Consider the following 57,671-nt stretch of genomic DNA (forward strand, 5'->3'; position numbering starts at 1 on the left):
GGATTATTTCATTACATCAAGTGCAACTTTTGCAGCTTCTGCAGCGTTTTCTGCGGTTGCATCCGCACCGATTTCCTCGATCCATTTCTTGGATACTGGTGCTCCTCCGAACATGCACTTTACGCTGTCCCTGAGGTTTTCTTCCTTGAGTCTGTCCATGAGGTCTTTCTGGCCGAGCATCGAGGTGGTCATAAGGGCTGAGCCTACAAGGATAACCTTTTTGCCCTTGTGCTTTGCAGCCTCTTCCACAACGGTTTCATTAAGGACATCGGTTCCGAGGTCAAGGATCTCAAACCCGTTTGCTCCGAGCATGGTGGTGACAAGGCGGTGTCCGATGTCGTGGATATCTCCTTCTGCAACAAAGGTGATAGCAAGTCCTGTTTCTTCTCCTTCTTTCCTGGTCTTTTCGAGTTCAGGAGTAAGAACTTCCATTGCATTATTCATTGCTTTTGCAGACATCATAATCTGGGGCAGGAAAATCTCGGCGGCTTCAAACTTTTCTCCGATGATCTTCATTCCAACGGAAAGGCCCTTTGTAATAATATCAATGGCTGGGATTCCTGCAGCCAGGGCATCCTTAGATAACTGTGCAGTGCCTGCGATGTTCTGATTTACGATCGCATCGCGTAACTTATCAAAAATCTCTTGGTTTGCCATTTTTGTTTAAACCTCCATTGAACTCGCTGTTCTGTGCGGTATCGTTGGGGGGTACAATGCCTCGTAGACAACTGATCTTATCGCAAAGCTTTATATACTTAAACACGTGTTTATGCTAAGTCATGAGCCCAAGCTACGCTAACCAAAATAGGCGTTTGCATGGGGTTCTCATTGATATTGCAAATCCCTTACGCCTTATATTTGAGCCATCAGGCGTGAGGTGATTCCTTTGCGGTATTTTCCTTATTGTCTAAAATCAAAATTATTCACTGTCATTTGCCATTTCTTGCCTGAATAAAGTCCAGACTCTTCGTGAATAATTTCTTTTCTCCTGACATTGTTACCGGGGAATTTATTTGCTGGAGACTGCAAATTTGCTTATTTCCCAGTCGAATTAGCAACTCATATCCCAAATTTCCCAACAGTATACCTGCTGGAACTGCATGGAATTGTCCTGAGAATTCAGGTACAATTTCCTAGAATAAAAGATGGAAATTATAGTATATAAATAAACACTATATTTCTTTATTATATATCATGATAGAAAATTTTAAGTGAGGATTTTTCAGATTGTAGCGCCCAAAATTTGTACTTTTCGTCCCTTTTCTTTCCTGAAATGCTTACAACGGGACTAAAAATAGAAAATTATATATAGTACGTATTTGTTAACCTCCAGATTCGCTTCAATAATGGGGTCTCTGGCTTTCAAATACATTTAAGTGACATATTGTTTCAAAAGAAAACCTTAAATACTAACTCTGGCCCAGCACATGTGAACTGGAGCAGAATTGGAGCAATCTTCCTGAGAATTCGAGGGCTGAATACGCAAAATGCAACCTTTTTTCAGGTCGAATACAGGTAAATTGTAATAAAGTGAAGCTAAAAAAGTGAAGCCGGCTTTGGAGCCGGCATTTCTATTTCTTATTGTTATTTTTAGTCCGGTACTCAAGTTCAGTACTTAAGTCCCGTACTTATACTCAGTACTTGTGGTTTTTGGCACACTCAACCATTTTCTGGAGGTTGGCAGTAGGGGTCATGCTTACAATCCCGCATCCTGGGGAGAGTAGTCCGACTCCTGCATCGAGTACCTTCTTTGATGCTGCTGCGATGTCCTCAAGGGTTCCGTTCCAGAGTACGGCTACCGGGTCGAGGTTTCCGACGATGAGTGCGTTTTCCACATTACCTTTTGCGGTTGCGATGTCAACCCTCTGGTCAACACTGATACCTTCCACACCGGTCTTTTCCATGATTGAAAGACCATTGGTGGTGTTTCCGCAGATGTGGAGGACTGTAGCTATGTCGAGTTCCTTCATTGCATCAACGATCTTCTTCTGGTAGGGTAGGGCATACTTTTCGTAGAATTCCCCGCCGATGAGTTCGTAGCTTGCTGTGGGGTCGATGATGGCCAGGGTGTCCATTCCATTTTCAGCCATAGCTTTTGCGTATGCTATGTTGAAGTCCGAGCAGAAATCAAGGAGTGCGGGAACAACTTCTTCTCCGGTGAAAAGGTTTCCGAACCAGGCGTCTCCATTGAGGTGCTGGGCAAGGGAGAAGGGGCCGATCATAGAGCCGATAATCGGAAGTTCTTTTCCGTATTTTTCGGAAAGGATCTTGACGGCTTCGAGTACCTGTCCAATTCTGCCTTCATTCAGGTTGTAGTCCCTGAGCTTGTCCATGTCTTCCAGGTTCTTGACAACGTGTTTGATCACAGACGGCTGCTGCTTCAGGTCGCCAGCCTTTATTCCGCAGCCAAAAAGTTCTGCTTCGGCTGTGATGTCGAAGGGGACTCTCACGGCTTCAAAACCAACTACTGTGTGTCCTGCTTCTGCAAGTGTTGCCATTTTTGTTGCATCTGCATGGGCTTCGGGCCAGAAGGCTCCGCAGGCTTCCATCTGTTCGACAGTTGCGGTCTGGGTGAAACAAACTGCGGGCATTCTGTCCACTGGCTGTTTCCTTAATGCACGGTATAATCTTTCTTTTGGTGTGTATTCTGTCATCTATAATCCCTCTCTAAGTTATATAGACAGCGCTAATTATCAAAAAGCCTACTATATATAAATATGTATTATTATCTCTTAATTAAATATTATATTATAAAAAGTTATCAATTAAAACGTCATTACTAGATGGAAATTCCCTCAAAACAACTAAATTTGTTTTATTTCTCTGTCCTTGGGGAAACTTTAATGTATAATAGAGGCTCGTGGATTTAATTAAGGTTAACTTCTCTAAAGTAGAGCCAGGTTTAAAATTCCTTCACCAATCTCAAACTAAAAGGTGAACCAAGTAAAGCACGGAAAGGCTGTACCAGTATCTTTTTGATTAGTCCACTTGAGCGAAAGCGAAAAGGACCGCGTACTGTTGCACTTGCAGTGCAACTCCCAGAAAATCTCCGATTTCCTGAAATCCCGAGGCGCAATTCAGGTGAGGCGCAATTCGGGATAGCAATAGCTTATATATTGAATAAGTTATAAAAATATTGTATTCTCTTCCCTTTATCGAATTAAAATAAGCTAATCTTTATATCCCATTCTTTAACGGGGCATTCCATGGTGCCGGATGCCTCAAGATGATGCATAATTCAGGAGGATCTACAAAATGTACGGAATAGCACTTGACCTGGGTACCAGCGGTTTTAGAGCCCAGCTTATTGATCTTGAAACGAATGAAACCTTAAAAACAGTCATAACCATGGGTCATCCTCTCCCCGGAGGAAATGTCATGGATCACCTGGATTTTGCAATCACAACAGGTGAGGATGTGGCTCATGGAGTAATTATCGAAACCATCAGGAGAATGTTCCTGAAATTCGATGCAGACCTTTCGAAAGTAGAAAGACTTGCAGTTTGCGGCAACCCTATCCAGCTTTCCCTTTTCCAGAACATAGAAATCAGGGACCTGGCATACGCAGGGGAAAACAAGCAGAAAAGGCTCGGAGTCCAGGATGTAAAGAGAGATGCCCGCGTGTTTCCCGCCTCCGAGCTTTTCGGGGATACGGACCTGCCTAACTGTGAAGTCATCGTGCCCCCCGCAATCAGGCATGAGATCGGAGCCGACGCCCTTGCCATGATGCTGGAAACTGATTTCCTTATCCAGACCGAACCTGCATTGGTTACCGATTACGGGACAAACGCCGAAATGGCCCTGAAGGTCGGGGACAGGATTATCACGGCAAGCGCTGCCGCAGGCCCTGCCATTGAAGGGCAGGGTATAAGTTCCGGAATGCTTGCAAGCCCTGGGGCAATATGTGACGTGAAACCCGAGGGTGAGTACTGGAAAATTATAGTCCTTGATAAGGAGATGGAAAAGCAGGATGCTTACCTTATCAGTCCGGTCACTGGTGAGATTAAGGAGTCCTATGGGGTTGAGGCCGTGGGCATCACAGGTACCGGCGTCATCTCGGCTTTTTCCCTGGCCATGAGAAGCGGGCTGATTACAAAATCTCCGAAACTACCCAACGGGAAGCTGATTCTTGGCCCTGGAATTGAAATCACTGAAAAGGACGTGGAAGAAGCCGGAAAAGCCATAGGGGCGATCCGTGCAGCTCACATGACCCTTATCGTAGAGTCCGGAATAAAGTATGAAGACCTTGAGTATGCATACATGTCAGGGGCTTCCGGAGCTTATGTAGACGCTGAAGCTGCCCGCAGGCTCGGAGCCGCACCGGGTTATGCCAAAAAAATCGTGCAGTTCGGAAACACCTCACTTGCCCTTGCAAGGGAACTTGTACTGAACAGGTCCAGGCTGGATGATGTTATCGAGATTGCAAAAAAGATCACTGCCGACCACCTCATGATGGCAACCAGCGAGACCTTCAATAACTTCTATCTCTGCGAACTCTCCTACTGGACCCAGGGTATGCCCCTCGAAATGTACGACCAGATGCTTGAACTCTACGGTCTGCCCAAACTCCCGAAAACCCTGGAACACGCTGACATCGAAAAGCGGGTTAGTAAGGATATAGAGCAGGTAGGAGTCGGCGGGCTTGCCATCCTCAAAGAAATAGGCATAATCCTCGAAGTCCCTGTAGAGAAGTGCATCTACTGCAAGAAATGCGTAAAAGAATGCCCTGAAGACGCCCTCGAAATCGTCGAAACCGACGGCAAAAGAATCGCAAAATACGACAGCCAGAAATGCCTTGGCACAAGTTGCCGCCGCTGTGTCAGCGTCTGCCCTGAAGACGCCATCGACATTACCAAACTCCGCATCACCGGAGCAAAATAAGATTCGTGGGATTTATTTCTCACTTTTTTCCTTTACTTTTAGTCCTCTTGAGCGTAGCGAAAAGGACCGCGGGCTCCCGACTCGCAATTCGGGAGCAAAATAAGATTCGTGGGATTTATTTTCCCACTTTTTTCCTTTAACTTTTTTACAGGATAGAATACAGCATGGATGCCGTTCCTATCCCGAGAGGTTCCATTACAAGTTCCACATCATATTTCTGTTGAAGTTCCGCCGAAATTGCACAGGGAATTCCCGGGGTAGAAATTATGCATTTCTCCGAAAGCACGGCTTCGGGAATTGTATCCGCACAGGGGGTAGCTTCGAAAATAATGGAGAACTTTCTTGGAGTTTCGGGATCGAAGGAAGTAATCCCAAGTTTGGAGATAGCTTTATTAAGAAGGTTTTTGTCAGCGTCGTATCCGTAAACATTGAACCCTTTATGCACAAGGTGTGCAGCTCCCGGAAAACCGACTTTTCCCAGGCCCACAACCAGCACGTCTCTTGAATCAGCTTTCGTGTAAAGGGACGCAATCTCCGCATAAATCATGCCTGTGCAGGGCTGATTGTTTGCGATTTTTCCGTTTGTAAGGTTATGGGCAAGAAAGGTGTGGTCATCTGCCATCAGGATAATCTCTGCGCCGTTTTGCACCGCCTCATAGTAGCCGCTTACGTCGGGCATTTCCGTGACAAAACTATCAAATCCGAAATACTCCACAATTGCATGCAGAGATGCCGAGAAATTTCCTATGATCCCATTTCCGGAGGTCACGGGCACAATACCTACGGTTTCAAAACCCGAGGTTGTGCCGTAGAGGGCTTTACAAACTCCTTTTATGTCAAGCCCTGTAACTCTCCGGACAGCAGAATCAGCTTCCTGGAGCTGTCTTTTGATGTTATCCAGGTCTTCTGGGGTTAAAAGTGCCATTTTTATATCTCCCTTTTCTGTTTTTGAAAAACTCTTCTCTTTTTACACAGCCGCTCCGAAGCGGTCTCTCAGTATCAAAAGCCCTGTTCTCTTTTTTGTTTCGGCTTCTTCCTTATCCTTGCCCCAGAAGACCAGGGTGAATACAGGGTTCTCTCCTTTGCACAGGAAAATCTCAATGCCAGGCTCTTCATAATATTTTCCGTAATCACTGCCCATGGAAAGTACCTGTTCTCCCACAGGGACAAAGGCTCCATTTTCTGCAAGCATGAGATGTTCGTAAATGCAGTATCTGTCTTCAGGAAGGGTTTTGATCTCTTCAACGCCCTCTACAAAGGCGTGGAACAGGAGTTCTATGAGGTTAACCCCTGAAGAATAATAAACCGCAGTTGGGGTCTGGCTCGGGAATCGGGCATCTATTTCGATTACTTTCAGCCCCCGGGGGCCGGAGATTGCTTCCACATCCATAATCCCTTTTAAGGACAGGTTTGCTGCAAGGGAATAGGATATCTCCCTGAAGGAAGGGTCAGCAGGAAGAGGGGTTACCATATGACAGTCATAGGTCCCGTCAATATGGATCAGGGTTTCCTTTACAACGGCAAAATGGTTTCCGTCTCCTATAACTTCAAGGGACACCACTTCCCCTTCCACATACTCTTCGATCAGCATGCCTGGCTCAAGCTCTCCAAGCTCCTCTTTATCATAGATGATCCTGGCTCCCACACTGCTGCTTTCACAGGGAGGTTTTACAAAATAAGGCGGCTCCGATGGTTTGTCCTGGGGGGTCGGGACTCCTATGGACGCAAAGTAGTCTTTTGATTTTTTCTTATCCCTGCTGATCCAGTAAGCCTCAAAATCAAAGAGTACCGGGCAGGAGAATTTCTCTTTTATGGAACTCAGGAACTCTATACATTCAAGGTTTTCATTTACCGGTAATATGGCGTCAACACTTTTTGAGATCTCGAAGAGTTTTTCCGGTTCATTTATTACGTTAAAACAGTGGAACTCATCAGCGTAATTCCTTATAAGGGCCTGTGGGTTTTTATCTATCACAACTACTTTCATTCCGGCTTTCTTAGAGAGGTACGCAGCTTCAAAGCCCTGGAGCTTTCCCCCTACAAGACAGATCGTTTTCATTCTAGTACCCCAGGACTTTCTCGAAATCAGCCTGAAGGGCAGGTTCCATCCCCATAGTTGCAAGCCGTTTGATTACGCTTTTTATGTCTCTGTCCCGTTCTTCAAGGTCGCGGTCATAGTTGGCAACACCTTCTAACCTTGAATCTGAGGGAAGGATGGAGGTAACAATGTTTGCCCCCGCGTTTAAGCGGTGAACCATGCCATCGATACCTTCCAGGTCAAGGGAAGCCGGTATCAAGCATTTCGGGAACAAAAGCCTCAGAATTGCAATTATTTTTAGTTCCGAAAGGTTTGAGTTCTCTTTGAAATCTTCAAGCGGAGTCCCTTCCTGGGGCAGGAATGTCATAACTCTGACCATATCGGGATCGTTTGCTTTCATTCCCCTTAGGGACTTTATTGTCGACTCAACATCGTTTCCAACACCCGTGAGAATCCCGTCTTCTACACAGTACCCCTGTTCTTTTGCAAAGCGGCGGGCGTTAAACCGTCCTTCGAATGATTGCCCTACCCGGAGTTTTTCGTAGAGTTCGCGGTCATAGGTTTCCTGGTAAAGGGCAAAGAAGTTTGCTCCTTCTTCCCTGGCTTTGAGAAGGGTTAAGTTGTCCATTACTCCTGGAGAAATCATTATTGGTAGACCAAGTTCCTCTTTAACTATCCTGACAAGTTCCACGAAGCGATCTGGCTCATCATAGTAATACGGGTCTTCTCCCATGGTAAGGTCAATCATGTGGAAACCTGCACCTTTTAAGGTTTTGCAGGTCTCTTTGATTTCCTCTCTGGTCAGGCGATAACGGTTGATTTCGTTTTTACAGTTATAGTAACAAAAAGCGCACTGGTTCTTACAGTAAGTGGAGAAATAGATAAAGCAGTTAAGAAACACCCTGTTGCCGAAATAATAGTTTCTGACCTTTCGAGCCACATAGTACAGCTTTTCCAGCTCTTCTTCGGATTCAAGAGAGAGAAGAGCCCTCAGGTCATCGTCAGATAAGTGAAAGCCTTCAATGATTTTCTCCCCGAAACTGTCAAGTTCGTTGGTTGCCATTTTTTGGATCAATATTTCACCCTCTCATAGATTTACGGATATTCTTTCAGATCTTTTTCATTTCAGGTCCTTTCGGGCCAGTTTGCCATTTTAAGATCTTTTTCCCGTTTTGAGTCTCTATTTGCCGCTCTGATATCTTCCCCGACGTTCTCCGGGTCTTTATTTGTGATTTTTATGGGATTCCCGGTCACAGGTTGGTGGAAATCCCGTTGTAGTATGATTCGGACCTTGAAGCTCTTTTAATGTTCTTGAAATCGTGCATAACCTTCAGCAGGCGTTCAAGTCCGAAACCTGCACCTATCCAGGGCTTGTTAATTCCCCAGTCCCGGTCCATGGGTACGGGTCCGACAACTGCTGAGGAAAGTTCCATGTCACCGTGCATGACATCAAGGGTGTCGCCATAGACCATACAGGAGTCCCCTATAATCTCGAAGTCGATCCCCAGGTAGTCCAGGAAATCTTTAATAATGGCTTCAAGGTTTTCGCGGGTACAGCCCGACCCCATCTGGCAGAAGTTCAGCATGGTAAACTCTTCCAGGTGTTCTTTGCCGTCAGACTCTTTCCTGTAACAGGGGCCGATCTCAAAGATTTTTATAGGATCAGGCAGGGTTCTATCAAGCTTGCGCAGGTAGTTGTAGAGAGTCGGAGCAAGCATTGGCCTTAAGCAGAAGTTCTTATCAACCCTGAAGACCTGCTTTGAAAGTTCAGTGTCATTGTTAATGCCCATCCTTTCAATATACTCTGAAGGTATCAGAATCGGGGATTTGATCTCCAGAAAACCCCTGTCCACGAAGAATTTCGTAATCTCGCGTTCGAGTTTTCCCAGGTAATGTTCCCTTTCTTCGGCATAGATCTGCTGCAGGTCTTTTCTTCTCCGGGACAGCAGTTCGGACTCAAGTTTCCTGAAAGGTGTTTCAGAGTCCAGGGAAATCTCATCCTTCGGGCTTAACAGACCTTCAAGCCTGTTAATCTGGCTCTTTGTATACGCAGGAGCACTCGCCGGAACAGGAGCATCCGAAGATGTAGTTGAGTTTGCCATTCCCTGTGCTGATGTAGATGCAGATATTGCCGAAGCGGAGATTGTTGTTGATGCGGAAGCCGGTACTGGTTCAGAAGCCGGTATTGGTGCAGAAACTGGTGTAGCCGGTGCAGAAACTGGTGTTGGTTCAGAAGCCGGTATTGGTGCAGAAACTGGTGTAGCCGGTGCAGAACCTGGTGTTGGTGCAGAAACTGGTGTTGGTTCAGAAGCCGGTATTGGTGCAGAAACTGGTGTTGGTTCAGAAGCCGGTATTGGTGCAGAAACTGGTGTAGCGGGTGCAGGTTGATACTCAGAAGGCAGAGCCTGTGCCGTTGCCGTGTTTTCAAGCGGTTTTGGGGCTCTTGCAACTGATTTTGGCATTACTTTTCTTACTTTAGGAGCAGAAACTACCGTGACTTTTACGTTGCTTTTGTCTTCGTTTGTTCTTGTGAGGAACTTGCTTATGTCCTCATCCGAAACCCTGCAGTTTTTGCAGGTCTTCCTGTACTTATGGTGTCTTAGGGCCCGTGCTGTCCTGCAGCTCCGGGAATTGTTCACAACAAGCCGTTCTCCACATTCCATTTCGATGTAGATTTTCCTTTTTGAGACCTCATGATGCCTGATTTTGTGAATCCTTCCGGTTCTGGACATCCAGAGCCCTGTAGCAGATATCAGAGTGTTTAGTGGTTTTTTATCCATAGTGTTACCCCTCGGTGAACTAAAACCCGGATAATTTCCAAGAACAGTATTCAGAATCCCGGCTTACAAAATATAAGCGTGGAGCCAGCAATTGCTGACAGCTACCCGGAAAAGAGATCGATAATCCCAGGCAATAGAATAGTTTATAGACTCTGGAAAGCGTTTCCTGATTCTATAAAAAATTTCAGTGGAATGTTATGCAAGTGCCATTCCGGGATTCAGAAACGTGGCGGAAACCCCGGGAATCTAACCCGGCTGAACGGATTTAGAGTCCATTCGATCTACATGATCAGGTTTCCTCCTTGACAAAATAGAATACAAATTTGATATGTTGTTTTTTTCTCTATAGCAATCTTAATTGATATGATAAAATAATATTATTTAATATATATGTTTATTGGTGATAACCTGCCAAGATCCGAGCTCTAATTTATAGTTTTTGGAAAACAGCTTCCAGTAAGCAGGTCCTATAAAAGACTGAAAAGAGAAGAAGTCCGATATAATAATCAGGATGAAAGAGACTGATAAAACCTCAGAATAAAAAGGAAAATGAACAAAGAAATAAATCAAGTTTTCCTGTTCAGGACCGTTCGTATAGTCCTAGTGTGCTCAGAGCTAGGGCAGTTGCGTTTATGTCGTCTTCTTTGTTTCCCCAGGCTCCGCTTTCACGGGCTTTTCCAAGGAGCCATTCAATAGAATCTCCAACTTCTTTTTTGAAACCTGCAAGGAGGAGAGCCTGGATTGCCAGATTGCTTGTGGAAATATGCTCCCAGCCTCCGTCCTGTCCTTTTTTTGAAAGGACCCACTCAGCCCTTTCCCGGATAAAAACCTCAAAATCCCTGTTTCCTGTCAGGTTTTCCTGTTTTTTGAGGGCTGTGATTATAAGGGAAGTAGTACCAACCTGCTCCCAGGTAGGACCGTAGTTTTCATATAACCAGTTACATCCTTCCCTGTCAGAAATTTCCATCTCAGCAAGGGCCCCAAGACTATAGGCAGTATCATAGACGTCTTCGTTCCATGAGCCTCCTTTTTCCATGGAACGCAGCCACTTTTCCGGTGCCCTGAATATAATTCCTTCAGCAGAGAGGGCTGAACAGGCCCTTGCCGTATCTCTTATTGAGGAGTTCCAGCAGTCACCTTCTTTTTTACGGATTAGACGGGTAATATAGGGGTTCGGGAGTCCCCATAAAGCATGAGCCGATACTGTACTTGCAAGTTCCTTTACGGACTGAATTTGCTGGGCTGAGAGCCATTCGAAGCCCTTTTTCACGATTTCGAATTCCATGCTGCTTGACATTTCTGGGTGCTTTTCAGACTCCATATATTAAAACCTGACCGAAAACCTGATCGGGACCGTTTTAGCCTGCTTTCAGGTAATTGCCTCTCGGAGGTTGATACATATATATAAATCCATATGCAGCTTTTGAATAGAAAGTCTAATAGAAAGTCAATTTACGGAGGAGAAACTTACAAATGCCAGGTGGAGACGGTACCGGTCCTGCAGGTAAGGGTCCGGGGATAGGCAGAAGTAATGAAGGTAAAGAACGGTGCAGGGGCAGGAGTGCAAAAGCTTCGGGCGGTCCCGGAGGTATGTGTATCTGCCCACAGTGCGGGCTTGAAATTCCTCACACGCCGGGAGTACCCTGCACTGAAGTGGAATGTGGACGGTGTGGGAACCCTATGAACAGGAAATGATCTGGAAAAATGGGGATCCCTTTTGAATATTAGATCCCCAAAACTAAGTACAGGCAGCATTACAGGTATTATCTCTCAAAATTACAGGTATTATCTCTCAAACAGCCTGCCTCAAACAATATGGTTTCTTATCAAAGAAGAGCTGCGGAAATAACATCCCGTAGCCTCTCTAATTACATTAACCTGAAGTTCTTTTTTGAAAATCAAAATATTTCCGGGACTTTTGCCCAGATTTTTGCTCTCACTCAGATTTTTTGCTCTCAGATACTTTCTTCCTCATCTTTGGGAGGGTGTCTCTTTGCCAGCTCAGCATCAAGTGCCGACAAAGCATCTTTGTTTTCACCGGCATTTTTCAATTTATCAATAATCTCGTTGTCGTTTTCTTCCTCTTCGACCTGCTCTTTGACATACCACTGCAGGAAAGAAACTGTTGTTTCATCTTTTTCCGAACGGGCAAGGCCCACCAGGTCGTTGATTGAGTGGGTAACGAACTGTTCGTGCTGCAGGGTCTTCTGGAACATTTCCATCGGTGTTCCGAATTCCATAGGCGGCTCCTTGATTTCCTTTAACCTCACTCTTCCTTCTTGCCTGTTGATGTAATCAAAGAGTTTCATCCCATGGATGGTCTCTTCCCGGACCTGGACCTTGAACCAGTGGGCAAATCCGGGAAGTCCAATGGAGGAGCTGTATGCCGACATAGCAAGGTAAAGGTAAGACGAGTAAAGTTCCCTGTTAATCTGTTCATTCAGCGCTTCTTCCATCTTTTCGTTCAGCAATATTTTCCCCTCACTAATCCTATTCGGTGTTATGTTTTGCCTGTCATCCTTTTCAGAGGCAGGGTGCGCGCACGACCAGCACCTCGGCTTTTGCATGCCTTACGACTTTTTCCGTAACTCCTCCGAGCAGGAACCGGTCAATTCCGGCTTTTCCCTGTGTCCCCATCACAATCATATCAATGTCATTCTTTTCCGCAAAATCCAGAATTTCCTGAGCAGGGTTACCCTGCAGCAGGACCAAATTCACCGTAACGCCGTTTTCTCTTCCCATTTCTTCTATCTCAGCAACAGCTTCACTCCCTTCTTTTCCTATCTCCCAGTCATAACTTTCGGGCATAATAGGAGAACAGCAGGAAATGCCGGCTACATATACGGCATAGATCTCAGCTCCGGTATTCCTTGCAATTTCAAGCCCTGAGCAGGCTGCACTTTTTGCGTTTTCCGAGCCGTCGGTTGCAAGCAGAATTTTCCTGTAGGGTTTTCGTTTCATAAGCCTCCCCCTGTGTAGTTCCCTTATTGTGGACTCAGGTTTTTTCCTGTCCCTTCCCGTGTACTACAAGCACCGGGACTTTTGCGTTCCTGACGACTTTTTCGGAGACGCTCCCGAGCAGGAAGCGCTCAGCATCTGTTTTCCCGAGCGAGCCCACGATAATCATATCAACGCCCTGCTTTTCGGCAAAATTAAGGATTTTTTCAGCCGGATGCCCTTCCATGATTGCAAATTCCACATCAACGCCTGCTGCTTCTGCAGCCTCCTCCACTGCAGCGGTCATTTCGAGCCCGAAAGTCTTAAACTGTTCTTCCATTGCAGTTTTCAATTTAGGGTCCCATTTTCCGGCTGGATAGCAGGTATTATCAATAACATACAGGGCATACGCTTTTCCCTGGCTCAACCTTGTAATTTCCATCCCGGCACTTACTGCCTGCGCCCCGTTTTCCGAGCCGTCAGTTGCTATCAGGATTTTTTTGTAAAAATCGCTTTTCATCCCCTTTCCTCCCAATTTAACTCATTTCCTCAATGCTTTAACTTTGCTTTCTGGTCTATGGACATCAGACCGTCCTTTTTTCTTTCGATTTTCTTCTCTGTTTTCCTCTCTGGAATTCCTTTCTGGAATTTCTCTTCTCATGTATCCCGTCCCCGAACAACCAGGACCGGGCCTTTTGCGTTCCTGAAGACTTTTTCGGACACACTGCCTATCAGGAAACGTTCTATTCCGCTTTTTCCAAGAGAGCCAACGATGATCAGGTCTACTCCGTTCTTTTCTGCAAAATTGACAATTTCTTCTGCTGGATGCCCTTCGAGAAGGGTGGGTTCTACCTGCAAGCCTGCATTTTTTGCAGCTTTTTCCACGTAAGAAACGGCTTCTTCTCCAAGCTCCCTGAACCGGTCATACATTGCCTCTTCCCACTCCATATCTTCAGGAGCCGAAGAATAAATCGATCTGTCTATAACGCAGACAGCATAAATTTTTGCTCCGCTCAGGCGAGCGAGCTCAATTGCGGTATCTGCAGCTTTTCTGGCACTTTCAGAGCCATCGGTTGCAATCATAATTTTTCTATAAAGTATGCTCTCCATACTCCAGCTCCCTATATTTTATCCCCTATCTGAATATAAGTGCGTTCATATTAATAATTTTCATCCAATAATTCTCAGGGAAAGGGATAGCTGCCCATAAAGACAATAAGTATATACTTCTCAATACAATTAATGAAGAGGAGGATATACCTTGGGAAAACAGGGAATTAAACCAACCCAAATGCTAATTTTGATGTCCATTATCCTCCTTTTTGCCTCAGGAAGCGGCTGCATCCGGAGTTTTGAGGAGGAAAGCTATTACAACATCAAAGATATGGACATCTCAGCAGACCGTGCAGGGACTTCTTTTGTAGACCTCAATGTCACGACCTACGTAGAAAAATATCAGGGGGATACAGAGAAAAATGCCTCTCTTCTTCTGAAAGTTTACAGCAGGGAGAGCGGGCTGCTTGAAGTACAGGAGGAAGTAAAGCTCGGAAAGCTGAAAAAAGGAGAAACAAAAGCCGTAAGCCAGAGCCTGAGCCTGCCTAAGACCGGCGGATATAATATACGTTCAGTTCTCTTCGAAGAAGATACCCAGAAGGGCAGCGGAGAAATCAATGTCTACAACCTGGATTTTCTGCCTGCTGACGTGCAGGACATAGGGCTTGAAATTTCCGAAATGGATTTCAGGGTCAGGAAGGTGGAAGACCGAAAAGTCCTCATTGAAAGCGATATCTATCTGACAAACGAGGGCAAGAAAACCAGTCAGGATCTCCTTATGCTTGTCAAGGTCCGGGAAATGGACGCGGGGCTCCTTGCAGATAAGGTCTGGATCCGGACAGGGAAAATCAAACCCGAAACAACAGTTATCCGGAGTGTCAACCTGACCATGCCGGACCAGTACAACTACGTTGTCGAAGTGCTGATCTGGAACAATGATACTATTGTCAGGCGCGGAGAAGATTATATCCAGCTAAACCCGGAAGTTGAGGTTAAAGATAAGACTTCCACGAAAACAAAGGAGATTCAGACCAGCGAATTTGAAATTGTCGATGAAAATGAAATGGTCCCTGAAGAGGAATACGCCGAAGAAGAAGCAACTCCCGGATTCAGCCTGTTCCTGTCAGCAGTCCTGCTCTGTTCGGCAGTAGTTCTAAGGAGGCGGTTTGGATGAGTGAAACAGAAGAGATCAACTCAGAGACAAAAGATGCAAAGGGGTCTGACCTTGGGGAGAACTTCAAGAAAGGAGTTTTTTTGATTGCCATGCTGCTACTGCTTGTGGCAACCTTCAAGCTCTATTCCTCCATAACGCGGGTAATCGAGATCTGGTTCGAGTATCAGTATATCCCCATTTTCACGGCTGTGTATAATTTTATTGTCCTGCTCGTCAGCCTGTATATTATCAGGCTGTACATAGTAAAGCGCTGAAATTTACCTGAAAAGCTGAAATTTGCCTGAAAAGCTGAAAACAGCCCTGAATTATTAAAGGAGATCCCTTGAAGATCTCTGAAAAAAAGGTTTGAAGAGCCGAAACCGTTGATTTGAGGAGACCTTAAGTCTCAGGCCTCTTCAATAAGCTTTTTTACGGTTTCAAGCACAAGAACCGCATCCTGCCTTTTTAAATCAACTTCGCTGTTAATGCAAAAATCAAGAAGGCTCTTCCTTTTTTCTTCCTGTATCAGGCCTTTTTTTGTCCCTTCTTTTGTAAGCCCGAGGTAGCTTCGGTCAGGGTAGTAAGTATTGATTGCAAGTTCCAGAAGGCCATCGTGCTCTTTTTCACTTATAAGCCCGGTAGCGAGAGCGGCTTTAAGGGTTTCCCGGATATTTACCAGGGGGACGGAGATGGGTTCAAACGTATCGGGATTGGTGCTTACAGCTACCTCGTCATCGGACTCGATAACCCCGTCCCGGTACCACTCGTAAACCTTTCCAACTCCTGTCATGCCGTGTGTGTCCAGTTCAGAAGCCCTCAGGGCTCCCATACTGGCACCACCCACAACCTTTACTCCTGCATTGAGGGCAGATATGATTTCTCTGTGCCCTACTGCAGCCCGGTCAAAGAAAATCCCGTCTATAATTCCCATGACCTTATACCCCTGCTGGACAAATTTTTCAAGCTGGAACCTGCGTACAGGGGGCTGGTAGTTTGCCCTGAGGATTTTTTTCGCATCCTCATGGCTTATGCTGTTACCGGTAAAGATAACTGCTCTTTCTTTCATCTTCTTTTCCACGGCTTTTCGTTTTTGTTTCTGGAAAATTCTTTCTTCTTCCCGGCGGTAATTCTTTTTCCTCTACGGTCACGGTCGATAGTGAAAAGTTCAAAGCCCGGAATGATTACCCTGACTACAGGTACTGCAATTTCCTCTCTTGAGAGGTCAACGACAAGCACCTTTTCGACAAGGCCCTTTAGCTTTTCAAGTATTACGTCGATGTTTTCTGAGGGGCTCTTTCCGGAGAGGTCCTTCACTTCGGAAAGGGAAATTTTTTCTCCTTCTTCGAACCAGAACCAGTTCAGGCGCTTCATGCGGTCATAACCTACGCTCCTGATAAAGCCCTCCCTGTCCGTGTCTTCCCTTGCGCCCTGAATCTGGACAACCCTCGACTGTGCAGCTTCCGTTATTGCTCTTGCAACTGCGATCTCAGGTTTAAGGTGGGAGCCTGCTCCCATGACCAGAAGAGCCGGATCTTTCAGTTTTGCGTCATCAGTTGCTGCAATAACTGTCGGGATTCCGGTGTCAGTCGGGACAAGCCAGATCTTGAGTTCGACTCCGGCATCTTTGAATTTTTGGGCAAGCTCGTAAAGGTACCCGTCTTCTTCGGTCAGCACTATCTCCTTTCCGAGGTCACGGGAAAACTGAGCTGTGCTGATGGCATCTCTTTCTATAACTTCAAGAAGCCCGTGCAGGATAGCTTCCTCAAGGGTGTTTCCTGAAGCCAGCCCATTGGTATTGCTCAGGAAAAGTTTCTGGCACTGCCCGGGTGCATCGTAGGGATGGTAAACCGCATTGGCGCTTACGAATTCCTCTTCCCCGCTCATTAAATCATATGCTCCGACCCACTCTATAAGGGAGCTGGGGTTAAAAGGCTGGGCCAGAAGCAGGGAACTGGGGTCAAGCACGCTGCAGGTTTCCCTGGCATTTAAGTAAGATTCAACAAGAGCCGGGGCAGAAATCCCGCCTCCAATGTTTGCGTTTATACCGGGCCTTTCTGCCAGGCAGCGCTCAAAACTCTCCATTATTGCCGAAATCCGGGCCCTTTGCTCGGTTGAGCCCTTACCTGAGTAGATGCTTATCGCTCCCGGAGCGGCACTGGGGCGGATTGCCGAGAAGATCGGAATTCCGAGCCTGTCCAGGTTTGTAATATCTGCAATTCGGGTGACACCTATCTTTTTTATCTGATCTTTGGTGTTTTCAAGGGTCGTGGCTTCATCATACACACGCTGTGTGCCTTCGAGGTATGAGAGTGACCTGTCAATTTTTATCTCGGGCATAGTTAGAAACCTTCTCATCTCTTGTTATATATTTTGTGATTTTTTGGGAATTTACGGACTATTTACAGGGATTTTCAGCTTCCCCTGTGCAGGACTTTTTTGACAAATGAATATTAACAGAATATGAACAGAATACAAACAGAATACAAACAGAATAACGCTATATATTGAAGGGATCTATAAGTATGTAAGAGGGTTTATAAGGGGTTTTTGTCCGATGGATCTCAAAAAATTGTTTCTGGAAGAAAATGTAGGGGGTTTTGATCTGATTCTCCGAACCTTGCTCGGGGTACTTGGAATTACTGCTCTGGCACTGAATCTCGTAAAAAGTTCTCCTTTGAAATGGATCGTTGCCCTGATAGCTTTTACGGGACTTTTCACTTCGATAATCAGGCACTGCACTCCCTATGTTATTCTCGGGATCAATACTGCAAAGACAAAATAAAAAAAGAGTTGAGGAGGTTATCCTCATTAGCGGTGCATCGGAGAAATTAATTCTCTGATTTCTTTTTCAGCAGATGTTTCAGCTCAAAATTAAATTGTTAAACTCTGGCTGATTTCTCTTTGATTTTCCCTGATCTTTTTTTTCTTTGATACATTGTATATATTATGCATCAGTCCTTTGTTTTTTTAATCATTATAAATATATTGCGCAAGCCTATATTTTTTATACGAATACGGGAATAATTTCGGCCACGTTGCTTTATATATATGTTTAATAATATTCCGTACAATGTGAAATTAACTCAAAAGATGATGGAAAAATGAACGAGACAAAAAGCTGTGAAGTCAGGTGTACAAATTGTAGAAAATGGTTCCGCTCACAAATTGTTCAGTTTGAAGAGGCAGAAACATTTCTGCACGCTGTACTGTACAAAAATGCAGAACCATGCCCATACTGTGATACAATGGTTTCTCACGACAAAGAAATCATGAGATTCTTAGAAAAAGATAGTAGTGGTAAAGTCATTAAAGAAACCAGGTGCATATATAATTTTTAAGCTCTGTAGAAATCCTCCGAAATTACAAATCTCCATTAATTTTAACTGAATTGCCTGATATATTTTTACTTCTTTATTTTCAGCCTCTCGAAGCTGATTCATCCTTCGCGAGGTTGTATTCTTTTTATGCACGCATTTTCTTTTTTAATCCACTCAGAAAATGTAAGATGGTATAAAACGGAGATTGTGAAACCCTTAATGGAAACACAAATTGCAAAAGGTATAAAATAACTACAGAAAAAACTAAGCGAAATCACTGGATTATGGAATTGTGTCGAAAAAAAGCGATCTAGATTTTTATTATATATTTCAAATAGTTCGCACTCCATTTCTTTTTGTTGATCCAACATGCGCTGCCCCTTAAGATAAATGACTCGCACATTTTTAAATATTTTCACTACATCTTCAATTTCTGTGATCTCACCAGAACTTTCACCATGGTTTTTTTGTTTTCGGATCTCCAGAAGCAGCTTAATGTTTAACCTGCTGTTCTCCTGGATCAAGCTCTGAATATGAACAGCTTGTTTGTGCATATTCTCGTTTAGTTTTTCTATCTGCTCATCCTTAGTGTGCAGCAGGCCATAAAGTGAAAATAAGTCTCAGAAGTTTCTGGAAAAATAGGTCATGTATGACTCCTGATTTCGGTGTATCATATGCTGCATTTTTATATTTTTACCTGCCTTAATGAACTCTCTCGTCTTTCTTTTTCTTTTATAAGGTGATCAGATATATTTATCAGATTTGTGTATCTATATTATAATATGTCGACGTTGTTTGAAGACTTTGGGGCCATTAGTTATATTCCTGCGAATGTAGCTTTCTGGTCTACCGTCTTCCTCGGGGTCGTTTGCTTCATTATGCTCTATTTTTTGATATTCAATGTGCGTCGGGGTATTAAGAGTAAACAAAATCACTAAAGTTTTCTTTTATTACATTTTTATGTTTTCTTTTATTTCCATATACCTTTTTGAAATCAATTCTATTATTTTTCGACTCAGGATATTTGATTCTTTTATTTTCAAATATATTAGAGATTATAATATCTTAAATAATTTTAAAATTCGGGGGCATTGGGGATATGCAGGCTGAAGGGAATGGACTGGACACTGATAGTTCTAAAATTCAGGTAAATGAGCCTTCTCTTTCCAATAAAGAACATAACTCTGGAAGGGAAATGTCAGGAAATTCCCATGAATTTCACGACGAAAATGGGAATAAGCCTGCTGAAAATATGATTCATGAGGGCCATCCGGAAGATAAAACAGGGCATGCCGAAGAGAAAACCCAAACCCATGAGCAGCACGAAGAGATGAAACATGGGCAGCCTGAAGGAATGAAACCTCAACCTCAAGGTCATGAGCAGCACGAAGGAATGAAGCATGAGGGACATGAAATGTCCGGGGGAAAAGGTCATGAAGATCATCATGCTCATATGCTTGCAGATTTCAGAAAAAGGTTCATTGTCTCTTTTATACTGACCTTCCCGGTTTTGCTGCTCTCTCCCATGATTCAGGGTTTTTTTGGCTTTGAGCTTCGCGTCCCCGGTGCGGATATTCTTACCTTTTTGCTGTCATCGGTCGTTTATTTCTACGGCGGGTACCCCTTTCTCAAGGGGATAAAAGACGAGCTTGCAGAGAAATCTCCGGGAATGATGACCCTCATAGCCGTTGCTATCAGTGTGGCTTATTTTTACAGCTCTGCTGTGGTCTTCGGGCTTCCCGGCGGAGTCTTTTTCTGGGAACTGGTGACCCTTATCGATGTTATGCTGCTCGGGCACTGGCTGGAGATGCGTTCGGTAATGGGGGCTTCAAGAGCCCTTGAAGAGCTGGTTAAAATAATGCCGTCGGTTGCCCACCTGAAGAAAAACGGCGAAACTGTTGACGTGAGCGTTGACCAGTTAAAAATTGGAGATTGGGTGCTGGTCAAGCCAGGGGAAAAGATTCCTGTTGATGGAACCGTTACTGAGGGGATGAGCAGTGTCAACGAATCCATGCTCACCGGGGAGTCAAAACCTGTCACGAAAAAGCCGGGAAATGGGGTCATAGGCGGTTCGATTAACGGGGAGGCGGCTTTTGTTGTGGAGGTCAAAAAAACAGGAAAGGACACCTATCTCAACCAGGTTGTCGAACTTGTCAGAACAGCCCAGGAGAGCAAATCAAAAACTCAGGACCTGGCAAACAGGGCTGCTATGTACCTTACGATCATAGCCCTGACTGCGGGAGCTCTCACATTTATCCTCTGGAGCTTCTCCGGTCAGGAACTTGTTTTTGCTTTGGAGAGGGCAGTTACTGTAATGGTTATTACCTGCCCGCATGCCCTTGGGCTTGCAATTCCTCTGGTGGTTGCAGTTTCAACATCTATTGCCGCAAAATCCGGGCTTCTGATCAGGGACCGGCAGGCGTTTGAAAAAGCCCGCAGCCTTGAAGCTGTAATCTTTGATAAAACTGGTACCCTCACTGAAGGCCGGTTTGGAGTAACGGATTTAGTTTCTCTCTCAGGTGAAGATGACAAAAAGAATGACAAAATGGATGATAAAAAGATCCTCAGCCTCGCAGCTTCCCTTGAAGCAAGTTCGGAACACCCGATTGCAAGAGGAATCCTTGAGAGCGCCAGGGAAAAAGGAATCGAGCCTTCTCAGGTCGAAAAGTTCAGTTCCATTCCGGGAAAAGGAATAGAGGGCATAATTGATGGCAAGAAATTCCTGTTAGTAAGCCCGGGCTACCTTGAAGAAAAAGGAATCAGCCTGAATGACGGGAAAATTGAAGCTGAGAAAATTGAAGAAATTAAGGAGCAGGGAAAAACCGTTGTATTTTTGCTTGAAGGAGAGAAAGTGCTCGGAGCCCTTGCACTTGCCGATATTATCAGGAAAGAGTCAAGGGAAGCAATCTCAAAGCTCAAAGGAATGGGCATAAAATGCCTGATGCTTACCGGGGACAACCGCTATGTCGCTGCCTGGGTAGCGAGGGAACTGGAGCTTGACGACTACTTTGCGGAAGTCCTTCCTCACGAAAAGGCAGCAAAGGTCATGGAAGTCCAGAAGCAGTACGTTACCGGAATGGTCGGAGATGGGGTCAATGACGCCCCTGCCCTTGCCCAGGCGGATGTGGGAATAGCTATCGGGGCAGGCACGGATGTTGCAATCGAAACCGCCGATATCGTACTGGTTAAAAACGATCCCGGAGATGTGCTGTACATTATTGAGCTTTCCAGAAAAACTTACTCCAAGATGTACCAGAACCTGCTCTGGGCAACCGGGTATAATGTTTTTGCAATTCCGCTCGCAGCAGGAGTACTCTATGGATACGGTATCTTACTGAGCCCTGCCGTGGGTGCGGTTCTCATGAGCTTGAGTACCGTGATCGTAGCTATAAATGCAAGAGCTTTAAAGATGGGGTAATTTTATGTTTGGAATAATTCGTGGTTTGATGAAAATGCTGGCTCTGGCAGCACTGGTTTCTGCAGGAGTCAGATTCGTCTCAAAGCATGTAAGGGGAAAAAGAAGAAAATAATGAACAGTGAACAGGAAGCCTGATCATTTTGACTGGTCATTTTGACTGGTCATTTTGACTGGTCATTTTGACTGATCATTTTGACTGGTCATTTTGACTGATCATTTTGACTGGTCATTTTGACTGATTATTTTAACAGATAAACTCAGATCTGATTTAAAGGGGGTTAAAGCATCGCAGACGGGGAAAGCAAAAGCAATCCGTTCCTGATTATTCTGCTGGTTCTGGTAGTCGCAGGAATAGCTGTCCTTATTTTTATGTTTTGGGCCATGGGAGGTCTTTATCGTACCGGGGACGGTTTCTACGGCCGGTCTGATATTTATTCGGAAAACTGGACTTCATATCCTGGAAGAGGTATGTATCCAGGCGGCGGAATGTATCCCGGTAGTGGAATGTATCCGGGAAGGATTTCTACTTCCTATAACAGAAGTGATTTTGAGTCAAACGGGGAGTTAATCTATTATACCGGATTTAACGAAAGCGATGAGCTTATTGAAACCGAGTATGGCCCTCACTGGCTGTACGTTCACGGAGGGAGCTGCGTTGACTGCCATGGGACTGACGGTAGAGGAGGCTATCCGGTAATGATGGGTTTTGAGGTCCCTCCGGATATCAGGTATGAAAGCCTTGTTTCTGAAGAGCACGAAGAAGAGGAAGAACATCCTCCATACACGGAAGAGACCATCAAAAGGGCAATCAGGGAGGGAATTGATCCTTCAGGTGAGCCTCTTGACCTTACCATGCCCAGGTGGAAGATGACCGATAAAGATGTGGGCGATGTTGTTGAATACCTTAAAACACTTTGAGGGTAAATTCCCTCTCCTTTTTCTCCGGATATTTTGAGGTTCCATCCTTCAAATAAGGTCTTTAAAAGCCTTCAAATAGACTTTCAGGCCTTTAAACAACCTCTAGGAAACCACCTTAATTCTTTCTGGAATTACCTGCCGAGTTCTTTGACTCTTTTAGGTTGTCTGATAAGGTAATAAAGAAAAGCTCCTACAATATATGTAAAAACGATAACAATAACCCAGATAAGGCGCGTATTCCCTTTATCCGTTTCTTTTCGCAGGCAGTCAACAAGGGTCCAGGCCCAGAGGATGAAAGAAAGAAGAAACATAAATCCGAATATAATGAGAATAAGGGAATTACCGTACATTTTACTGTTTCCTGTTTTGGTTTTTTATTAGTCCGAAGTTTTTATTAATCTGGATTTTTTCAGCCCTTTTCTATTTTCAATATACAGTCCTATTTACTTAAACAGTTTGGTTTTTCGCTTTTTTTCATTCCATCGTTCTATGGTTTCAAATTATTTTCTCAGTACTTCAGCTCTTTTTCAAATTGCCTGAGCCTGAAATTGAGTAAAAATACGATATAGATTACCATACCTGCAAGCAAAAAGGCTCTTCCTGCAAGCAGTTCATATAACAGCCCGCCGAGGATCAGCCCGGTTATACTTGCAAGCCCCCCGAAACTGCTGGCAAACCCCTGTATAGTTCCCTGGTAGTTCTTCCCCGCAATTTTTGATAAAAGGGAGAGGAAAGAAGGCCACATAAGCCCGTCACCCAGTGCGAAAAACCCTGTTGCAAGATAGGTTAGAAAGAGGTTTCCGGGGATAAGCAGCAGAAAGTTCGTGCCGAGCATCAGGCTTCCGAATATTATAAGTGAGGCGTCCGAATATCTTTTTGAAAGCCTTGGGAGTATAGAACCCTGCACAATTATCAGAAGGGCGCTCAGGACCGTAAAGTAGACTCCCATTTCTGCGATACCCCAGTCAAGGGCTGCGATTGCATGCAGTGGAAAAGCGGTGTAGAAAATATTGAAGCCGAGAAAGATGAGAAAGTAAAGGCCGAGCATATAAGGGATATTCGGAAGCTTTAAAACTTCTCTGAAGGAAGGCTTCCCTGTTTCCCGCGTAGTCCTGCATTCCTTTATCTCGTAGCCAAAGACTTTTCGTATGTCCTCAGCCTCGGCAGGTCCCTCAAGAGAACACTCTTTGTTTTCAGGGATATAAAATACGATAAGTGCGGTCCCTATAAGTGAAATTACTACTGCGCCCAGGACAGGAGCCGCTTCTCCGTATGCTGTTACGCTCAAAAGCCCGGCAAGGGCAGGGCCCACTATGAACCCTAGGTTTGAGGAAATCGACATTTTTCCGAAATTTCGGTTCCTGTCTTTTTCTTCGGTAATGTCTGCCAGATAGGCATTGGCTACGGACACGTTTCCCCCTGTCAGCCCGTCTAAGGCCCGGGCAAAGAAGAGTACTGCAAGGGGCAGAGTGAAGGTAAAAGCTCCCAGGATTCCAGAATCAACCTTAAAGAGGGTTACAATCGGAAGGAAAAGAGCTGCAAGAAAGATAATCCAGGAAAGCAGGGTTCCCAGCTGGCTTAAAAGCAGGATCTTTTTACGCCCGTAAATGTCAGACCACCTGCCGAGAATAGGGGCGCCTATGAGCTGGAAAGCAGGGTACATGGAACTTGCAAGCCCGTAAATGAAGGCATTGCCTCCAAGCCGGTTCACCAGAAATACAAGGAATGGGAGAACGATGCTAAATCCGAGTGTACCTATGAAATTGACAGTAAGGAGGGGGAGAAGATGAATATTCTCTCCTGTCGGAGGGTCGGGACTATTTTCCTGACTCCTGTTTTCCTGACCTGTTTCCATATTTTCCGGGCTGGTTTTCATATTTTCCGGCTTATTTCCGGAAGCCTTTTCCTTTGAATCTTCAGGAATCTTCCCCTCTCCCTTTTTCAAACGATATTTCAGGCTTATCAAATAACGGTTGCTTTTCAGATAACAGTTTACTCCCTGAGAACAATTTATTTTTTAATCCTGAGGATCTCAGCCCGGTCCCGCTTCCCGCACTTCGGGCATTTGAGATACTTTTTACGTTCATAACCCCGTTCCAGTTTTTCTGTTTTGAAGTTTTATGCCAAAAATAAGGCTCCATATTTACTTAACATTTCTATGAAATCCGATGGTAACAAAATTAAACGTATATGCTGCACTAAAGTAAATAGAGAAGCATTATGACAAAAGCTGCAGCTAAAACAGGCGTGAGTCCAACAGCACTGGTTGCTATTGAACAGTATTTTCCTGCGGAGCAACGCATCATCGAAGATGACCTTGCCTATCGAATACTTCCGTTAGGTCTGAGATCTCTTGTATGGCTGATGCGGTTTAATTTGTTCAGAACCTGGATGATCCGAGTTACCAGGAATGACACTCCCGGTCTCTGGGGTGGTATGCTGTGCAGAAAAAGGTACATAGACGAGAAGCTGATCGAGTCGGTCAATAAGGTTAATGCGGTCGTGAATCTGGGTGCTGGCTTTGACACCCGGGCATACCGGTTACCAGCTCTATCTAACATGCCAGTCTGGGAGGTCGATCAGCCTGAAAACATTAAGTCCAAGCAGACCCGGCTGTGTAAGTTATTCGGAGCAGTCCCGTCCCATGTAAGGCTTGTGCCGATCGATTTCGATCGAGAAGAGCTGGGCCCTGTTCTTGCGTCTTATGGCTACTCCGAGGACAGGCGGACATTTTTCATCTGGGAGGCTGTCACGCAGTATCTGACTGAAACCGGAATTAGAGCGACTTTTGATTTTCTGGCCAAAGCCGAGCATGGCAGCCTTCTGGTTTTCACATATATTCGCAAAGACTTTCTCGATGGCCGGGTCATGTACGGCTGGGAGAATATCTACAAAAAGTACGTAAGGGATAAGATCTGGCTTTTCGGGATGAACCCGGAAGAGTGGCCGGGTTTTCTTGAGGGGTATGGCTGGCAGGTAGTCGAGCATGTCGGTTACGAGGAGCTTGCCGGGCGGTATATCAGGCCGTCAGGTCGGGAACTTGCTTCTACACCGGTTGAAAGGATAATCTATGCGGAGAAAGTCTAATCGATTCCTATTGCGCGTATGTACAACTAACTTCTTCTCACTCCACGGAACGGTTTAGCCAACCTGTTTTGAGCAAATTGATGAGCAATCTCCGGTCGCGCCGGTAAAATTGAATCTCAAAATGTCAACCGTCTGATAACGTGAGATCATAAATGTGAAAAAAAGAAGTTGCCTGCGGGCTGGGACAGGCAGTTTTTACAGCCCATGAGTCACTTAAGTTTTTAAAGCTTGAAATTAGCTTTAAGTTTTCAGATCTTGCATACTTCGCTTTTCCTGAGCCAGTCAATATCGGACTGGTAGAGGAGCCTCAGGTCTTTAAGCCCAAGTTTCAGCATGGCGAGCCGGCTTACCCCGAGCCCCCAGGCAAGGACGGGTTCTTTGATCCCGAAAGGTTCTGTAACTTCTTTCCTGAAGACGCCTGCGCCTCCGAGTTCAACCCAGCCGAGGCCTTCCACGTAAACCTCAGGTTCCACACTCGGTTCGGTATAGGGGAAATAGCCGGGGCGGAAGCGGATTTCTTCGAACCCCATCCTGTGGTAGAATTCTGCCAGGAGCCCGAGCAGGTCTGCAAAAGACATGTCCTTGTCCATGACCACGCCTTCAAGCTGCTCGAATTCAGGGGTATGGGTCGGGTCAATTGTCTCCCTGCGGTAAGCCCTGTCAATACAGAAGGCTTTTACAGGCGGTTCGGGATGGTCTGCGAGGTACTTTATGGTTACTGAAGTGGTATGGGTCCTGAGCACATTGCGCCCGGCAAGTTCCCTGTCCCAGATTCCTCCCCAGCCGCAGGAGTCAATGTCCCCTCCGTTCTCGTGCATTGCTGCCACTTTCTCTGGATATTCAGCCGGAAGCTGGCAGGTACTGCCGAGGTGGAAGGTATCCTGCATATCCCTGGCCGGATGGTCCTGGGGCTGGAAGAGGGCGTCGAAGTTCCAGAAAGAACTCTGGATGATGCCGCCTTTGATCTCTGTAAAGCCCATTTCCAGGAAGATCTGGCGCATCTGTTCAATCAGGCGCCTGTAAGGGTGGATTTTTGCTCCGTAGAGGGGCTTTGGAGTGATGTCAAGCCTGTAAGGTCTGAACTTTTTCCCTTTCCAGGCTCCACTCTTCAGCAGTTCGGATGTGATCTGGGCAATTTCTTCTTCAAGGACAATACCCTGCGCTGCAAGGGCTCTTCCTGCACCTGTTATGGATACAGTCCTGAACTTCTCTTCTTGTTTTATGACGAGTTTGCGCTTGAGCAGGTCCTTTACAGTCCCTTCATCGGCTGCAAGCTCTTCGAGAGTCTTTATCTTGCCTGCGAAAGATGTAAGGGCTTCTTCATCTTTGCCAGCAGGAGCTTTTCCCGAAGGCACCATCATCCCGTTTTCAACCTTCGCCCACCCTTTTTTTACGAGCCAGCCGGTTGCAATTCCCATGGTCTGAGGGGAAAAACGGCTCCTCAGTTCTTCAAGGGAGGTAGGATTTTTCAGGGCGTCAATTATCTGGCGCTCCGGAAGTCCTGTTTTTGTATATTTTTCTCCTTCCTTTGTAAGGGAGTAGCGTTCGAGCACTTTTTCGGAAATGGATGCAAGTTCTTTTTCCTGGAGCATGAAGGCTGCCTGCATTGCCGCATCCACCTGAAGCCCGGACTTCTCTTCCAGTTTATCGGGGGCTGCCGACCCCAGTTCCTCAAGGGCGAGCAAGACTTTTTTCTCGTTGATTGTGAGGTTATCCTGAGCACTCATATTGTAACCACGTCCTGATCTTCCTGAAATGATTAAGAATTTGATAGGTTATAAGAATTTAATAAGTATATTTTTAATTTAATTTTTGTAAATAATTCTGTACTCGTCAAGCTGTTCCCTGGCAAGTTCCCGCTTTTCCTGATGGTCTTTAAGGAAATCATGCATCTTTTCGGCTGCAAGCTGTTTGCATGAGCCGCACATCCTTGTTCCTGAGACACATTCCTGCCTGATTTCCAGCAGTTCTTTGTCATCATCAAGCAGATGGAAAAGCATCAGTTCGAAGACAGAACACTCTTCGGGCTTTCCGCCAAGCTTTTTCTGCTCTTCCAGGGTTACACAGCCTCCGGTCTTTGCCTTCTTTACCTTTTTTGCCCCTTCCTTCGGGTCGTCCGTAAGGGCAATCTGGCTTTCAGGAATGCTGCTGGACATCTTTCCGCCCTGAAGCCCGCTCATGAAGCGGTGATAGGTGGATGCAGGAGGAATGAAAGCGTAGCCTCCGAACTCGACTGCTACGTCCCTGACAAGCTTTTCAAGTCCTGCAAGATCGGGATATTCGAGTACGTCAATGTGCTCTTCATAGAGTTTTACTTTCCCGGGAATGCGTTTCTTGAGCTCCTGAAGGGCCTCTTTCGGGGCTCCTTTTCCCCTGACGCTCAGGTATTTCCTTTCTGTCTTTACGTCTGCCCGTTCCTCTACCCTGAACATGTTCATCTTGCCGGCAAGCCCCCTTGTAAGGCGGAGGTGAGGGTCCTGGTCCGGGCCCACCGGTACTACAATGGGTTTTGGTCCCCCAAATTCTTCTAACTGGGGCTGGAGGATATCTGCAGCCTGGGTTGCTACGCTTATCATATGGGAGAGGCCTGTCTCTCCTGAAAAACCGTAGATGGCGCTCAGTTCCGAGAAATTAACCTTGACCCCGAGTTCAAATGCCAGGTCTTTGACGCTTCCACAGCCTGACTGGAAATAGATAAGGCCGTCGGGTTTGAATCCGAAGGCAATCAGGCTTAATATGTATTCTTCTACCCCGATTTCCCTGCACTTCTGCCAGGAAAAGCCGCGGACTGAAAAAGCTTCTCTGTCTGCAATCCCGACAAAGGCGGAAGCTCCCATTTCCTGGTGCCAGACTATCTGGTCCATGACCATCTTGTGCCCAAGGTGGACCTTTCCGGAGGGCATAAAGCCGTCCATGACTGAAAATGGGGCACCTGTCCGCATGGCCTCTGCAATCTGTTCGTAATCACGGTGCCCGAAGATAACTTTCCTCCGCATGTACATATGCGGGGAAGGGATTTCCGGAAGTACGTTTTCAAAAGGAGAAATCCCGAATTCTTCGAATAACTTGGAATAGTCAGTGATCTCGCTTGAACTCCATGGGTCAAGTTTAGTATTCATAAAGTCCCTCATGGGCTGCCTTTTCCGGAAAATTGCCGAAGGCAGCTTTTTCTTGCTACATAAATAAGGGTGACGTAAATAAGGGTGTAAACCCCGCTCCGGCTAAATTGCTCTTTAAAAATACCTGCTCATATGTAAATGTTTATCTTCTGGCAGCCCTGGATACTGTCATCTACCTGTTATCTATCTGCTTTTGTTCCTTTAATATTCTCATCCGGCTGCCAGTAAATTCTGAGCAATTCTGTTTATATGCCCCGGTTATTTCTCGCAAATCTCTTCAAAAGGATAGGGCAGTTTTGCCTCTTCAGGGATCTTGTCAACGAATTCCATAAACTCGGGGTCGTGCATGGGGCTCAAATTTTTCTGCCGCTGGAAATACGGATAGCTCCTGATCCTCTGCCAGATCTCTTTTAAGGGTACTTCTTTTACATTCCCGAATCTGAAAGGAGGGTAAGGGCTTGGTTTTACATCACCATCGGCGGTTACATGCATCCAGCGCCGGCCTGCCATTGCACCCATCATCTGCCCTTCGAAATAAGTGTTTGAAAACATGCGAGGGCCTTTCGGATCCGAGTTAATCCTGTGGTACATTTCAAGGATTATTCTCCGGTCCCGGTCTGTAATCACAGGGTCGTCTCTGTTTTTTGGCATTGATTCCCAGACTGAAAACTCATGTACCCCGAGTTCCGATGCAAGGGCATAGAGGGCAGGAAGTTCCTGCATGTTTGACGGGGAGGCGTGAGTTGTCATTACAACCAGAAGCCCGGCTTCCAGAGCCAGTTTTATGGCAGAGATCGCCCGGTCGTACGCTCCTGGGGAGTTTCGGGCAGCATCGTGTTTCTCGGGATTCGTTGAATAAACGCCAACCATGAGGGAATGAAGTCCGGCTTCTTTCAGTTTAAGGGCAGTTTCTTTTGAAAAATCCGTGCCCCAGGTGGAACAGTTCACTATCGCGCGGTTTTTGTCCACATACTCGATAAGCTCGAAGACATCTTCCTTCAGCAGGGGATCATTCTCAGTAAAAGTGATAATGAGGGTCCCAAGTTCCAGGGCTTCGTCTATTATTCTTTTAATTGTGCCTGTGTCCAGTTCGTTAGCGGCTGTTCCTGGCGGGTACCTTGAACTGGTCTGGCGGGTGAGCTCAATGGAGACGGTTTCAGGAATATATTTTCCCAGAGCTATCTGAATTTCTGCAAAAATGAGGCGCTTGAAAACGGGGCCTGGGATAGGAGGCAGCCATGCTGAAGGAACAACCCTGTCCTCCTGTATAAGAGCCGCTTTCTCCTCCTGAAGGCGTGAATTCATCTTTTTCAGTATAGGGCCGCAGGCTGCTTTCAGGGTCCCGCTTGCTGTAAGTTTCAGGGCTTTCCCTTCATACTGCTGAAGGTTCACAGACAGCCCTGGCATGGAGAAAAGTTCTATATTTCTGTCCTTTACAGGAGGGTCCAGTACAGTCTTTTTTTCAGGAGTCATTTTTCCTCACAGGTGATTTTCTTACGGGTTCCTGATTTGACTGGAAAATATTTAAAATCGTCTCTGGTTTAAACCGCTCGTTTAAATCATTCCTGGTTTACCGGGCTAAACGGAGGCGTTTTTTTCAAAAAATATACTTTAAACCAGCCTCATAGAACCATTAACTCTTTAAAAATAGGCAGTGCCTGAATGTAATACTGAACACGAAATTATGTTGAATATCAGTCTTGAAAATGAGGACTTCGGCTGTCCGACGCGATGACTGAAATTAATTAGTAGTCAGCCTGGACAGCCTCTTAAAGTATTTAAAAAAAAAGCTTAAACCTTATGCCCTTTCTGAGAAGGCAAGGTTTCCGCTGATTTTCTTTATTTTTACTTTGACCACATCGCCTTTTGCGGCTCCGGGCACGAAGACTGTGTACTTATCGATTTTTGCTATCCCGTCACCTTTGGACCCAACGGCATCTATCCGGAGTTCGTAGGTTCCGCCTTCTTCGATAGCATCCCTGACAACCACGTTGCTTACCTTTCTCTTTTTGACAGGTCTGTGAGCCCCACAAGCAGAACATTTCAGGATAAGCACTCTGTCCACCCTTACAAGCTGGGTATCAGGGCGTTCACATTCCGAACACATAACGTATTCGTCAACATATGCCTGAATATTATCTGTAATCTGAGCTCTCGTAAACCTGCCCTGGAAGACTGCACGTGTGCCTTCTATCTTCCCTGCAGTCCCCAGTTCCCTGGTGAGATATTTCATCAGGTGGTCAGGGTCCCGGTTAAGGATGTCTGCAATGTTTCCAAAGTTATCCAGAATTGTGGTTTTACCTTCGGAAAAGAGTTTGGGTTCAGGGATTACGAATCGAGCATCAGTAGTCTCGGTGTCCGGCATCTTTGCCATTGCACGATCCAAAAGCTCTTCGTAATCATACATTCTTTAGACTCCTTTGTAATCTTTAAGGATTTACCGGTTACTGTACCAGTTCTGCGCCTTCATCGATAACGATTCTGCAGGGTGTGGGCAGCTTCTGTCCAGCGTGCCAGAGAGCTTTCTTTGCAGCCTGGAAGTTCTGCTTCTCAACTGCCACTGTAAAGATCTTCTGCATTGCGTTTACCCTTGCTGCAGTACCGACATTCTTTCCAAAAGCCCTGCGCATCCCACTGGATACACGGTCAGCACCAGCGCCTGTTGCCTGTTTGTTTTCCCTGAGTACTTCGTGGGGGTAAACACGGAGCTTCATGTAAAAGCCCATCTTTCCGGCATCTCCACTCAGGTGCCTGTTTGCTGTAATACGGGCTGCTTCAAGAGCAACGTGCCTGATCTGGCATTTTTCTTCTACAAGCAGGGAAATTTTAATCGGGAAGGAGGTATTTGCTTTATCTCCCATGTCATAGTGAATAACCTGACTTCCGGGAACACCGCCCATGTATTTTTTTCTGGTAAATGAGCGCTGTCTCACGTTTCTGTACATACTTCCTGGCTTTCGTACCATAAGATTGATTCTCCTGAAATATAATGATTTTAATAGAAATTTGTTGTAACGGATTTGTTTCCGTATATAAATGTTTGCATCGCGTTTGTAAGAAACTGTTTAGCAAACCATTCAGTATCAGATATGTGCATATAGAGCTACCTGCCTGTATTTACATTTATCTGTAAATCTGCCCTTGCGGGTTGGCAGGAAACTTCTGCGTCCCCATGTTCTCCGATAGGGAATTTCACGCTTGAAATCCTACAGTCCCTAAAATTTTATATATCCCGAGCTTAGGTGACTTATTCCCTACTACTTAGTGGTTTATAAGTTTTATTGATAGCCTCCGGTTGTTTATATGATGGTTCCGAATATTTCTCAAAAAATCCTGTAAGAAGCCCGAAACAGCCTGAAAGCATCATACTCCCGAAGGGTGCGGCAAAGTGCAGCTTTTTTGAAATTTCCTGCCTGACTTCTGAGCCCGGGAGCTTTTCAAGCATCTCCCTTTTCGGACCTGTAACCATTATAGAGCGCACCTGCTCAATGCCAGGGGCTTCCTTTATATATGCACCATGCCCTCCGTCATTAAAGACTTCCTCAAAGCCAAGCGCCCCGCCGGCAAGTCTGATAACATAGTCCTGGAGTTTTTCCGGGTCCATGCTGGAACTATGATGCTCAAAAATAGCTGTGATCCTGTTTTCATTTACAAGAGCCCCAAGAGTATGTCCGTTTCCTATATTGACCACTATGGAAGGTTGGACGGCTACAGGGTCAGTAAGAGCCCCGAATATGGCTGCAGATCCCGTATCCATGAAAATTGCCCGCGTTTTAAGGGCTGTCGTGGCTTTAAGAAGTGAATCTGCCTGGGCTTTCATGCGGGTAAAAGCCTGCGGGATTTCTTCGGGCCGGTACACAAAGTTTTCGAGTTTTCCTCCTTCATCTATAAGTTCTTTTAAAAGTTCAAACCTGTAGACTCTGTTGCTCTTATCCGGGGCGTTTCCATGGTCCTGTACTGCCACTGCATAATTTTCCGGCATCCTGACTTCAAAATTTGAAAGTGCGCATGAAACGGCGCAGGGGTCAAAGTCCTGCATAACAATTTCCAGCGCCTCCCCTGAACCTGCAAGTTTTTTTGCCTCTTCCTCCGAGACAATCCGGACTCCGAAAGCCTTCACTCTCTCAAGGTTATCATGAATGGTCAGAGCAGCTTCTTCAGTGGCATACACCGGAAGACCTGCTTTCAGGTGAGTGCGGACAGCCCATGCCGAGGGCCCTCCTCCCATTATGGTTCCGGTAAGTACAAGCGCCTTTCCTGCCTTTGTTACTCTCCGCACTCTTTCCGCAGTAACCTGTGTGGGAGCGGGCATGACCATTATCAGGCTGTTTTCAACCTCTTTTTCCGAATCAAAGAGCAGAATATCCTGCGTACCTGTTCCTATATCCGCCGCAAGTATATGCATAACCTGAGCATTGGGCTGGTAAGTTATTAAAATATGGGCAGGCAAGTAAACATAACAGGATACGGAATAACAGGATGAATAGACATAATGTGGAAACATAATGTGAAATCATAATGTGGAATCATAATGTGGAATCATACTGTGGAAACATAATGTGAAATCATACTGTGGAAACATAATGTGGAATCATAATGTGGAATCATAATGTGGAATCATAATGTGGGAACTGAACAGGGTCCCCAGAAAAAGAGAATAATCTGAATATATTGGAGAGTGCTGTTTTCATGCAAGAATCCATACCGGAAATTCACAAAAAAGACTCTAAAAAATCTTTTTCTTTTGCCATAATTACAATTTCTACCTCAAGGTACGAAAAATACGGAGACTCAGTTTCTCCCGACGAGGCGGAAGACCTTTCGGGAAAAGCTATGAAAGAACTTCTTGAGGCCGCAGGCAACAACGTCTCTTTCTACAGGCTTGTGCCAGATGAAAAAAATACACTTCTTGATGCCGTTTCTGACGCCCTTGACAGCTCTGCGGATATTGTCGTAACAAGCGGAGGCACAGGGCTTGCTCCAAAAGACCTTACTATAGAGTCCGTAGCCCCTCTTTTTGAGAAGGAAATCCCTGGCTTCGGGGAACTTTTCAGGTATAAAAGCCTTGAAGAAATAGGCACTTCCGTAATCCTGACCCGAGCCGCAGCAGGCGTGATTAAAGGAAAGGCAGTGTTCTGTCTCCCGGGGTCGCCAAATGCAGTGAAACTTGCCCTTTCTAAAATTATCATTCCCGAAGCCGGGCACATCGTCAGGCACGTAAGGGAATAAATCCCTCCTTTTTCCCGGTTTCTTTTTCCGAGCTGCGCCTTTTTACAGAAGAATTGAGAAGTTCTGTTCCTGAAGTCTGCAGATCAATTTCTTCTATTCTTCTGTATTTACTGTGATTCTTCTGACCCTGTACCGGCTCAGTAACTGACATAAATATGATTTGCAATTTCCCTGTCCACGGCATACCTGGTCTGGTCTACTTCAAAGAGGTAAGAAGGGGAGCGCCTGAGCAGGGTGACGGGCATGCCGGGCAGGATGCCCATTGCTATCAGTTTCTGCAAAATCCCCTGGTTTTTCGTTTCCAGATGGGAGATCTTTCCTGCTTTTTTAGGTTCCATTGAGGAAAGCGTGGTAGTTCTAAGGGTGGGATTCAGAGAGAGATGTGAGTTTTCTGCTATCATTTAAAGAGTCTCCTTATGAGCTGTATTATCTTTGCTTCTTTTACAAGTTCGTACCCGCAGGAAGGGCAGCACTGCTTGTTGCAGTTGTGCAGTTTTCCGCAGCCGGTACATTTCGTTTCATTTGCCTTTTCAAATTCGCTTCCGCACAGGGGGCAGTTCACAGGCTCACCCCCAGCGCGGTTAGCAGGGTGTTTACAATAAAGCCTGCGAGGAAGGCAGAGGGGAAAATGAAGCCGGAGATTGCAAGGGCCGTTCTAAATCCTCTCTCCTTTATTGTCATCATGAACTGGGCAATGCAGGGCATAAAGAGGGTCAGAGTGACTGCCGCAACTACAAGCTGCACGCCTGTCAGTAATCCGGCTTCATGCATTCCGTAGAGCCCTGCTGCCCCGAAGTCCCTCCTGAAAAAACCGAAGAGAAAAATATCAGCAGCATCAGAAGGCAGGCCGATCCAGACGGTCGGGTATTCCATAGCTTTCAGGGCAAGGGCAAAAAGACCTGTCAGCCTTCCTATCCAGATCAGCACGCTTGCCAGGACAAAGAGGGGCAGGACTTCCAGGAAGTACCAGTGCATCCTTGAATAGGTCTTCACGGCTATGTTTGAAAGCCGCGGTATCCTGAGGGGAGGCATTTCCAGTATGAATGTCGGGGCTTCTCCTGGCAGGATTCTGGCAGCCAGGTATCCTATGAAAGCAAACTCAAGCACTATTACGCCAGCCCAGACAATCAGCCCATTTGGGTTTCCGGAAAGAATGGAAAGAATAATGCCAAGCTGGGCCGAGCAGGGGATGGCAAGGGCGAGCAGAATGGTTGAAATCAGCCTTTCCCTTTTTGTCTCAAGAGTCCGCGTGACCATCGTAGCCATAGTTGAGCAGCCAAAACCAAGCACCATCGGAATTACTGCCCTTCCGCTGAGCCCAATTTTTTTGAACATCCCGTCCAGGAGCAGGCCCAGCCTCGGGAGGTATCCCGTATCTTCGATAACTGAGAATACGAGGAAAAAGGCTCCCACTATCGGCAGGATAAGGGCAATTGCATAGGTTACAGCTTGCGTAAATATCCCGTACTCCCCTACAAAGAGGTCCTGCAGGGCAGGGTAGGGCACAAGGGATGTGAACCAGGTGGTTACCAGGGGGTTTATGTGCTCTCCGAATACCGTGTTTTCCAGGAAGTCGACAAGAGTGCCTGCTGCAAAGACTCCTACGAAACGGTAAAGCCCGAAGTACAGGACAAGGAGGAGCACCGGGATGCCAAGCAAAGGATGGGTTAGCACGCTATCGATGTTTTCTGCGAGGCGGACTTTTTTCGTTTCCCTTTTCTTCTTTTCGGTTTTTGTTTTCGGTGCTGCTTTTTTCTCCTTTCCCTGCACTCCCATTACCTGCTCTACGATTTCGTTTACAGGCTCCTGCCTCTTGAGGGTGAACAGGTAGGACAGAGGGACCCCTGCTTTTACTGAGGCTGTTTCTGCAAGTTTCTGAAACTGCTCATTCTGAAGCTCCTCAAAATCATTTTTACCGGCCTCGCTTTTCTCACTTTTATGCCTGTATGCCTCAACGTGGCTGGACACAGAGTCAAGTGCCGTCCTGTCTCCCTGAAGTAGCAGGAGAGCAAGGGACCTTTTTGATATCCCTGTTTCTTCTGCAGTTTCCAGCAAGCCTTCTATTTCCGAGATGTACGGCTCTACTTCAGGTCCGTAATCGATTTCCGGCGTGGTTTTCTCATGATTAAGTTTTTCATGAGAATATTCCGCAATTGCAGCTTTGAGTTCTTCAATTCCTTTCCCCTCACTTGAAACCGTGCCTATCACAGGGATTCCGAGGGACCGGCTGAGTCCCTGTATGTCAATTTCTATTCCCCTTTCCTCAGCTTCGTCCATCATGTTCAGGACAAGGATAAGGGGGAGCCTGGCTTCAAGGAGCTGGAGTGTAAATGAGAGCATGCGCCTGAGATTCCTGGCATCCACCACATGCAGGCAGACAAAGGTTTTCTCGTCAAAGAGCAGGCGCTGAGAGACTCTCTCTTCCTCGCTTACAGGGAGCAGGGAATACATTCCGGGAGTGTCGATAATTTCGTACTCCATGTCTCCTATCTTGCTTTTTCCCCGGCTTACCTCAACTGAGGTCCCTGGATAGTTGGAGACTATAGTATAATTTCCTGAAAGGGCATTAAAAAGGCTGCTTTTGCCCACGTTAGGGCTTCCTACAAGTACGATTTTGGGCAGCCCTTTACCAGGCGTGCATTCTTTTTTCCCCCGGCAGCACTTCTTCTCAGGACAGATAAGTGGCAGTTTCATGCTTTAACTCTCATTTATGCGTCATATTTATTTTTAGGTATGCCTAATTTTTGACTTTTGCCATATTTAGGCATACCTAATATTTAAGGTTAATGAAATACCTCCAGATTTTTATAGGGAAGCCTTAATTAAAAACAGCCTTGTCTAAAAACATTAATTTAAAAGGTCTCACTTAAACATATTAATTTAAAAATAGTTCCTCTAAAAAGGTTTTAAACTCAGATGGCTCTAAAAAATAGCCTTTGACCCGAGATTACGTTTTTACAGGTACTTATCAAACTCTTATTTGTCTTTAATTTTTATCTCTCTGCTCATGTCTCTGAAGTATTCGAACAGGTCTTTTCCCCATTCTATTGCCCCGGGTTCGAAGCTTATTACATACTGGCGGTCAAATCTTCCGCTTTCATTAAACAGCCCCAAAATCATTATTTTATCCGAAGATGCAACGATTGCAGGGATCTCCACTTCTGTTTTGTCCATTATAAAAAGACTTGTATTTTTCATTCTGAGAAGCTCTTCTCCTTCTTTTTTGAAATCCTCGGCAAGCCGTAAGTACACAGATTCGCTCAGGACAAGGGAGATCTCAGTGCCCCTTCTGGCAAGATCCAGGAAGAAGGCCGGGAATTGGGGATGAAAATAGGAGAAAAATATAAGGATATGATTCGAGTTAGAAACATATTTCATGAATTCCGGGTTAATATCAAAAGTATGGCTCAGGTCCGGTTCTATCAGGCTATAATTTCCAAGTTCGCTGATCCGTTTCATAATATGGGGGGGAATAGGTGAGAGTTTTCTGTCTGCCCAGAATTCCTCATTTTTCTCAAAAATCTCCAGGGTATCCAGAAGAGGCTGCATTTTCTCTATAACAATCTCTCCTATCAGGCTGAGGCGATAAACTCCTTCTTCGTGGATTACAAGGTTCTGTTCTTTCAGCTTTTTTATCTGGGGAAGGAGAGCGGTTCTTGGAACCTGAAGCCTTTCAAGAATCTCCTGAGCATTCTTTGGTCCTTCCTTCAACAGCAGGAGAAAAGCTTTTCTCTTCTCTGAAAACAGGATCAAATCAAGCAAGTTTGGGTTCATTTACAGTCGCCTCCCTGAAGTGGAAGAGGGGTTTTATGCTCCGTTTTTGGTTCTCTATAGCGTTAATGAATATCAAGCCGATAATAAAGATGTCGAAATTATGTGAAATCCCTGTCCATGTTCGGTATCTATCAACGCAAAAAGCCCACATACGGGTGAAATAAGTAATTTATAAAAGAACTGGAAACCAGCTGATCCCCGAAATTGGGCTCACCGGGAAACTTTGATATAGATGCCGGTGAGAATGGGTGAAATCATACTCAAGGGTAAACTAGCTTCAAGGTAGAAGGAATTATTTCATCGATGTTGTGCATTTCTTATCACATTGATGATGTGAGCTTTTTATAATTAGCAGGCGAGTTTTATCATTAGCGATGTGAGGAAGGGCAATGGAGAAAGAAAAACTATACCAGCTGAAATCCGATGCAAGCAAGATCAGTCCTATTCTTAATATTGGAAAGAATGGGGTCACTGAAACTTTGATCGAAGAACTGAACAATAAGTTGAAAGTTAACAGGCTTGTAAAGGTCAGGGTACTCAAGAGCGCAGAAGAAGGAAAAGATTTGAAAACGATCGCAGCTGAGATTGCCGCAGCTACAAGATCCACACTGATTGACGTACGCGGCAGGACAGTTGTGCTGTACAGGTAATGATTTTAGGGAGCAGGCATACTTGATTAGCGTTACTTGATTAGCGTTACTTGATTAGCGTTACTTGATTAGCGTTACTTGATTAGCGTTACTTGATTAGCGTTACTTGATTAGCGTTACTTGATTAGCGTTACTTGATTAGTGTTGTTTAAGTTGAAGCTTTTGAGTAACAGTATTATAATTAAGGGTACTTATGTAGCCGAAGTATGCCTCCTTTAACCTTCTCCCTACGATGTCTTTTTTTCGGGTAGCTTTACAGACAAGAAGTTTGCCTCAGGAGGCAAAGAACACTTTCTTATCTTTCATACTGAAGAACAAAGTTTTTCTGTAGAAGTGCCCCTAATAGTTAAGGTTCGTAAGTGTGGGCTCGTTTAAATACAAAATATTATGTAACATTATTATATATTTCATCAGTATTATGTACATTTCATCAGTATTATGTAAGTTACTTATATTAAAAAACAATTAGCTGTAAAAGTTTATTCGTACACAAGCCCACATAGCCTCATCATTTGAGGTTGATTTCCATGCCGCTGTACGTCAAAATTAATGGATAAACGCATTAAGATTATCATTTAAGATCAGTATAAGATCATCATATAAGCACTAAAGTGCCTGAAACCCCCTGAGACGGTTGAGCTGGGATACTTCTGCTTTCCTTTTATTTTCAGATACAGCGGGGCAGATCGCACCCTACCATCCGGAGAGATTATCATGCTTGAAGATGAGTATCAACTTGACTTTTTCAAAAACAACGGTTTCGTCCGGAAGCAGTGCCAGAAATGTGGCAAATTCTTCTGGACACGTGACCCTGAAAGAAATACTTGCGGAGATGCGCCCTGTGATCCCTATTCCTTTATAGGAAGCCCTGTCTTTTCCAGGGAATTCGATCTTTCAGAGATGCGCGAATACTACCTTTCCTTCTTTGAAGCAAGAGGGCACACAAGGATTGATCGCTATCCTGTGGTCGCTCGCTGGAGAGACGATATTTACCTTACCATTGCTTCAATTGCAGACTTCCAGCCCTTTGTAACTTCAGGACAGGTTCCACCTCCTGCAAACCCCCTTACGATTTCCCAGCCGTGTATCAGGTTAAACGACCTGGATTCGGTGGGCAGGAGCGGACGCCACCTGACAACTTTTGAAATGATGGCGCACCACGCTTTCAACAAAAGGGACAATGAAATTTACTGGAAGGAGCATACCCTGGAACTCTGCGATGAGCTCCTGAACTCTCTCAAGGTAGACCCCTTTGCTGTAACCTACAAAGAAGAGCCCTGGGCAGGCGGAGGCAATGCCGGGCCCTGTGTAGAAGTCATTGTGCATGGGCTCGAGCTTGCCACCCTTGTTTTCATGGACCTGAAGACCGACAAAAAAGGAGATGTCCTGATCAAGGGCGAGACCTATTCAAAGATGGACAACTACATTGTGGATACCGGATATGGTCTTGAGCGGTTTGTCTGGGCTTCAAGGGGTTCACCTACTATTTATGATGCTCTTTTCCCTGGCATAGTAAACGAACTCATGGGGCTCGCAGGGCTTGAACATGAACTGAATAACCCTGAGTATGCAAACATCCTGGCACAGAACGCACGGCTTGCAGGGTTTATGGACGTCAGTGAAAAGGCAAACCTGCTGGAACTCAGGAAAAAAGTGGCCTCTAGCATTGGGATGACAGTGGAAAAACTCTCTGCTATCATGGAACCTGTCGAAAAGGTCTATGCGATCACTGACCACACGCGCTGTCTCACCTTCATGCTCGGAGACGGAATCATTCCCTCCAATGTCAAAGCAGGTTATCTGGCACGCCTCGTCCTGAGAAGGACGCTGCGCATGATGAAAGACCTTGATATCAGGATTCCACTCGCCGAAATCGTGGACATGCACATAAAGAACATGCCCGAGTACCCTGAGTTCAGGAATAACTTCCCTGTCATTAAGGATATCCTGGAATCAGAAGAGGAAAAGTTCAACGCTACCATGGAGCGGGGACGCAGGATCATCCATAAATCGGCATCCCATTTCAAGAAGACCGGAGAAAAAATTCCTCTCTCCCAGTTAACCGAACTCTACGACTCACACGGAATACCGCCAGAGATGGCAAAAGAAGTTGCAGCCGAGATCGGGGTCGGAGTGGAGTTCCCTGACAATTTCTATTCCATTATTGGTGAATTGCACAACAAAGCTGAAGAAAAGGAAGAACAGGTAATTCCTTTTGCAGAAAGGCTCAAGCACCTTCCTAAAACCAAACGCCGCTTCTATGACGAACCCACCCGTCTGGAGTTCGAGGCAGTCGTCCTTGATGTGTTTGATAACCATATCGTGATGGACAACACATTCTTCTATGCGGAAGGTGGAGGGCAGCCTGCAGATCTCGGGACCGTCACTGGTGGAGATACCGTTTACAGGGTTGTGGATGTTCAGGTCTATGACGGTGTAATCGTACACACAGTTGACATTCCTGACAGGGGACTTGAGATCACCAAAGGCGATATTATCACTGGAAAGGTCGATGAAAAGCGCAGGATGACCCTTGCAAGGCACCACACAGCAACCCATATTGTAAATGATGCAGCCAGAAAGGTTCTCGGAAAACACATCTGGCAGGCTGGTGCCCAGAAGTTTGAGGACCACTCCAGGCTTGACCTTTCCCATTACAGACACATCTCTCCTCAGGAAATCAGGCAGATCGAGCTTCTGGCTAACCGCACGGTTATGGAAAACAAACGTGTGGTTACGGAATGGATGATGAGGACTGAAGCCGAACAGGAATACGGCTTTGGACTCTACCAGGGCGGAGTGCCTCCAGGAGAGAAGATCAGGATTGTAAAGGTAGGAGACGATGTGGAAGCCTGCGGTGGGACCCACTGCCTGAGTACTGGCATCATCGGGCCTATCAAAATCCTGAAGACAGAGAGGATTCAGGACGGAGTAGAGAGGATCGAGTTTTCAGCCGGAGATGCAGCAGTTCGCGCCATGCAAAAAATGGAATCTCTCCTTGTTGATTCCGCAAAGACCCTGAGCGTGCCTCCGGAACACCTCCCGGTAAGTGTGGATCGTTTCTTCGGGGAATGGAAAGACCTCAAGAAAGAAAACGAAAGGCTCAAAGAAGAACTTGCCCGGTCCAGGGTTTACAGGATGCTCGGAGATGCTTCTGAGGTTGCAGATTTCAGGGTTGTTGCCGAATCTGTTGCGGGAGCAGATTCTCTTGAACTCCAGAAGATAGCTACGGAACTTCTGAAACATGAAAATGTAGTTGCCCTTCTCGCAAGCGATGTCGAAGGCGTCAAGCTTGTAGCATCTGTCGGAGAAAAAGCCCTGAAATCCGGAATCAATGCCGGTGGCCTTATCCGTGAGATGTCAAAGATTGTCGGCGGAGGCGGAGGCGGAAAGCCTTCCTTTGCAATGGGCGGCGGAACTGATCCCACAAGGATACAGGACGCTCTTGCCAGAGGGCTTGAGCTTGTGAAAGATGCCTGCAAGCAAGCCTGAAAACCGAATGGACCTCTCAGGTTGAATGGCTCAATCAAACCCGATTGAGCCGAAAAATCAATGCCGATACCGGGTTTTTAAAGCCCGGTTCTTTTTACCTTTTTAGTTTCTGGATTTCTCTCTTTCAGATCTTTTTATCCTGATGTCTTTTTTGAGAATTTTTCCAATTATAGGTGATCCGTAGTTAATAGGTTGAGACTAACGGAGCAACCATAATGGCTTTCCCAGTCTTTCCGTTCTTGCGCCCTGACGCTGCTGGAGGCGGTGGGCTTTGAGCAAATTAAAGTGAACTGCTTCAGTCGCAATGGTTAATCGGGTCTCAAAATATCACCCGCTTACCAGTGGACGATTAAATTAGAGATTCTAACGTGAACATTCCACTTCCTTCAGTCCAGCTTTTATGACAACGGAAGGCACGGAAAGCATGGAGTAAAAGAGTATAGATAAGGTCTTTCCGTGTCCTTTCGTGTTTTCGGTGGTTAATTCATACCTTAAAAAGCACTTCACAGAGAATTGCAATCCCGTCTTTTACAAAGAGGTGTATGGTTTTCTTCCCTTCAAGGCCTTTTTCGACTTCGTTTCTGACTTCCCAGTAGTCTTCGGGTTTTACGCCTGCCCGAAGCACGACACTTCCAACGTTCCTGTCCTTCAGGAACTTATTGATTTCCCTGGGCTCAAAGGGGGTGACCTTCAGGACCAGGTAGTGATGTTTGATCATGGACTGCTTTATCAGGGCATCAGAGGTCAGCAAAAGCCTCTTTTTGTCAACCCTGAATAGCTCGAAAGCCCCTACAATGGGTCCTGCCATCTGCATCATGGATTCCACAAGTTCAGGCAGCAGCCCTGCTGCAACAACAGAGGGTTCTGGTTCATAGGCGCAGAGTTTCATCTTTTCCGTTTCCCTAATCTGCGGAAGCGGCATATTCTTTGAGACCAGCCCTTCGCCTGCAGGAAGAGCCACAGCAAGCCGATCATACTGTTTTAATCCGCCGAAGTAGAGAGTCAGGCGGTTGAGCTGCCCTTCCAGGGAAATATACTCTTTTTCGCAGTCAAAAGGAATCCTTTCCGGCGGCATCTGGGGTGGAGCTTCGAAGGCGAAATTTTTTGTCTTTTCCCCATAAGCCGAAATCACATTCGGGATTCCGGGCTCAAGGCTTGAGACATGCCTCTCATCCTCTTCTGCCGGGCGGAACGGGTCCGAAAAAACGACATCTACTGCCGGGATCTGCTCTATAACTTTCGGGTCAAGGGCATCCCCACAGATGAATTTCACATTGTTAAGCCCGTACATTTCGCAGTTCTGTTTTGCATACTCGATTTTCGCGGGGTCGATTTCCACTGCATATACAAACTCACACTGCTGCGCAAAAAAGACGGTTTGCCCTCCTATCCCGCAGCTGATATCAGCAAGAGTCTTACATCTCAGGCGCTGCGCCCTGTAGCGGGCAATAGGCTCAGGGGTTGCAAAGCGCACGCTTTCCTTATCCCCGTGCAGGGGTTTTTCAAATTGTTTTCTCCGTGCCACGTCGATCAGAGGAGTAGTAGGAGTTTTATGGGATTTAAAGGCAACTGAAAAGGAAGGTTGTATTACTTCCCGAGTTCCGAACGTTGTTTTAGTGGAGATTGCTCGCGAATTAGATACACCTGGAGATTTCAATTATCTCTGTATTTTTTTCTGGCTCTATCGGCAGAAGGACCGGATCACAGTGCTTTCCTGAAAATTGATGACCTATTTAGCATTCATAAAACCTTTGCAGAAAACCCGTTAAATCTTTAGTTTAGCGGGGAGTTGACTTTCTGTTTTCAACTGATCCCTTTCTGTTTCCAACTGATCTCTTTCTGTTTTCAACTGATCCTGGGCCATAAATATGGGATTAGAAAATTAAAAAAAGATAAAAATAGTTTCGAATCAGTAAATGTTAAACTTACGTTTTTCACTTCTCTATCTGTTCTTCACGCCATTTCTCGATCGCTTTCCATATTGGCAAAGGATCAATGCCATGAACTTTGATATATTCATCTCGCATATACTCGTTCATATTGCCGTCTATGAAGCGTAATGTAGCTTTATCTGGCTGCAACCTTGCTCCTGCCGGTACTGCTACAGGATCTACACACACCTCTGCACAGTAGCGCCACTCTTCTCCACCGCCTGTTGACTCTATCCTGAACGGCTTTCCGCAGCTTGGACAGACTCCAATCATTGTCCGATCATCTTTTTTATCCATGTTTCCCCCCATGGCAAGAAATGCCAATCTATCTAAAATTCATAGAATATTATATATCCTGTTTTATATATCCCTTTTGTCTATTGTTTCAATCCTTTTTTCAGTGGGAAATGCCTCTCGACGGGTTTTTTAACAAATTGATAATTTTCTCCTCAGGCCAAGATATAATATTTGACCAAAAATGGTTCTGATTCTCAAAAAGAGTCGGAAAATTCCGGCAATTCTACGTTAATTAGACAAGAAAATGAATTCTACGTTAATTAGAAAAGAAAATGTAATGAAGGGAGATTTGAATTATTCTCCCTTTATTATCCTTGCAATGTCGTCCCCGACATCTGAGGTGGTGCTCTTGCCGCCCATGTCGTAGGTTTTGACTTTGCTGTCCAGGATATTTCTCTGGATTGCACTGACTATGTTGTCTGCAGCTTCCTTTTCTCCAAGCTGTTCTATGAGCATTGCGCCTGCCCAGATTGTGGCAATCGGGTTGACTTTGTTCAGGCCTTTGTATTTCGGAGCTGAACCGTGGATTGGCTCAAACATGCTTGTGCCGTTCGGGTTGATGTTTCCGCCCGGGGCAAGGCCGAGGCCGCCCTGGATCATGGCGCCGAGGTCGGTGATGATATCTCCGAACATGTTCGGGGTTACTACCACATCGAACCATTCAGGGTTTTTCACAAACCACATTGTAATAGCGTCAACGAAGTTGAAGTCCGTGGTGACGCCGGGGTGCTTTTCAGCAACCGCGCTGAACTCTTCTCTCCATAGGCCGTAGATGTCGGAAAGAACGTTTGCCTTATCAACAGATGAGACGTGTTTTTTCTGTTTTTCTGCAAGGTCAAAGGCGTACTCGATAACTCTTTTTGTACCTTCTTTGGAGATAAGGCCGATCTGGTACCCAATTTCCTCGCTGTCGGTCTCGATATCAAGGCCGAATTTTGCAGAGTAGAGTGTCCTTTTGACTTCAAGGAGGTCTTTACTCTCTCCTTTTTTTGCCCTGCCGCCGATTCCTACGTAAAAGTCCTCGGTGTTTTCCCTGACCACGACAAAGTCGATGTCTTTTGAGGTCTTATCCTTGATTGGGGTCCAGACTCCTTCGAGGAGTTTTATCGGGCGCAGGTTGACGTACTGGTCAAAGTAAAAGCGCGCAGTTAATAAGATTCCCTTTTCAAGAACCCCGGGGGCAATCCTCGGGTCTCCGATGGAGCCAAGGTAAAGGGCAGGGTAGCCGGATAATTCCTTTAAGGTCTCTTCCGAAATCAGCTCTCCCGTTTCCAGGTAGTGATCTGCTCCATGCGGGTATTCAATCCATTCTACATCAAAACCGAATCTCTCGCCTGCGGCATCAATTACTTTTCTGCCTTCAGCGATGATTTCTGGGCCTATCCCATCTCCGGGGAGGACCGGAATCTTATACTGCGTCATGTTTGTACTCCTTTCAAATTTACAGGCAAAACTGCCTTTTTACTACGAGATGTCAAACGTGGATCAGGTCTGTCTCTTGACAGGTTTCCTGTTTTTCAGCGTTCAGAGACCAGTTTCCGGGCATACTCTATAAGCCCTCCCCCATCTACGATCTCGCGGACGAAATCCGGGAGGGGGGTTGCCTGGTAGGTCTCTCCTTTTGTTTTGTTTTGAATGACCCCTGTTGCAAGGTCTACTTCAAGTTCATCTCCGTCGTCGATCTTGTCCGTGTCCGGGCATTCAAGGACAGGGACTCCGATATTGATAGCATTCCTGAAAAAGATCCTTGCAAAAGACTTTGCGATCACACAGGATACCTTTGACCCTTTAAGGGCAAGAGGGGCGTGTTCACGCGAGGATCCGCAGCCGAAATTGCTTCCTGCGACCACGATGTCATTTTCATGAACATTTTTTGCAAAATCAGGGCGTACGCCTTCAAATGTATACTTAGCAAGCTCTCCCGGGGTATTGAAAATCAGGTACCTTCCGGGAATTACTGCATCCGTATCCACGTCATTTCCGAATTTCCAGGCTCTTCCTTTCATGAAATCACCGTAATTTGCTGTAATTAAACACTCTTGATTAAATGTTCACGATCTCTAAGGTAGGATGCCCGTTACTTCAGTGGCGGGAGGTATTCCTTCCACTTCCAGGTATTCCTTCCACTTTGTTGGATTTCTCTACTCTGCTTTGGAAATGAATTTCCTTTGCAGGTAACACGGTTTTGGAAAACCGTCTCCTCTCGCCAATGTTGGACATGCTTGTCGTGTGTAACACACCGCCCCTACCTCTCAGGACTTTTGATGTTACACGATATGGAAGTGGACTGAGGAAGCATCCAAATGTATCATGACATATCCAACGGAGTCAATTAAGACTTAGGCTGGTCAATCAAGGCTTGCCGAAACAAGCCTCCCACTTTAGTGGGGGTTATTGACAGGGTTGAAGTATCACAGGTAATATTTAAATTATTTTCTGACCGGTTATAAATATGGTTAACAATTCCTACCGTTTTACGGTTAGTTTTGCCCGGAAAACTTTAGTAAACAAATACTCTGCCTTAAGCAAATTGCTCTGGGTTTTGAGCTGGTGTTTCTTCTTTTTCCTCTCTTCAGGGCTCAAGAGCACTTGGCTCTCCTCCTCCGTGCCAGCTCCTCCTCGGGCGGATGCGCACCATATGGACAGATTCCGAGTGGTCATCTACTATCAATGCAGCTCCCCTTTCACTCCCCATTTTCTTCAGGTATGCCCTGAGGCTTTCCTGCATATAAAGGGGCCGGGAAGTTTCAAGGGCAAGTATATCATCACTTGAGGTGAGGCGGTGGCAGATAAGAAGGTCGCTCTGTGAGACAACATCAGGGTGAAGGCTTGCGGGTCTCTGAGTTGCCAGTACCAGGGAGAGGCCGGGCTGCCTGCCCTGCCTGAGGCAGCGGTTAATAAGCACCTCCGAAGCAAGGCTTTCCCTCCCCGCGGGGACGAAAATATGAGCTTCATCTATGAAAAACCAGACCATGGGGAACTCTTCTCCTTCCGATTTTTCTCCCATCTGCTTTTTTTCATAGGCCCTTCTTGCCTCAAGCCTCTCTGCATAAAGCCTGCCTGCAAGAATCGATACTGCCGCAGCACAAACGTTTTCGTTTTCAAGGGCGCTTACATCAAGGACTGTTGTCCTGCCCCCTGATATTAGTTCTGATAGAGGCGTCCCTTCCTTTGAAAAAAGACCCCAGGACTTCACAGCCCTTAAATAGTTTTCAGCAGCCCCTTTAGATGCTGAATCCGAACGCGTATCCAGGAATATCTCGCTGATAACGTCTTCAAAAGAATATGGTTCGCCTTTTTCCCGGAGGGATTCAATAGTCCTTACGAGCATAATTCCAAGAGGAGAAACCTCTTCAATCTTGAGAACCCTGCACCACTGGCTTCCGGAGAGCTCCCGGATTGAAATCGAAAAAGGCTTTACCTCTATGTTTCGCCTCTTATAGGCTTCTACCTTTCCTGCCGGCACGAAAACCTCGGTTTCGAGTCCTGTGGGTACAATGTCCCAGTTTTTTAGTCTTCCTGCCTCGGAAGCATTCGGATAACTCATTGTCCAGAAAATTCCCATGGTATCGATAATAAGGGACGCAAGTTTTCCCTTGATGGCGGGAGGGAGAAGGGCAAGTTCTTCCAGCATGCACCCCATCGTATAGGATTTCCCGTACCCTCTTTTCCCACAGATCAAAACAGCATGAGGTTTAAGGGCATCCAGATAAACGGCAGCTCCCCTCGAATGGTCAAGTGCCATATAGTTTCCAAGAAACAGGAGCCCTTCTCCATCATTTTCTTCGTTACCAAGAATACGCAATGTCCCGCTGAATTTTCCTCCAAAAGCAGGTCTGAACTCTTTATTTTCCCCTTCAGGCATCCTTGATAGTATCGGACTGATAACTACTTAAAATAATTTGTTTAGATTGGGTAAAATAAAAGTCTCTATCTTTAAGTTTTTCAGGCTTGGATCTCGTTTTGAGGATCCTTTTTAAGGCTCTTCGCTGTTTTGTATGGATTGAAAATAATTGTTCAGTTGGGAAGCGACCACACTAGAAAGATAAACATTTATCTTGAATGTGATTTCCCACTATAAATTTTTTCAAATATTATCTGTGTTGCATCTCCGGATTCAGGAAGTGAATATAAATTACCCACTTGAAATAGTGATGAACCAAAAAATCTTCTATTTGAGAAAAAGGGGTAATCAGGGATTGAAAGACCATTCCAACCCTGAATATCTAATGAAAAATTGAATTATTTGAAAGTTTCTGAAGATCTCAGTAACTTCAAAATACTTCAGTAACTTCAAAATACTTCAGTAACTTCAGAATACTTCAGTAGCTTCAGGTTATTATCTTATCCAGCTGGTTTGTCTGGGCTGCCTTTTTGATTTCCTGAGCTATTCTACGTCCGGTCGAGAGGTCTTCCTGGATCAGGTCTGCGTAAGGGGAACCTGAAACGTAAAGGTTTGTTCCTGCAACAATCCTGGCTGAAATCTCAAATACCTTAATTTCAAGCTCGTCCGTAAACACCGTTTCAAGGCAGAAAGCCCCTATCATCCCGCCGAAAAGGCCAAGGGATTCTTCAACCACTCTTTCTCCAAGAGAGAAGATCAGAGGCAAGAGGGACTCCCTTGCGACGAGGGGTACGTTTCCTGTAACCACATATGTCGGGCGGATACCTGCTTCTATAAGTTCTCTGGGAGAGCCAAGCCTGAAGATCTCATCGGCATTGGATTCTACCCTGCGGTCCATGCTAAGAAGTTCAAGGCTTCCTTCGCTTAAGGTATATCCTTCGTTTCTGATCGGGGAGTAGAAGTAATGCAGGTAATAGCGAGTTCCTGTAATGAACTCCTGGATAGTGTGTTTCTGCGTGTGGTCAACGAGTTCCTCGAATTCCTCGTAGGTTTTTGCAACGAAGAAGCCTTTTCCTCCTCTTGCTCCGTCGTACTTAACCATCACAGGCCCGTCGATATCGTGAGGATCATCTATTTTTCCGGGCATGTGGATGCCTGCTCCAAGGAGCCATTCCCGTTCTTTATTCCGGTCCGACTCCCACTCCAGTACAGCCCTGTTCCCGAAGGTAGGCACAGCCATCTCTGCAAAATTCTCCGTGCCCAGGTAAGCAACAAATGAACCGTGCGGGATAATGATGGTGTTTCTTTTTCTGAGCTCCTCGGCCTTATTCATGATATCTGCATAACTTTCGACAATAAGGTACTCGTCGGGTTTTGCTTTGGGAAATGCCTCATAGAATTTGGGCGGTTTGCCAACGCAGATCCCAAGAGTTCTGAAACCTTCTTTTCTAGCTCCATCAAAAATTTGAAGGCTTGAGTGAGAACAGACGGTTGCAATAGTAATGTCTTTTAAATCGTAATTTTTCAGAAATTCAAGAATCTGCTGTTTTGTGATCATAATTGCTACCAGCGGAAAATTTAGATTAGAATATACAATGTTATATTTAAGGTTAAGGGAAGGATTCTATATATAAATATAGTAGTGGATCTATAATAACCCGCGGAAAATAAAACTTTATATCAAGATCGGTGCAAAGTACAGTATAGAGTATAATTTAAAAATACTGATAATAAGGTTTATTAACTCAGGAAATACGCATGAACGGGCTTGAAGACAGAGAAGGTTTATCTGAAACCGGCGAGCCTCCCCAGGGGCCTGGATCCGGGGAGCAGGATAACAGGGTGCTTGTTCTCCCTGTAAACGGTGACTCAAGAAAACTTACCCAGATCCTCTCCAACGAAACATCCGTGAAGATCCTTGAACTTCTCGGAAAGAAAAGCATGTCTGCAACTAATATTGCAGAAGAGTTGAACCTCCCCCTTACTACGGTCAAATATAACCTCGATTCTCTGGCTGAATCCGATCTGATTAAAGTCAAACAGATAAAATGGAGCCAGAAGGGTAGGCAGGTCAAGATCTATGAATCAGTGGAAAAGCTGATTGTCCTCGTCCCTTCAAGAAATTCTATGGACAAACTTTCCATTATAAGTTTGCTGCAGAAATACATGGGAGTAATAGGGGCAGCTTTCTTTGCAGCTGCAGGAATTGAGTATCTCTCAGTCTACCTGCGGGCAAAAAATATCATCGATGCCACTGCTCCTTTGCGGAGGGGGATCACGGGGCCTGCAAATGTGGCTTATCCAGAAGCAATGATTATGGGGGACGTTGAAAACGAAAGCTTGAGCCCTAAAGCAGAGAGTTATGAGTCTACTTTTGACCAGGCAGTGACAGAAGAGGCGGCAATGAACGCAAGCCCTGAGCCTTTTGCTGGACAGCAGGTAATGGATGGCGGGAGCGCAGAAAATCTGTCTTCGGTTGCGGAAGTTCTCCAGGAAGAAGCGGTTGCGGAAGTCTCTGTCCCGGAGACTCTGGACTCAACTCCGGAACTGCCTGCCGTCCCTTCCGAAGGGCTCACACACTTCGGAGGAATCCATGGGCTTTATGATTCCCTTTCTCTTCACCCGGGGGTCTGGTTCCTTTTCGGGTGCATCTTTGTAATATTTTTGGTGATTTTAAGAGAAGTCTATTATAAGAAAAAAACCAAGTAATCAGGGATCGTATGAGAGTCGCTTTAAAGCTTGCATACATAGGCACCGAGTTTCATGGATCCCAGATCCAGCCGAATGTCGAGACCGTGGAGAAAGAACTCTTCAAGGCTCTTCGGAACCTCAGGATTATAGAAAGCCCCAAATCTGCTAATTATACTTGTGCGGGCAGGACTGATGCAGGAGTTCATGCCTTTGGACAGGTCATCGCTTTTGATACGGATAAACCGAACCTGGCAATTCCCAGAGTCGTCAACTCCGAACTTCCTCCAACCATATGGGCATGGGCTCATGCGGAAGTCCCCTGCGACTTTGACGCCAGGAGGAGTGCGGTTTCCAGGCACTACCGCTACGTGATGAGCGGTGAAGAGTTCGATATTTCAAAGATCAGGGAAGCTTCAAAACTGCTGCTCGGAACCCATGATTTTGAAAATTTTTCCCGATCAGACGGAGAAAAAAGTACTGTTCGTACTCTGGAGAGAATCAATGCCCGTGTAGATGGGGAACTTACAACGATTGAAGTAGTTGGCAATAGTTTTCTCTGGAACATGGTCCGAAAAATAGTGACCGCCCTCTCAATGATCGGAAAAGGGGTGCGTGATAATGACTGGTTGCTCCAGATGCTAAATCCCGAGATTTATGAAGAAGGAATTGAACCGGCCCCTCCCTATGGATTAACCCTTATGGGAGTAAACTATGGGGGAAATATAGAATGGATTGAAGATCATTACTCAATCAAGCGGGCAGGTGAGCAGAACCGCAAACGCATTCTCAGGTACAGGGTAATGGCTGAGGTGCTGGAAGAACTGATTTCCCATGAGTGACAAATATATTTAAAGGTGAAAAGTCACCTTTCTATCTTCCCTTCTATTTTCAAACAACTTTTACCTTACTTTATTCTATCTCAATAAGGCGTGAGGACTCCTTCCTCGGCGGCTCTCAAGCCGACAGGGAGGAGTAGTTCACATCCTTCTGGAAAATAGTTATTATCCGTGTGAGACTCCTGTGTACTCTCTGTACATAAATCTCAAGAACCTTAAGTCCTGCCTTCTCCCCGTATTCTAATGAGGCCTTGTCCGAGACAACAATCGCGATGCCTCCGGGTTTTAAGACGCGGTGGATTTCTTCAAGGGCGCCGGAATATAGCTCTTCTAAGGACCCGGCAAGGATTGCTGCCGACCTTCCGTAGGGCGGGTCAGTGACGACGGTATCGATTGTAGAGTCCTTTAGCGGGATCCTGCAGGCATCTCCTTCCATCAGGATGTAATCCAGTTCATAGGCTTCCAGGTTCATGTGAGCCCCGAGGACAAGTTTTTCCTGGGCATCTATTCCTATGACCCTTGCACCCACAAGCCCGGCTTCTACAAGTATGCCTGCAGTGCCGCAGAAAGGGTCAAGGAGGAGCTCACCAGGCTTTATTCCGGAAAGGTTTGTAAGGGCGCGGGCAACTCTTGGCATAAGTACGCCAGGGTGGAAAAAAGGCTTGTTCTGGGGGGTCCTGGCTTCATATGCGCTCCTGTCAACCGAGGACAGTAGAGTCCCAAGTACAGCTTTTTCACTCAGGATGAGCCGGAATTCTACATCAGGGCTCTTCAGGTTTGCCCTGAACCCTTTCCTGTAGATGAATCCTCCAATTTTCTGCTCAAGGGACTCGCACGGAAAGTCAACGTGGTGTTTGATCCTTTTTGCCCTTACAACAAAACTTTCTCCTTCCCTGATATATTCTCCAGGTTCAAAGGCTTCAGCAAGCTTCATGACCGCATCAGGGTTGTTTTCGGTAATTCCTACAACTTTCAGTATATGGTGGGTCATTGCCAGCCTTTCAGTTACAGGACCTTTAAGGGCTCTTTCAACATCCTCTTCTCTGCCTGCGATATCCACTACAAGACACTGGTCTACTCTTGCATGGGGCCGGAAATCAAGCCTCTCAATTTTGAGGCCGGCAAGGATTTCGGCAGCTGGCAGTTCTTCGTGCTCTCCAGAGAGTTCAAAAGCGTATAACATTGATGATCAGAAATAAATTGATTAATATAGTTCAAAATGATCTTCAGGCAGAGTGAAATAGTCTAACGAAATTCAAAATAATTTCTTGCAGATTAGGGGACAAAATATAAAATATCATATATTTAAAATTGTGTTAAGCCTGTGTTTTTATTTAAGTTTGTTTTTTCATTCGTGTTTTAAGAAAAAAGTTTCCTGAACAGGGGGCAGCCTGTAAGAGATCAATATCTGATAGATCCGCGTGTAAGAGATTACATTCAAGAGGTCTGCCTGTGAAGCAGGTTCTATCCTTCAAAACATCTTTCAAAACATCTTTCAAAACATTTTTTCAAGGGCTTCCCTGCCAGTCATTCCTATCTCAATTCCAAGCTCTCCGGCAAACTTTGTTACCTCGACAACAGTGGCTTTGAGCATATCTTCAAAACTCTGCACACCTTTCACTTTTGCTGCCGTATCCCCAAGGGTCTCAGCGGCACTGACATTAAGATAGCCGCACATCAGAAAACCCTTCTCTGCCCTTATAACCAGCAGAGGATACTTCTGCATCTCAAATCGGAGGCCAAGTGCGCACCCGTTTTCAAGTGGAATCTGTTCAATGAGCATGTTTTTCTGAATAAGCTTCAAGCCAGATTAACTTTTGGGCTCGGGTCCGGTTCCGGCGTCGGTCAGGCTCCGTTCAGGCTCCGTTCAGGCTCCGATTTATTTTTTTGAGGATATTTTTGAAAAACCCGGAGGGTTGACTGACTTCAGCTTTTTCTCCAGCAGGCAGGGTCTTGTTTTCCGCTGCTCCGTTTTCGTTCTCTACACTCTTATTCTCCGTACTCTTATCCCTATTCATTTCCATAGCCAGCATTTCGGCTTTAAGGCTTTCATTTTCCGAAAGCCATAGTGTAATGTTTTTTTCAGGGCCGAAGTTCCCTCTCAGTAATGTACGGTTATTTTCAAACTCAAGGCTTTTGTTCTCAAGACCTTCCGTTAATTCTGCATCAAGGCCCTGCGGGAGAGTAATCGTAACCTTTGAGTTCGGAGTGCCCATAAGCCATATGTCTGTTCCGGGGCCTGCTTCTTCTTTGAAACTATAGGTTACACTGGCGCGGTTTGTAATTGACGAGGTTTTATCAGTCCTTCCGAGGGCTTCTTTTGAGATCCAGAACTCAACGTCTCTTAACTCAACAGTATCCGAAGTCGAGTTGAGCCTTACATCAGGTTCTTCTTTTATGGCTTTCTCCATTTTGTCCCTTAAAAGAACCTCCATTTTATGGATTTCCCAGGCATTAACAAAATTGTCCTTGTTGCCCGTTTCTCTGTCTATGAGATTCCTTAAAAAAATAGCTTCGTTATCTGTAGTTTTCTCGTCGTAATTCCACGTAATCCCGTCCCTTTCCAGTGTGATATTGTTTCCTGGAATAAAAGCAGCAGAGCAGGGTTCTGCAAGAAGGGCAGGGATGAGGAAAGTTGCCAGTAAAAGACTGGCTAAAAGGAGGTGATGCAGTTTCAAGGCTGTCAACTCTTTTTTATTCGTTCTTCATCTTATTCGTTATTCTGTTTTTTCTTTTCCAGGACTTATTTTGTTGTGACTTCACACCCGTCCTGGGTTATTATTACCGTATGTTCTGCCTGGGACACAAGCCCTCCGGCACTTTCAATAAGTACGGGATAAGAGTGGATAATTCCGGCTTTTTCAAGCTGGATCAATGAAAATTCAAGTTTGTCTGAATTGAGCCAGCGCTTTGCAAAGGGGAGTTCCCTGTATTCTTCTACCTGTTTCAGGACGTTTCTGATTGCTGGCAGGCGTACAGGCTTTTTCCTTATAAGGCTGTATATCTCTGCCCAGCTGCCGTCGTGTACAAAGCCTGTTCCGTTAGTTGCAAAAGGTTCGATTGCAAGTACATCACCTTCCTTCAGGACAACTCCACCTTCTACGTGTTTGTTGGGCACTGAGGGGTTGTCGTGGGCCTCATACTGAGAAAGCCCATGGCCTGTGAGGTTCATAATAGGATTTAAGCCGTAGCTGCGGATACTCTCCTCTATTGCAGCCCCTACTTCCCCTGTGCCGACCCCTGGCTTCATGAGGTCAATAGCTGCTGCAAGGGCTTCTTCCGAAGCTTTTACGAGATCTGAATTGCCTGAAAGGTCCACAGTTACTGCCGAGTCTGCTATGTACCCGTCAACATGGACTCCGAGGTCCAGCTTCACTATATCTTTTCCGAAGACATCCTTATCTCCTGCTTTGGGAGTTGCATGGGCAGCTTCCTGGTTTCTTGAGATATTGCAGGGGAAGGCAGGCCTGCCTCCAAGCTCTATGGTTTTCTTTTCCACAAATTCAGCAACTTCAAGCAGGCTGTTTCCGACTCTCACCATATCTACGGCTTCGGTCCTGACAATCTTCAGAATCCTGCCTGCTTCTCTGTACTTTTCAAGGATATCTTCTTTGTTGTATACATTATCTGTCATGTTGACCTCAAACTGACTAATTTCTCATAAACGTATCCAGGCTATATACTGGCTGTAAGCCTTATTATAGCAATATTCTGCCATTAGTCCTGGCTATGAAATCCTATCTGTGCAAACCTGAGTTATAACCCCTTATTTTGGTCGATTTCTGCTGTATTACTGCTTATTTCCTGTAATACTACTTATTTTCTGTAATACTGCTTATTTCCTGTATTTCCGGGCTATAGAAGGCAAATTCTGATTACAATCTGGTTGCTTAATTTATATAAATGATTTTAATACAAATTTCTTTTCTAATCCTGTAAGGTTTTCACATCCTGTTTCGGTTACCAGCACCATATCCTCAAGCCGGATTCCCCCAATTCCGGGATAGTACAGTCCGGGCTCGATTGTTATCACATTACCTGCTTCCAGAAGCACACCGTTTTCTCCTACGCCGGGAAGTTCATGGATGTCAAGCCCGACTCCGTGGCCTGTAGAGTGAGTGAATCCGGCTTTTGCCCCGCTTCTGTAAGTATGATAGCCTCGTGCTTCAAAAAGGTCACAGACGGCACTGTGTATTTCAGCTGCCTTGACACCGGGTTTAACCATTTCCAGAGCTTTTTGTTGGGCTGCAAGTACAGTTTCATACATTGCCTTTAGTTTTTCCGAAGCCTCACCCCTGATCACGGTGCGTGTCATATCCGCAAAATAGCGCTTCTTTTTACTCCTTGGGAAAATGTCCAGGATGATCGGAGCATTTGCCCTGAGAGGCCCATCCGTAGTTCCGTGAGGGTTTGCAGTATTCTCTCCGCAGGAGACAATTGTCTCTTCGGCTTCGCACCCAAAATCCAGCAGAGTATGGTCAATGACTGAATTCACTTTAGCCCCGGTAAGTACCTGCCCTTCAAGGTAGAGAATGCCGTCCCTTTCTTCTGCTCCTGCTATCAGGGCAATTGCTGCCTTCATAGCCATTTCCCCTGCCATCTGGGCGTACCTTATGGCTTCAATCTCTTCCGGTCTCTTTAAGCTCCTCATTTTCCTGAAAGGGCTTTTTATAGGCACTACGGTAAATCCTGCTTCTGTAAGATAGTTTGAATAAAAAACCGGAAAATCGTAGGAAACTGCAACTTTTTTTACTTTTTCTTCAAGAAGCAGTTCGGATATGCAGGCTGCATAGGCAATAGATGCATCCTTTTTCTCCTTGATTTTCTCACGGTAGCCAAAGTCCTGAGTGGTTTTTATAATCGAAACCCTTGACTCGATTTCAGCCCTTCCGCGCTCCATTTCTGAAATGAAAAGAACTTCTTTCCCGGCTCCTGTTTGCAGATAAATGAAATCGTCCGATGCCAGGAAGCGGGTTGCATAGTAAATATCGGCATTATGAATACCCCCTGTCATCAGGTAAGCATCTGTTCCTGCTTCCTCAAGGGCTTTTTTTATGCTGAAGTCTGGCTCTGTCATGCAAGGTAATTCTTGTGTTTGTAGATAAAGTTGTTATCGTCCAGGCAGGCCTGTGTATCTGGTGTGAATGCAAATCTGGCCTGGTAACAAATCTAATCCTGATCTAATCCGAATGCAGCCCTGTTTTAATGTCGTTTAGCTTGTTTTTTAGGTATCTTTTTCAGGGCTTTTTTCAAGTTTGTTTTTGCCTTCTCCGCGATCTACTTCCTTTTTTAACTCCTTATTCATCTCGTTTCCAAGAACTAAAAGCTCCTCAAGCATCGTGAAATAGCGGTTAAGGGAAGCTGTCATCTCGTCCGAAAACCTGAGAATGCATATGTATTTTCGTTTTCCCCGCTCTCTTACCCACACTTTATCTTCGGGATTTTTATCTTTCACGTCGGCGAAAATCTCTGCTGCGCAGCCCAGAATCATTCGAATGTTTGATGTCAGGTCCCTCTTTATTCTATCTTTTTTAAACTCAAGGTAGTCGCGGGATATGTCTGTCTGAAGTAGCTGGTTCCTGTGAACCCAGTACTCATCGCGGTTGATGTGCTCTTCGACAATATCCTGTATGCGGAAGGGCAAGTCCTCAAGGCGTGACAGTTCATTAACCTTTTTTTTGCCAGTTTCTGCTTTCCCTGAGTAATCTTCGCTTTTCAGAGGAGGCACGTTTGCTTCTATTTCCCTTTGAATCCATTCCAGGGCGAAACTTTTGGTGGCTTCGATAAAAATGAGAGTCTCATCTTCCATTTTTTCTCTGGTACTCTTCATCTTCTTGCAGAGATCGCTATCTCTACCGGCGCTTTCTTCGGAACAATCCGGAGTATAGGGCCCAATTCCCATTTTTGTAACCTCCTGCGTCAGCTTTATTCCTTTATTCTTCTTTCTTTACATGTTTTTTTCGGGAAAAGTTTCCAGTGCTTCAGATCATGGTTCTGACCGTGAATGTGGAAGTTAAAAGGATTCTAAGAAATCGTGAGGGCCAGATCCGGAGATAAAAGGTAGAAGTTAAAAGGGTTCAGAGAAATCAGGAGGGTCATAGCAGGAGAATGACATGTAGAAGTAAAACAGGTAGAAGTAAGGTCCCCAAGGTCAGGAATTTCAGAATTGATTAAAATAAAAGCTGGATCGACTGATCAAAATTACACTTTATGAAAAGCAGGTTTG

The 57,671-nt window shown here is 45.5% G+C and carries 52 protein-coding genes; 14 read left to right on the top strand and 38 right to left on the bottom strand.

Annotation, left to right across the window (positions count from 1 at the left end):
- Positions 1–3: 3 nt before the first annotated feature.
- Together EO95_RS11710 and mtbA are read right to left on the bottom strand one after the other, a co-directional pair.
- On the bottom strand, positions 4–657 hold the full coding sequence (locus EO95_RS11710; RefSeq protein ID WP_048134867.1) for a methyltransferase cognate corrinoid protein: 654 nt from the start codon (positions 655–657) through the stop codon (positions 4–6).
- A 977-nt stretch (positions 658–1,634) separates the two neighbouring features.
- Positions 1,635–2,654, bottom strand: coding sequence for a methylcobamide:CoM methyltransferase MtbA (mtbA, locus tag EO95_RS11715; RefSeq protein ID WP_048134868.1), 1,020 nt, complete (start codon positions 2,652–2,654; stop codon positions 1,635–1,637).
- 601 nt (positions 2,655–3,255) lie between these two features.
- On the opposite strand from mtbA, the gene EO95_RS11720 reads away from it, so the two are divergent.
- Positions 3,256–4,881 carry a methylamine methyltransferase corrinoid protein reductive activase gene (locus tag EO95_RS11720; RefSeq protein ID WP_048134869.1) on the top strand — a complete coding sequence of 542 codons (1,626 nt, stop codon included), beginning with the start codon at positions 3,256–3,258 and terminating at the stop codon, positions 4,879–4,881.
- A gap of 145 nt (positions 4,882–5,026) precedes the next feature.
- On the opposite strand, the gene pylD is transcribed toward EO95_RS11720, so the two are convergent.
- The 6 genes from pylD to EO95_RS11745 form a co-directional block, all read right to left on the bottom strand.
- A complete protein-coding gene (pylD, locus tag EO95_RS11725) occupies positions 5,027–5,806 on the bottom strand; it encodes a 3-methylornithyl-N6-L-lysine dehydrogenase PylD (RefSeq protein ID WP_048134870.1) in 780 nt (259 codons plus the stop codon).
- A 42-nt stretch (positions 5,807–5,848) separates the two neighbouring features.
- Positions 5,849–6,940: a 3-methylornithine--L-lysine ligase PylC gene (pylC, locus tag EO95_RS11730; protein ID WP_048134871.1), complete on the bottom strand. Its 1,092-nt coding sequence runs from the start codon at positions 6,938–6,940 to the stop codon at positions 5,849–5,851.
- A gap of 1 nt (position 6,941) precedes the next feature.
- A complete protein-coding gene (pylB, locus tag EO95_RS11735; RefSeq protein WP_048134872.1) occupies positions 6,942–7,994 on the bottom strand; it encodes a methylornithine synthase PylB in 1,053 nt (350 codons plus the stop codon).
- A gap of 50 nt (positions 7,995–8,044) precedes the next feature.
- Positions 8,045–8,173 (bottom strand): hypothetical protein, encoded by a 129-nt coding sequence (locus EO95_RS18500; protein ID WP_255350200.1) that lies wholly within the window; start codon positions 8,171–8,173, stop codon positions 8,045–8,047.
- Positions 8,170–9,699, bottom strand: a complete 1,530-nt coding sequence (pylS, locus tag EO95_RS11740; protein ID WP_048134873.1) for a pyrrolysine--tRNA(Pyl) ligase — start codon at positions 9,697–9,699, stop codon at positions 8,170–8,172. The genes EO95_RS18500 and pylS overlap by 4 nt, the downstream gene beginning before the upstream one ends.
- Before the next feature lie 580 nt (positions 9,700–10,279).
- Positions 10,280–11,020 carry a hypothetical protein gene (locus EO95_RS11745; protein ID WP_048134874.1) on the bottom strand — a complete coding sequence of 247 codons (741 nt, stop codon included), beginning with the start codon at positions 11,018–11,020 and terminating at the stop codon, positions 10,280–10,282.
- Positions 11,021–11,172: 152 nt separating this feature from the next.
- Here EO95_RS11745 and EO95_RS11750 point away from each other — a divergent pair, with 152 nt between their 5' ends.
- A complete protein-coding gene (locus tag EO95_RS11750) occupies positions 11,173–11,394 on the top strand; it encodes a DUF5320 domain-containing protein (RefSeq protein ID WP_048134875.1) in 222 nt (73 codons plus the stop codon).
- A gap of 260 nt (positions 11,395–11,654) precedes the next feature.
- On the opposite strand, the gene EO95_RS11755 is transcribed toward EO95_RS11750, so the two are convergent.
- From EO95_RS11755 to EO95_RS11770, 4 genes are all read right to left on the bottom strand, one after another.
- Positions 11,655–12,170, bottom strand: a complete 516-nt coding sequence (locus EO95_RS11755) for a ferritin (protein ID WP_048134876.1) — start codon at positions 12,168–12,170, stop codon at positions 11,655–11,657.
- Between the two features lie 52 nt (positions 12,171–12,222).
- Positions 12,223–12,660, bottom strand: a complete 438-nt coding sequence (locus EO95_RS11760) for a universal stress protein (protein WP_048134877.1) — start codon at positions 12,658–12,660, stop codon at positions 12,223–12,225.
- Between the two features lie 34 nt (positions 12,661–12,694).
- Complete coding sequence (locus EO95_RS11765; RefSeq protein ID WP_048134911.1) at positions 12,695–13,156, bottom strand: universal stress protein; 462 nt, start codon at positions 13,154–13,156, stop codon at positions 12,695–12,697.
- Between the two features lie 137 nt (positions 13,157–13,293).
- A complete protein-coding gene (locus EO95_RS11770) occupies positions 13,294–13,746 on the bottom strand; it encodes a universal stress protein (RefSeq protein ID WP_048134878.1) in 453 nt (150 codons plus the stop codon).
- A gap of 151 nt (positions 13,747–13,897) precedes the next feature.
- Between EO95_RS11770 and EO95_RS11775 the strand changes: the two genes are divergently transcribed.
- Complete coding sequence (locus tag EO95_RS11775) at positions 13,898–14,863, top strand: hypothetical protein (protein ID WP_235282988.1); 966 nt, start codon at positions 13,898–13,900, stop codon at positions 14,861–14,863.
- Positions 14,860–15,117 carry a hypothetical protein gene (locus EO95_RS11780; protein WP_048134880.1) on the top strand — a complete coding sequence of 86 codons (258 nt, stop codon included), beginning with the start codon at positions 14,860–14,862 and terminating at the stop codon, positions 15,115–15,117. The genes EO95_RS11775 and EO95_RS11780 overlap by 4 nt, the downstream gene beginning before the upstream one ends.
- Positions 15,118–15,248: 131 nt before the next feature.
- Here EO95_RS11780 and EO95_RS11785 read toward each other — a convergent pair whose 3' ends face one another.
- The gene (locus EO95_RS11785; protein WP_235282989.1) at positions 15,249–15,908 is read right to left on the bottom strand and encodes a TfuA-related McrA-glycine thioamidation protein; all 660 of its coding nucleotides are present in this window, start codon (positions 15,906–15,908) and stop codon (positions 15,249–15,251) included.
- Positions 15,905–17,179, bottom strand: coding sequence for a YcaO-related McrA-glycine thioamidation protein (locus EO95_RS11790; RefSeq protein WP_048134882.1), 1,275 nt, complete (start codon positions 17,177–17,179; stop codon positions 15,905–15,907). The genes EO95_RS11785 and EO95_RS11790 overlap by 4 nt, the downstream gene beginning before the upstream one ends.
- 217 nt (positions 17,180–17,396) lie before the next feature.
- On the opposite strand from EO95_RS11790, the gene EO95_RS11795 reads away from it, so the two are divergent.
- From EO95_RS11795 to EO95_RS11810, 4 genes are all read left to right on the top strand, one after another.
- On the top strand, positions 17,397–17,624 hold the full coding sequence (locus EO95_RS11795; RefSeq protein ID WP_048134883.1) for a DUF2892 domain-containing protein: 228 nt from the start codon (positions 17,397–17,399) through the stop codon (positions 17,622–17,624).
- Between the two features lie 319 nt (positions 17,625–17,943).
- On the top strand, positions 17,944–18,180 hold the full coding sequence (locus EO95_RS18285) for a hypothetical protein (protein WP_082098587.1): 237 nt from the start codon (positions 17,944–17,946) through the stop codon (positions 18,178–18,180).
- 1,078 nt (positions 18,181–19,258) lie between these two features.
- Positions 19,259–21,577, top strand: coding sequence for a heavy metal translocating P-type ATPase (locus tag EO95_RS11805; RefSeq protein WP_235282990.1), 2,319 nt, complete (start codon positions 19,259–19,261; stop codon positions 21,575–21,577).
- A 468-nt stretch (positions 21,578–22,045) separates the two neighbouring features.
- Entirely contained in the window at positions 22,046–22,495 is a 450-nt protein-coding gene (locus EO95_RS11810; RefSeq protein WP_327037164.1) for a cytochrome c, read from the top strand.
- Positions 22,496–22,626: 131 nt separating this feature from the next.
- Here EO95_RS11810 and EO95_RS11815 read toward each other — a convergent pair whose 3' ends face one another.
- Both EO95_RS11815 and EO95_RS11820 read right to left on the bottom strand, forming a co-directional pair.
- On the bottom strand, positions 22,627–22,845 hold the full coding sequence (locus EO95_RS11815; RefSeq protein WP_048134886.1) for a PLDc N-terminal domain-containing protein: 219 nt from the start codon (positions 22,843–22,845) through the stop codon (positions 22,627–22,629).
- A 158-nt stretch (positions 22,846–23,003) separates the two neighbouring features.
- On the bottom strand, positions 23,004–24,350 hold the full coding sequence (locus EO95_RS11820) for an MFS transporter (RefSeq protein WP_048134913.1): 1,347 nt from the start codon (positions 24,348–24,350) through the stop codon (positions 23,004–23,006).
- 392 nt (positions 24,351–24,742) lie between these two features.
- Between EO95_RS11820 and EO95_RS11830 the strand changes: the two genes are divergently transcribed.
- A complete protein-coding gene (locus tag EO95_RS11830; RefSeq protein ID WP_235282991.1) occupies positions 24,743–25,582 on the top strand; it encodes a class I SAM-dependent methyltransferase in 840 nt (279 codons plus the stop codon).
- A 248-nt stretch (positions 25,583–25,830) separates the two neighbouring features.
- On the opposite strand, the gene EO95_RS11835 is transcribed toward EO95_RS11830, so the two are convergent.
- The 6 genes from EO95_RS11835 to EO95_RS11860 form a co-directional block, all read right to left on the bottom strand.
- Entirely contained in the window at positions 25,831–27,309 is a 1,479-nt protein-coding gene (locus tag EO95_RS11835) for a phenylalanine--tRNA ligase subunit alpha (protein WP_048134889.1), read from the bottom strand.
- Between the two features lie 78 nt (positions 27,310–27,387).
- A complete protein-coding gene (locus EO95_RS11840; protein WP_200895041.1) occupies positions 27,388–28,701 on the bottom strand; it encodes a tryptophan--tRNA ligase in 1,314 nt (437 codons plus the stop codon).
- Positions 28,702–28,959: 258 nt separating this feature from the next.
- Positions 28,960–30,174 carry a radical SAM protein gene (locus EO95_RS11845; protein ID WP_048134891.1) on the bottom strand — a complete coding sequence of 405 codons (1,215 nt, stop codon included), beginning with the start codon at positions 30,172–30,174 and terminating at the stop codon, positions 28,960–28,962.
- 325 nt (positions 30,175–30,499) lie between these two features.
- Positions 30,500–31,108: a translation initiation factor IF-2 subunit beta gene (locus tag EO95_RS11850; RefSeq protein WP_048134892.1), complete on the bottom strand. Its 609-nt coding sequence runs from the start codon at positions 31,106–31,108 to the stop codon at positions 30,500–30,502.
- 37 nt (positions 31,109–31,145) lie between these two features.
- On the bottom strand, positions 31,146–31,667 hold the full coding sequence (locus EO95_RS11855) for a 50S ribosomal protein L16 (RefSeq protein WP_048134893.1): 522 nt from the start codon (positions 31,665–31,667) through the stop codon (positions 31,146–31,148).
- A gap of 281 nt (positions 31,668–31,948) precedes the next feature.
- The gene (locus tag EO95_RS11860) at positions 31,949–33,106 is read right to left on the bottom strand and encodes a DUF1786 domain-containing protein (RefSeq protein ID WP_048134894.1); all 1,158 of its coding nucleotides are present in this window, start codon (positions 33,104–33,106) and stop codon (positions 31,949–31,951) included.
- A 284-nt stretch (positions 33,107–33,390) separates the two neighbouring features.
- On the opposite strand from EO95_RS11860, the gene EO95_RS11865 reads away from it, so the two are divergent.
- Positions 33,391–33,930 carry a molybdenum cofactor biosynthesis protein B gene (locus EO95_RS11865; RefSeq protein ID WP_048134914.1) on the top strand — a complete coding sequence of 180 codons (540 nt, stop codon included), beginning with the start codon at positions 33,391–33,393 and terminating at the stop codon, positions 33,928–33,930.
- 137 nt (positions 33,931–34,067) lie between these two features.
- Here EO95_RS11865 and EO95_RS11870 read toward each other — a convergent pair whose 3' ends face one another.
- The 4 genes from EO95_RS11870 to EO95_RS11880 all read right to left on the bottom strand — a co-directional run bounded on the left by EO95_RS11870 (position 34,068) and on the right by EO95_RS11880 (position 37,704).
- Positions 34,068–34,331 carry a FeoA family protein gene (locus EO95_RS11870; RefSeq protein ID WP_048134895.1) on the bottom strand — a complete coding sequence of 88 codons (264 nt, stop codon included), beginning with the start codon at positions 34,329–34,331 and terminating at the stop codon, positions 34,068–34,070.
- Positions 34,328–34,492 (bottom strand): hypothetical protein, encoded by a 165-nt coding sequence (locus tag EO95_RS18055; RefSeq protein WP_200895042.1) that lies wholly within the window; start codon positions 34,490–34,492, stop codon positions 34,328–34,330. The genes EO95_RS11870 and EO95_RS18055 overlap by 4 nt, the downstream gene beginning before the upstream one ends.
- Positions 34,489–36,624 (bottom strand): ferrous iron transport protein B, encoded by a 2,136-nt coding sequence (gene feoB / locus EO95_RS11875; RefSeq protein ID WP_052733580.1) that lies wholly within the window; start codon positions 36,622–36,624, stop codon positions 34,489–34,491. Before feoB ends, EO95_RS18055 begins: the two co-directional genes overlap by 4 nt.
- A 282-nt stretch (positions 36,625–36,906) precedes the next feature.
- Entirely contained in the window at positions 36,907–37,704 is a 798-nt protein-coding gene (locus EO95_RS11880) for a winged helix-turn-helix domain-containing protein (protein ID WP_048134896.1), read from the bottom strand.
- 389 nt (positions 37,705–38,093) lie between these two features.
- On the opposite strand from EO95_RS11880, the gene EO95_RS11885 reads away from it, so the two are divergent.
- Positions 38,094–38,354 (top strand): YhbY family RNA-binding protein, encoded by a 261-nt coding sequence (locus EO95_RS11885; protein WP_048134897.1) that lies wholly within the window; start codon positions 38,094–38,096, stop codon positions 38,352–38,354.
- 714 nt (positions 38,355–39,068) lie between these two features.
- Positions 39,069–41,846: an alanine--tRNA ligase gene (alaS, locus tag EO95_RS11890; RefSeq protein WP_048134898.1), complete on the top strand. Its 2,778-nt coding sequence runs from the start codon at positions 39,069–39,071 to the stop codon at positions 41,844–41,846.
- Positions 41,847–42,330: 484 nt separating this feature from the next.
- On the opposite strand, the gene EO95_RS11895 is transcribed toward alaS, so the two are convergent.
- The 6 genes from EO95_RS11895 to EO95_RS11920 all read right to left on the bottom strand — a co-directional run bounded on the left by EO95_RS11895 (position 42,331) and on the right by EO95_RS11920 (position 49,476).
- Positions 42,331–43,371, bottom strand: a complete 1,041-nt coding sequence (locus tag EO95_RS11895; protein WP_048134916.1) for a methyltransferase domain-containing protein — start codon at positions 43,369–43,371, stop codon at positions 42,331–42,333.
- 409 nt (positions 43,372–43,780) lie between these two features.
- On the bottom strand, positions 43,781–44,074 hold the full coding sequence (locus EO95_RS11900; RefSeq protein WP_048134899.1) for a hypothetical protein: 294 nt from the start codon (positions 44,072–44,074) through the stop codon (positions 43,781–43,783).
- 294 nt (positions 44,075–44,368) lie between these two features.
- The gene (locus tag EO95_RS11905; RefSeq protein WP_048134900.1) at positions 44,369–45,496 is read right to left on the bottom strand and encodes an isocitrate/isopropylmalate dehydrogenase family protein; all 1,128 of its coding nucleotides are present in this window, start codon (positions 45,494–45,496) and stop codon (positions 44,369–44,371) included.
- A 95-nt stretch (positions 45,497–45,591) separates the two neighbouring features.
- Entirely contained in the window at positions 45,592–46,080 is a 489-nt protein-coding gene (locus EO95_RS11910; RefSeq protein ID WP_048134901.1) for a 3-isopropylmalate dehydratase small subunit, read from the bottom strand.
- Positions 46,081–46,646: 566 nt separating this feature from the next.
- Positions 46,647–47,939, bottom strand: a complete 1,293-nt coding sequence (locus EO95_RS11915; protein WP_048134902.1) for an ATP-binding protein — start codon at positions 47,937–47,939, stop codon at positions 46,647–46,649.
- Positions 47,940–48,405: 466 nt separating this feature from the next.
- Positions 48,406–49,476, bottom strand: coding sequence for a formate--phosphoribosylaminoimidazolecarboxamide ligase (locus EO95_RS11920; protein ID WP_048134903.1), 1,071 nt, complete (start codon positions 49,474–49,476; stop codon positions 48,406–48,408).
- A 200-nt stretch (positions 49,477–49,676) separates the two neighbouring features.
- Here EO95_RS11920 and EO95_RS11925 point away from each other — a divergent pair, with 200 nt between their 5' ends.
- Complete coding sequence (locus tag EO95_RS11925) at positions 49,677–50,627, top strand: transcriptional regulator (protein ID WP_048134904.1); 951 nt, start codon at positions 49,677–49,679, stop codon at positions 50,625–50,627.
- Positions 50,628–50,638: 11 nt separating this feature from the next.
- Positions 50,639–51,448: a tRNA pseudouridine(38-40) synthase TruA gene (gene truA, locus EO95_RS11930; RefSeq protein ID WP_048134905.1), complete on the top strand. Its 810-nt coding sequence runs from the start codon at positions 50,639–50,641 to the stop codon at positions 51,446–51,448.
- 115 nt (positions 51,449–51,563) lie between these two features.
- Here the strand turns inward: truA and EO95_RS11935 are convergent, their stop codons facing one another.
- The 6 genes from EO95_RS11935 to EO95_RS11960 form a co-directional block, all read right to left on the bottom strand.
- Positions 51,564–52,628, bottom strand: coding sequence for a TRM11 family methyltransferase (locus EO95_RS11935; protein WP_048134906.1), 1,065 nt, complete (start codon positions 52,626–52,628; stop codon positions 51,564–51,566).
- A 312-nt stretch (positions 52,629–52,940) separates the two neighbouring features.
- On the bottom strand, positions 52,941–53,228 hold the full coding sequence (locus tag EO95_RS11940) for a YunC family protein (RefSeq protein ID WP_048134917.1): 288 nt from the start codon (positions 53,226–53,228) through the stop codon (positions 52,941–52,943).
- A gap of 73 nt (positions 53,229–53,301) precedes the next feature.
- Positions 53,302–54,123 carry a hypothetical protein gene (locus EO95_RS11945; RefSeq protein WP_048134907.1) on the bottom strand — a complete coding sequence of 274 codons (822 nt, stop codon included), beginning with the start codon at positions 54,121–54,123 and terminating at the stop codon, positions 53,302–53,304.
- Between the two features lie 65 nt (positions 54,124–54,188).
- Entirely contained in the window at positions 54,189–55,079 is an 891-nt protein-coding gene (gene map / locus EO95_RS11950; RefSeq protein ID WP_048134908.1) for a type II methionyl aminopeptidase, read from the bottom strand.
- A 261-nt stretch (positions 55,080–55,340) separates the two neighbouring features.
- A complete protein-coding gene (locus EO95_RS11955) occupies positions 55,341–56,522 on the bottom strand; it encodes a Xaa-Pro peptidase family protein (protein WP_048134909.1) in 1,182 nt (393 codons plus the stop codon).
- A 147-nt stretch (positions 56,523–56,669) separates the two neighbouring features.
- Positions 56,670–57,347, bottom strand: coding sequence for a hypothetical protein (locus EO95_RS11960; protein ID WP_048134910.1), 678 nt, complete (start codon positions 57,345–57,347; stop codon positions 56,670–56,672).
- Positions 57,348–57,671: the final 324 nt, after the last annotated feature.

The organism is Methanosarcina sp. 1.H.T.1A.1 (assembly GCF_000979295.1).
In the GTDB taxonomy this organism is placed as follows: Archaea; Halobacteriota; Methanosarcinia; order Methanosarcinales; family Methanosarcinaceae; genus Methanosarcina.

Bases quoted from the DNA above. Each gene is read 5' to 3' on its own strand.
- EO95_RS11710 (WP_048134867.1), bottom strand. From the start codon at position 657: ATGGCAAACCAAGAGATTTTTGATAAGTTACGCGATGCGATCGTAAAT.
- mtbA (WP_048134868.1), bottom strand. From the start codon at position 2,654: ATGACAGAATACACACCAAAAGAAAGATTATACCGTGCATTAAGGAAA.
- EO95_RS11720 (WP_048134869.1), top strand. From the start codon at position 3,256: ATGTACGGAATAGCACTTGACCTGGGTACCAGCGGTTTTAGAGCCCAG.
- pylD (WP_048134870.1), bottom strand. From the start codon at position 5,806: ATGGCACTTTTAACCCCAGAAGACCTGGATAACATCAAAAGACAGCTC.
- pylC (WP_048134871.1), bottom strand. From the start codon at position 6,940: ATGAAAACGATCTGTCTTGTAGGGGGAAAGCTCCAGGGCTTTGAAGCT.
- pylS (WP_048134873.1), bottom strand. From the start codon at position 9,699: ATGGATAAAAAACCACTAAACACTCTGATATCTGCTACAGGGCTCTGG.
- EO95_RS11745 (WP_048134874.1), bottom strand. From the start codon at position 11,020: ATGGAGTCTGAAAAGCACCCAGAAATGTCAAGCAGCATGGAATTCGAA.
- EO95_RS11750 (WP_048134875.1), top strand. From the start codon at position 11,173: ATGCCAGGTGGAGACGGTACCGGTCCTGCAGGTAAGGGTCCGGGGATA.
- EO95_RS11760 (WP_048134877.1), bottom strand. From the start codon at position 12,660: ATGAAACGAAAACCCTACAGGAAAATTCTGCTTGCAACCGACGGCTCG.
- EO95_RS11765 (WP_048134911.1), bottom strand. From the start codon at position 13,156: ATGAAAAGCGATTTTTACAAAAAAATCCTGATAGCAACTGACGGCTCG.
- EO95_RS11770 (WP_048134878.1), bottom strand. From the start codon at position 13,746: ATGGAGAGCATACTTTATAGAAAAATTATGATTGCAACCGATGGCTCT.
- EO95_RS11780 (WP_048134880.1), top strand. From the start codon at position 14,860: ATGAGTGAAACAGAAGAGATCAACTCAGAGACAAAAGATGCAAAGGGG.
- EO95_RS11785 (WP_235282989.1), bottom strand. From the start codon at position 15,908: ATGAAAGAAAGAGCAGTTATCTTTACCGGTAACAGCATAAGCCATGAG.
- EO95_RS11790 (WP_048134882.1), bottom strand. From the start codon at position 17,179: ATGCCCGAGATAAAAATTGACAGGTCACTCTCATACCTCGAAGGCACA.
- EO95_RS11795 (WP_048134883.1), top strand. From the start codon at position 17,397: ATGGATCTCAAAAAATTGTTTCTGGAAGAAAATGTAGGGGGTTTTGAT.
- EO95_RS18285 (WP_082098587.1), top strand. From the start codon at position 17,944: ATGAACGAGACAAAAAGCTGTGAAGTCAGGTGTACAAATTGTAGAAAA.
- EO95_RS11805 (WP_235282990.1), top strand. From the start codon at position 19,259: ATGCAGGCTGAAGGGAATGGACTGGACACTGATAGTTCTAAAATTCAG.
- EO95_RS11810 (WP_327037164.1), top strand. From the start codon at position 22,046: ATGTATCCAGGCGGCGGAATGTATCCCGGTAGTGGAATGTATCCGGGA.
- EO95_RS11815 (WP_048134886.1), bottom strand. From the start codon at position 22,845: ATGTACGGTAATTCCCTTATTCTCATTATATTCGGATTTATGTTTCTT.
- EO95_RS11820 (WP_048134913.1), bottom strand. From the start codon at position 24,350: ATGGAAACAGGTCAGGAAAACAGGAGTCAGGAAAATAGTCCCGACCCT.
- EO95_RS11835 (WP_048134889.1), bottom strand. From the start codon at position 27,309: ATGAGTGCTCAGGATAACCTCACAATCAACGAGAAAAAAGTCTTGCTC.
- EO95_RS11840 (WP_200895041.1), bottom strand. From the start codon at position 28,701: ATGAATACTAAACTTGACCCATGGAGTTCAAGCGAGATCACTGACTAT.
- EO95_RS11845 (WP_048134891.1), bottom strand. From the start codon at position 30,174: ATGACTCCTGAAAAAAAGACTGTACTGGACCCTCCTGTAAAGGACAGA.
- EO95_RS11850 (WP_048134892.1), bottom strand. From the start codon at position 31,108: ATGTATGATTACGAAGAGCTTTTGGATCGTGCAATGGCAAAGATGCCG.
- EO95_RS11855 (WP_048134893.1), bottom strand. From the start codon at position 31,667: ATGGTACGAAAGCCAGGAAGTATGTACAGAAACGTGAGACAGCGCTCA.
- EO95_RS11860 (WP_048134894.1), bottom strand. From the start codon at position 33,106: ATGCATATACTTGCGGCGGATATAGGAACAGGTACGCAGGATATTCTG.
- EO95_RS11865 (WP_048134914.1), top strand. From the start codon at position 33,391: ATGCAAGAATCCATACCGGAAATTCACAAAAAAGACTCTAAAAAATCT.
- EO95_RS11870 (WP_048134895.1), bottom strand. From the start codon at position 34,331: ATGATAGCAGAAAACTCACATCTCTCTCTGAATCCCACCCTTAGAACT.
- feoB (WP_052733580.1), bottom strand. From the start codon at position 36,624: ATGAAACTGCCACTTATCTGTCCTGAGAAGAAGTGCTGCCGGGGGAAA.
- EO95_RS11880 (WP_048134896.1), bottom strand. From the start codon at position 37,704: ATGAACCCAAACTTGCTTGATTTGATCCTGTTTTCAGAGAAGAGAAAA.
- EO95_RS11885 (WP_048134897.1), top strand. From the start codon at position 38,094: ATGGAGAAAGAAAAACTATACCAGCTGAAATCCGATGCAAGCAAGATC.
- alaS (WP_048134898.1), top strand. From the start codon at position 39,069: ATGCTTGAAGATGAGTATCAACTTGACTTTTTCAAAAACAACGGTTTC.
- EO95_RS11900 (WP_048134899.1), bottom strand. From the start codon at position 44,074: ATGGATAAAAAAGATGATCGGACAATGATTGGAGTCTGTCCAAGCTGC.
- EO95_RS11905 (WP_048134900.1), bottom strand. From the start codon at position 45,496: ATGACGCAGTATAAGATTCCGGTCCTCCCCGGAGATGGGATAGGCCCA.
- EO95_RS11910 (WP_048134901.1), bottom strand. From the start codon at position 46,080: ATGAAAGGAAGAGCCTGGAAATTCGGAAATGACGTGGATACGGATGCA.
- EO95_RS11915 (WP_048134902.1), bottom strand. From the start codon at position 47,939: ATGCCTGAAGGGGAAAATAAAGAGTTCAGACCTGCTTTTGGAGGAAAA.
- EO95_RS11920 (WP_048134903.1), bottom strand. From the start codon at position 49,476: ATGATCACAAAACAGCAGATTCTTGAATTTCTGAAAAATTACGATTTA.
- EO95_RS11925 (WP_048134904.1), top strand. From the start codon at position 49,677: ATGAACGGGCTTGAAGACAGAGAAGGTTTATCTGAAACCGGCGAGCCT.
- truA (WP_048134905.1), top strand. From the start codon at position 50,639: ATGAGAGTCGCTTTAAAGCTTGCATACATAGGCACCGAGTTTCATGGA.
- EO95_RS11935 (WP_048134906.1), bottom strand. From the start codon at position 52,628: ATGTTATACGCTTTTGAACTCTCTGGAGAGCACGAAGAACTGCCAGCT.
- EO95_RS11940 (WP_048134917.1), bottom strand. From the start codon at position 53,228: ATGCTCATTGAACAGATTCCACTTGAAAACGGGTGCGCACTTGGCCTC.
- map (WP_048134908.1), bottom strand. From the start codon at position 55,079: ATGACAGATAATGTATACAACAAAGAAGATATCCTTGAAAAGTACAGA.
- EO95_RS11955 (WP_048134909.1), bottom strand. From the start codon at position 56,522: ATGACAGAGCCAGACTTCAGCATAAAAAAAGCCCTTGAGGAAGCAGGA.
- EO95_RS11960 (WP_048134910.1), bottom strand. From the start codon at position 57,347: ATGGGAATTGGGCCCTATACTCCGGATTGTTCCGAAGAAAGCGCCGGT.